Source organism: Paenibacillus sp. UNC451MF (assembly GCF_000686845.1).
Taxonomy (GTDB): domain Bacteria; phylum Bacillota; class Bacilli; order Paenibacillales; family NBRC-103111; genus Paenibacillus_S.
Genome location: NZ_JMLS01000002.1, coordinates 460,924 through 518,594 on the forward strand (window position 1 = coordinate 460,924; position 57,671 = coordinate 518,594).

General features: G+C 47.0%; 47 protein-coding genes (2 of these 47 only partly in view). 10 read left to right on the forward strand and 37 right to left on the reverse strand.

The annotated features are described in order from the left end of the window. The 4 genes in view from BP97_RS0105205 to BP97_RS38675 are tightly spaced (at most 39 nt apart) and all read left to right on the forward strand, a layout consistent with a single transcriptional unit that may run on beyond the window. On the forward strand, positions 1-1,057 hold the 3' portion of the coding sequence (locus BP97_RS0105205) for an efflux RND transporter periplasmic adaptor subunit (protein ID WP_028548141.1). It extends 611 nt beyond the left edge of the window; the window shows 1,057 of its 1,668 coding nt (coding positions 612-1,668); its start codon lies beyond the left edge, outside the window; its stop codon occupies positions 1,055-1,057. 28 nt (positions 1,058-1,085) lie between these two features. Further along, the gene (locus BP97_RS0105210; RefSeq protein WP_028548142.1) at positions 1,086-1,823 is read left to right on the forward strand and encodes an ABC transporter ATP-binding protein; all 738 of its coding nucleotides are present in this window, start codon (positions 1,086-1,088) and stop codon (positions 1,821-1,823) included. After that, positions 1,820-3,001 (forward strand): ABC transporter permease, encoded by a 1,182-nt coding sequence (locus BP97_RS0105215; protein WP_028548143.1) that lies wholly within the window; start codon positions 1,820-1,822, stop codon positions 2,999-3,001. Before BP97_RS0105210 ends, BP97_RS0105215 begins: the two co-directional genes overlap by 4 nt. 39 nt (positions 3,002-3,040) lie before the next feature. Further along, a complete protein-coding gene (locus BP97_RS38675) occupies positions 3,041-5,305 on the forward strand; it encodes a hypothetical protein (protein ID WP_051620375.1) in 2,265 nt (754 codons plus the stop codon). A gap of 86 nt (positions 5,306-5,391) precedes the next feature. Here the strand turns inward: BP97_RS38675 and BP97_RS0105225 are convergent, their stop codons facing one another. Further along, positions 5,392-8,550 carry an alpha-mannosidase gene (locus tag BP97_RS0105225; RefSeq protein ID WP_028548144.1) on the reverse strand — a complete coding sequence of 1,053 codons (3,159 nt, stop codon included), beginning with the start codon at positions 8,548-8,550 and terminating at the stop codon, positions 5,392-5,394. A 51-nt stretch (positions 8,551-8,601) separates the two neighbouring features. Further along, positions 8,602-9,639 carry a LacI family DNA-binding transcriptional regulator gene (locus BP97_RS0105230; protein ID WP_028548145.1) on the reverse strand — a complete coding sequence of 346 codons (1,038 nt, stop codon included), beginning with the start codon at positions 9,637-9,639 and terminating at the stop codon, positions 8,602-8,604. A gap of 182 nt (positions 9,640-9,821) precedes the next feature. On the opposite strand from BP97_RS0105230, the gene BP97_RS38680 reads away from it, so the two are divergent. Further along, positions 9,822-10,604 carry a hypothetical protein gene (locus tag BP97_RS38680; RefSeq protein WP_051620376.1) on the forward strand — a complete coding sequence of 261 codons (783 nt, stop codon included), beginning with the start codon at positions 9,822-9,824 and terminating at the stop codon, positions 10,602-10,604. 63 nt (positions 10,605-10,667) lie between these two features. On the opposite strand, the gene BP97_RS0105240 is transcribed toward BP97_RS38680, so the two are convergent. From BP97_RS0105240 to BP97_RS0105355, 22 genes are all read right to left on the reverse strand, one after another. Then, complete coding sequence (locus BP97_RS0105240) at positions 10,668-11,261, reverse strand: PilZ domain-containing protein (protein WP_028548146.1); 594 nt, start codon at positions 11,259-11,261, stop codon at positions 10,668-10,670. A 350-nt stretch (positions 11,262-11,611) separates the two neighbouring features. After that, positions 11,612-12,406 carry an SDR family NAD(P)-dependent oxidoreductase gene (locus tag BP97_RS0105245; protein WP_028548147.1) on the reverse strand — a complete coding sequence of 265 codons (795 nt, stop codon included), beginning with the start codon at positions 12,404-12,406 and terminating at the stop codon, positions 11,612-11,614. Positions 12,407-12,454: 48 nt separating this feature from the next. Next, a complete protein-coding gene (locus BP97_RS0105250) occupies positions 12,455-13,615 on the reverse strand; it encodes a UxaA family hydrolase (protein WP_028548148.1) in 1,161 nt (386 codons plus the stop codon). Between the two features lie 138 nt (positions 13,616-13,753). Further along, complete coding sequence (locus BP97_RS0105255) at positions 13,754-14,074, reverse strand: UxaA family hydrolase (RefSeq protein WP_028548149.1); 321 nt, start codon at positions 14,072-14,074, stop codon at positions 13,754-13,756. Between the two features lie 63 nt (positions 14,075-14,137). Next, on the reverse strand, positions 14,138-15,058 hold the full coding sequence (locus tag BP97_RS0105260) for a fumarylacetoacetate hydrolase family protein (protein WP_028548150.1): 921 nt from the start codon (positions 15,056-15,058) through the stop codon (positions 14,138-14,140). A gap of 53 nt (positions 15,059-15,111) precedes the next feature. After that, on the reverse strand, positions 15,112-15,885 hold the full coding sequence (locus tag BP97_RS0105265; protein ID WP_028548151.1) for an SDR family NAD(P)-dependent oxidoreductase: 774 nt from the start codon (positions 15,883-15,885) through the stop codon (positions 15,112-15,114). 33 nt (positions 15,886-15,918) lie between these two features. After that, complete coding sequence (locus tag BP97_RS0105270) at positions 15,919-16,677, reverse strand: IclR family transcriptional regulator (protein ID WP_028548152.1); 759 nt, start codon at positions 16,675-16,677, stop codon at positions 15,919-15,921. Between the two features lie 312 nt (positions 16,678-16,989). Beyond that, complete coding sequence (locus BP97_RS35385) at positions 16,990-17,919, reverse strand: metallophosphoesterase family protein (RefSeq protein WP_051620377.1); 930 nt, start codon at positions 17,917-17,919, stop codon at positions 16,990-16,992. A gap of 39 nt (positions 17,920-17,958) precedes the next feature. Next, a complete protein-coding gene (locus BP97_RS0105280; RefSeq protein ID WP_036745492.1) occupies positions 17,959-18,849 on the reverse strand; it encodes a carbohydrate ABC transporter permease in 891 nt (296 codons plus the stop codon). Positions 18,850-18,865: 16 nt separating this feature from the next. Beyond that, positions 18,866-19,756: an ABC transporter permease gene (locus BP97_RS0105285; protein WP_028548154.1), complete on the reverse strand. Its 891-nt coding sequence runs from the start codon at positions 19,754-19,756 to the stop codon at positions 18,866-18,868. Between the two features lie 65 nt (positions 19,757-19,821). Beyond that, positions 19,822-21,510 (reverse strand): extracellular solute-binding protein, encoded by a 1,689-nt coding sequence (locus BP97_RS0105290; RefSeq protein WP_028548155.1) that lies wholly within the window; start codon positions 21,508-21,510, stop codon positions 19,822-19,824. 148 nt (positions 21,511-21,658) lie between these two features. Then, positions 21,659-22,723, reverse strand: coding sequence for a response regulator transcription factor (locus BP97_RS0105300; protein ID WP_028548156.1), 1,065 nt, complete (start codon positions 22,721-22,723; stop codon positions 21,659-21,661). Further along, positions 22,716-24,476 (reverse strand): sensor histidine kinase, encoded by a 1,761-nt coding sequence (locus tag BP97_RS0105305; RefSeq protein WP_028548157.1) that lies wholly within the window; start codon positions 24,474-24,476, stop codon positions 22,716-22,718. Before BP97_RS0105305 ends, BP97_RS0105300 begins: the two co-directional genes overlap by 8 nt. Positions 24,477-24,738: 262 nt before the next feature. Next, complete coding sequence (locus BP97_RS38685; protein ID WP_051620378.1) at positions 24,739-26,877, reverse strand: glycosyl hydrolase family 28-related protein; 2,139 nt, start codon at positions 26,875-26,877, stop codon at positions 24,739-24,741. A gap of 259 nt (positions 26,878-27,136) precedes the next feature. Further along, positions 27,137-27,913 carry a LutC/YkgG family protein gene (locus BP97_RS0105315; RefSeq protein ID WP_028548158.1) on the reverse strand — a complete coding sequence of 259 codons (777 nt, stop codon included), beginning with the start codon at positions 27,911-27,913 and terminating at the stop codon, positions 27,137-27,139. After that, positions 27,903-29,405 carry a LutB/LldF family L-lactate oxidation iron-sulfur protein gene (locus BP97_RS35395; RefSeq protein WP_051620379.1) on the reverse strand — a complete coding sequence of 501 codons (1,503 nt, stop codon included), beginning with the start codon at positions 29,403-29,405 and terminating at the stop codon, positions 27,903-27,905. Before BP97_RS35395 ends, BP97_RS0105315 begins: the two co-directional genes overlap by 11 nt. Beyond that, on the reverse strand, positions 29,389-30,132 hold the full coding sequence (locus tag BP97_RS0105325) for a (Fe-S)-binding protein (RefSeq protein WP_028548159.1): 744 nt from the start codon (positions 30,130-30,132) through the stop codon (positions 29,389-29,391). Before BP97_RS0105325 ends, BP97_RS35395 begins: the two co-directional genes overlap by 17 nt. A gap of 261 nt (positions 30,133-30,393) precedes the next feature. Beyond that, a complete protein-coding gene (locus BP97_RS0105330; protein WP_028548160.1) occupies positions 30,394-31,572 on the reverse strand; it encodes a Ger(x)C family spore germination protein in 1,179 nt (392 codons plus the stop codon). Continuing rightward, positions 31,569-33,005 (reverse strand): spore germination protein, encoded by a 1,437-nt coding sequence (locus tag BP97_RS35400; RefSeq protein WP_051620380.1) that lies wholly within the window; start codon positions 33,003-33,005, stop codon positions 31,569-31,571. Before BP97_RS35400 ends, BP97_RS0105330 begins: the two co-directional genes overlap by 4 nt. Beyond that, a complete protein-coding gene (locus BP97_RS0105340; RefSeq protein ID WP_028548161.1) occupies positions 33,002-34,102 on the reverse strand; it encodes a GerAB/ArcD/ProY family transporter in 1,101 nt (366 codons plus the stop codon). Before BP97_RS0105340 ends, BP97_RS35400 begins: the two co-directional genes overlap by 4 nt. Positions 34,103-34,654: 552 nt before the next feature. Then, the gene (locus BP97_RS0105350; protein ID WP_028548163.1) at positions 34,655-35,368 is read right to left on the reverse strand and encodes a FadR/GntR family transcriptional regulator; all 714 of its coding nucleotides are present in this window, start codon (positions 35,366-35,368) and stop codon (positions 34,655-34,657) included. A gap of 291 nt (positions 35,369-35,659) precedes the next feature. Continuing rightward, positions 35,660-36,532, reverse strand: a complete 873-nt coding sequence (locus BP97_RS0105355) for a helix-turn-helix transcriptional regulator (protein ID WP_028548164.1) — start codon at positions 36,530-36,532, stop codon at positions 35,660-35,662. A 219-nt stretch (positions 36,533-36,751) separates the two neighbouring features. Between BP97_RS0105355 and BP97_RS0105360 the strand changes: the two genes are divergently transcribed. Further along, complete coding sequence (locus BP97_RS0105360; protein WP_028548165.1) at positions 36,752-38,722, forward strand: beta-galactosidase trimerization domain-containing protein; 1,971 nt, start codon at positions 36,752-36,754, stop codon at positions 38,720-38,722. 48 nt (positions 38,723-38,770) lie between these two features. Here the strand turns inward: BP97_RS0105360 and BP97_RS0105365 are convergent, their stop codons facing one another. After that, the gene (locus BP97_RS0105365; protein WP_036745493.1) at positions 38,771-40,312 is read right to left on the reverse strand and encodes an FAD-dependent oxidoreductase; all 1,542 of its coding nucleotides are present in this window, start codon (positions 40,310-40,312) and stop codon (positions 38,771-38,773) included. 116 nt (positions 40,313-40,428) lie between these two features. Continuing rightward, positions 40,429-41,289: a helix-turn-helix transcriptional regulator gene (locus BP97_RS35405; protein ID WP_051620381.1), complete on the reverse strand. Its 861-nt coding sequence runs from the start codon at positions 41,287-41,289 to the stop codon at positions 40,429-40,431. 170 nt (positions 41,290-41,459) lie between these two features. Here BP97_RS35405 and BP97_RS0105375 point away from each other — a divergent pair, with 170 nt between their 5' ends. Next, positions 41,460-42,764: an ABC transporter substrate-binding protein gene (locus tag BP97_RS0105375; RefSeq protein ID WP_028548167.1), complete on the forward strand. Its 1,305-nt coding sequence runs from the start codon at positions 41,460-41,462 to the stop codon at positions 42,762-42,764. A gap of 54 nt (positions 42,765-42,818) precedes the next feature. Here the strand turns inward: BP97_RS0105375 and BP97_RS0105380 are convergent, their stop codons facing one another. Continuing rightward, the gene (locus tag BP97_RS0105380) at positions 42,819-44,588 is read right to left on the reverse strand and encodes a glycoside hydrolase family 36 protein (protein ID WP_028548168.1); all 1,770 of its coding nucleotides are present in this window, start codon (positions 44,586-44,588) and stop codon (positions 42,819-42,821) included. Between the two features lie 123 nt (positions 44,589-44,711). On the opposite strand from BP97_RS0105380, the gene BP97_RS0105385 reads away from it, so the two are divergent. Beyond that, positions 44,712-45,191: a dihydrofolate reductase gene (locus BP97_RS0105385; protein ID WP_036745494.1), complete on the forward strand. Its 480-nt coding sequence runs from the start codon at positions 44,712-44,714 to the stop codon at positions 45,189-45,191. 80 nt (positions 45,192-45,271) lie between these two features. On the opposite strand, the gene BP97_RS0105390 is transcribed toward BP97_RS0105385, so the two are convergent. From BP97_RS0105390 to BP97_RS0105415, 6 genes are all read right to left on the reverse strand, one after another. Further along, on the reverse strand, positions 45,272-45,475 hold the full coding sequence (locus BP97_RS0105390) for a YbdD/YjiX family protein (protein ID WP_028548170.1): 204 nt from the start codon (positions 45,473-45,475) through the stop codon (positions 45,272-45,274). Beyond that, entirely contained in the window at positions 45,468-47,555 is a 2,088-nt protein-coding gene (locus tag BP97_RS0105395) for a carbon starvation CstA family protein (protein ID WP_028548171.1), read from the reverse strand. The genes BP97_RS0105390 and BP97_RS0105395 overlap by 8 nt, the downstream gene beginning before the upstream one ends. 132 nt (positions 47,556-47,687) lie before the next feature. Beyond that, positions 47,688-48,437 carry a LytR/AlgR family response regulator transcription factor gene (locus BP97_RS0105400; RefSeq protein WP_028548172.1) on the reverse strand — a complete coding sequence of 250 codons (750 nt, stop codon included), beginning with the start codon at positions 48,435-48,437 and terminating at the stop codon, positions 47,688-47,690. Next, positions 48,422-50,044, reverse strand: a complete 1,623-nt coding sequence (locus BP97_RS0105405) for a LytS/YhcK type 5TM receptor domain-containing protein (RefSeq protein WP_028548173.1) — start codon at positions 50,042-50,044, stop codon at positions 48,422-48,424. Before BP97_RS0105405 ends, BP97_RS0105400 begins: the two co-directional genes overlap by 16 nt. Before the next feature lie 298 nt (positions 50,045-50,342). Next, on the reverse strand, positions 50,343-50,906 hold the full coding sequence (locus tag BP97_RS0105410) for a hypothetical protein (RefSeq protein ID WP_028548174.1): 564 nt from the start codon (positions 50,904-50,906) through the stop codon (positions 50,343-50,345). 110 nt (positions 50,907-51,016) lie between these two features. Beyond that, complete coding sequence (locus BP97_RS0105415; protein WP_028548175.1) at positions 51,017-51,319, reverse strand: YunC family protein; 303 nt, start codon at positions 51,317-51,319, stop codon at positions 51,017-51,019. A 185-nt stretch (positions 51,320-51,504) separates the two neighbouring features. Between BP97_RS0105415 and BP97_RS0105420 the strand changes: the two genes are divergently transcribed. After that, on the forward strand, positions 51,505-52,008 hold the full coding sequence (locus BP97_RS0105420) for a hypothetical protein (RefSeq protein ID WP_051620382.1): 504 nt from the start codon (positions 51,505-51,507) through the stop codon (positions 52,006-52,008). A 144-nt stretch (positions 52,009-52,152) separates the two neighbouring features. Here BP97_RS0105420 and BP97_RS35410 read toward each other — a convergent pair whose 3' ends face one another. Next, on the reverse strand, positions 52,153-54,063 hold the full coding sequence (locus BP97_RS35410) for a sensor domain-containing protein (protein ID WP_231506216.1): 1,911 nt from the start codon (positions 54,061-54,063) through the stop codon (positions 52,153-52,155). 282 nt (positions 54,064-54,345) lie between these two features. On the opposite strand from BP97_RS35410, the gene BP97_RS0105430 reads away from it, so the two are divergent. Continuing rightward, a complete protein-coding gene (locus BP97_RS0105430; protein ID WP_028548177.1) occupies positions 54,346-54,735 on the forward strand; it encodes a tautomerase family protein in 390 nt (129 codons plus the stop codon). Between the two features lie 83 nt (positions 54,736-54,818). Here the strand turns inward: BP97_RS0105430 and BP97_RS0105435 are convergent, their stop codons facing one another. The 3 genes from BP97_RS0105435 to BP97_RS0105445 all read right to left on the reverse strand — a co-directional run. After that, complete coding sequence (locus BP97_RS0105435) at positions 54,819-55,199, reverse strand: DUF423 domain-containing protein (protein WP_028548178.1); 381 nt, start codon at positions 55,197-55,199, stop codon at positions 54,819-54,821. Positions 55,200-55,310: 111 nt separating this feature from the next. Then, positions 55,311-55,613, reverse strand: a complete 303-nt coding sequence (locus tag BP97_RS0105440; RefSeq protein ID WP_028548179.1) for a hypothetical protein — start codon at positions 55,611-55,613, stop codon at positions 55,311-55,313. Positions 55,614-55,786: 173 nt separating this feature from the next. After that, positions 55,787-57,671, reverse strand: the 3' portion of a protein-coding gene (locus BP97_RS0105445; protein WP_051620383.1) for a glycoside hydrolase family 95 protein. The gene runs 434 nt beyond the window's last position; 1,885 of the gene's 2,319 nt are visible here — the last part of the coding sequence; the start codon falls outside the window, past its right edge — the gene reads right to left on this strand; its stop codon occupies positions 55,787-55,789.

A 57,671-nucleotide genomic window follows, 5' to 3' on the forward strand; every position in this document is an offset into this window, starting at 1 on the left:
CAGCCAGCAGCCGAAAGGCGATGCCAATGGAAACAAGCTGCTTGACGTTGAAGTAAACGTGAAAAACGACGGCACCTTAGGCTCTGGAATGAAGGTCAAGGGCAGCGTTTCCCTCGGGGGAAGAACCGCTCAATCGTCCGACAAAGGAACGCTCGACTTCATCAAGATCGAGAGCGTTTTATCCGCAGCCAGCGGCATTATTAATAATGTGAATGTAAAAACAGGGAATTACATAAACAAAGGGGATCTGATCGTTTCGATAACGAATGACACGCTTCAAAACGATATTTTGAACAAGCAGGCGTCTATCGAAAGACAAAAAATCAACATTAACGATCTGCAGGAAAAAATCAATCAGTTAACCATTACAGCCCCTTTTGACGGCGTTTTCTCTACGGATTTTGCCAATAAGAAAACGAATGTGCTCGCCAGCTACCCTGTCGGCTCCAAGATTGAAGCGAACAAACAATTGGGTGCTGTAGCAAGCCTTGATTATATGCAGCTTCCGGTTCAGGTCGACGAGTTGGATTTGCCTAACATCAAGGTGGGTATGAAGGCAACAGTCAAGGTAGATTCCATCTCCAATAAAGTGTTTCAGGGTGAAGTCAACCAAGTTTCCACCGTGGGAACAACAACAAACGGTGTTACATTCTTTGATGTCGGTATCTCCGTTAAAAATGGCGGCGAGCTGCGAAACGGTATGACAGCTACTGCTGAAATTATTATTCAGGACAAAAAAGATATCATTCTCCTACCGCTCGAAGCACTGCAACAACAGCAAGGCAAGCGCTACGTAACGCTGATGAATGCAGATGGCACCAAAGAGGAGAAGCATGAAATCAAGATCGGTATCCGTAACAAAACGTACATCGAAGTTACTGAAGGACTAAAAGAAGGCGACAAGGTCGTCATTCCGGTCACCAAGAAAGCAACCAATGCTACACAAGCCGATGTGGAGAGAATACGTCAACAGTTCCAGCAAGGCGGCGGCGGTGGTGGATTCCCTGCCGGTGGTGGCGGAGGATTCCAAGGCGGCGGCGGTGGCGGTAATCGCTAAGCAATAGCGTGGAAAGGAGGTTCCCGGAATGAATACTATCATTGATTTACAGAACATCACGAAGGAGTACGAGCGTGGCGCCGAAAAATTACGTATATTAAACGGTGTCTCCCTTTCGGTAGCAACAGGAGATTTCGTCGCCATAGTCGGACCCAGCGGCTCGGGCAAATCCACCCTCATGAATACGATCGGATTATTGGATATCCCAACCTCCGGCTCGTATCTTCTGGATGGCGTTGCTACCGAAAAAATGAGCGATAATCAATTGGCCGAGTTCAGGAACAAAAAAATAGGATTCATCTTCCAACAATTTAATTTGCTGCCTAAGTTAAATGCCATAGAGAACGTCGAGCTGCCTATGATATATGCCGGTATTAGCAAGAAAGTTCGCCGGGAAAAGGCACAGGAAATGTTGGAGATGCTCGGCATGGGTACCCGTGGACATCACAAACCAAGTGAACTGTCAGGTGGGCAGCAGCAGCGTGTTGCCATTGCCAGAGCATTATCGATTTCCCCTTCGCTCCTTCTTGCGGATGAACCTACCGGTGCACTCGATTCCAAAACCGGCAACGAAGTGTTGGAGCTGATGATCAAGCTTAACGATCAAGGAAACACGATCGTTTTAATCACTCATGACAATCACATTGCAGAAAATGCCCGTCGTGTTATTTCGATACGCGATGGAGCTATATTCAAGGACGAACGACTCCGTCCTCTCCTCTCGGAGCCTGCCAAGGTGAGCCCAGCAGTAGAGGTGATGACATGAGATTGCTTGAGCTTATTTCCATGGCATTGCGCACCGTAGTCAATAATCCGATGCGTACACTGCTAACCATGCTAGGTGTTATAATAGGCGTTAGCTCCGTTGTCACTCTTGTCGCTATTGGCCAAGGGACTTCCGCTGCTATCGAGAAACAGTATGAAGCACTCGGAACGAACCTGATCGTGGTAAACGTCATGGGCACGGGGCGTGCAACACAGCTAGTTTATGACGATCTTATGCAGCTGGAGCAGCTTCCGGAAATTCAAACCATAGCGCCTACGATTGTGAAAGGCAGTTCCAACATTAAATATGATCGTACGCAGGAGAAATATACGGTTGTTGGAACGAACGAAAATTACTTGCCGCTTATGAAGGGGGAAATGGCCTCAGGGCGCTTCATTTCTTCCGCTGATCTAGAGTTTCGCAATCAGATTGCAGTGCTAGGCAGCACCGTTGCCAAAAAGTATTTTGGAACGCTGAATCCTCTTGGTGAAGATATTAACATCGACGGTGTCGTCTTTACCATTGCCGGTGTACTAAAAGAAAAGGGCTCCAATATTGGCGGAGGTGTCTCTTTAGATGATTCCGTATTCGTCCCTTTGGTAACGGCTCAACGTGCCTTTAAGCTCGGAAGCATTCGTACGACCTATTTGGAAGCTCCGACTAAAGAGCAGCTTACACAGGCTCAAAGCACGATAACCCAGTATCTGACTTACAAATTCAAAAGCGATTCAGGCTTCCAGGTCTCCAATCAGGATGAGCTGATGAAAGCAAGAGTTGCCGCTTCCAGCTCTTTGAACAACCAGTTAATTAGTGTCGCCTGCATATCACTCCTTGTCGGCGGTATAGGAATTATGAATATTATGCTTGTCACCGTTAGCGAACGGACTCGGGAGATCGGGATTCGTAAATCCATCGGCGCGAAGCGTCGCAATATTTTGATGCAATTTCTCATTGAAGCGACAGTCATTAGCGGTTTGGGCGGAATCATTGGTCTCCTCCTAGGAAGCGGATTGGCGCTGGCTTGGCCGCACTTTAACCCGAAACAGGAAACCGTGCTTTCATTCCAGGTGGGATTGTACTCCTTCTTGTTCTCCGTTGGTGTCGGCATGATCTTCGGATTATATCCTGCCAATAAAGCTTCCAAGCTTCGACCGATCGATGCTCTTCGCACCGACTAACTAACGCTAGAGATAACGAAATATGGGAGGAGATTTCTGTTGAAATCCAATCAGAAAAAGCAATCGTTTAGAGCGAGAAAAACAACTTTATTATGTACGCTCGCCGTTTGCACCGCCTTAATGGCCAACGTCCCCTTGGCCTCTGCCGGTAAAGCGGGAGTGTTTATAGCAAACGACACTTATTTTACATTAGAAAATGCCACCTTCACTGCTGGTGCTGAATCCTCCGCGTTGCAATTTTCTATCAAAATGCACAACGGCAGCGGCGGTGCGGTAGATTTTAACGGCTATGGAGTCCAAATTGTAGATGAGCAAGGAAACAGCTTCCCGGCGAAGCTGACAAGCAAGCAAAACGCTCGGGTCAACTCAGGACAAGAACAGCAGTTCAGCTTTGTCTCTCAGACGGGTAAAACAGCTTCGGTCCAAAATTTGAAGGTTCAGCTGTTTGCCTGGGACTCCGGATCTCCCACCTTTACTCGAACCATTGGTGAGCTACCCGTTTCCTCCTCTGTATCCAACGAGCTTGATCCGGCCAAATTGATGCTCATTTCGCTAAAGGATGTGGATTCCTCGTACAGCCAAGATTCCTTGGTGGCGATGAGACTCGGCCAAAGTTTTCCGGTTACCGAGAACGGTGTCCAATATTTGTTCACCGATTTGTACGTAAGAAATGCAGGCTCATCCAACTTCCAATTGCCTTCCGGACTGCAATTCCGGCTTAAAGGCGCAGATTCATTGACTTATACGGCATCCATAGTTAACACAGGCCAAGACACATTGATCCCTGATAAGCTGACAAAGCTGAGACTCCGTACACCGGTACCTGGCTCATTTGATCCTAATCCGTTCGTTCTCGAAGCCTTTTATTCGGAGGACTCCGTGGATCGTATAGCTGGCAGTGTGCCATTATCCGGAACAACAGCTACCGTCCCACTCGGAACAGAGCAGCCATACTCATTATATGGTATGGATAAAGGTTTGAAAATCAAAGCGGATCAGGCACAATCTACTCGGCAGAATGATGGCATCCTGCTTCAAAACTCCGTTACAGTACGTAATGATGGTAACGAAGTCGTAGCGCTTCCTGCCTTAACAGCAACGTATTTGCTAGATTCAGAGACGTTGGCTGCTTCGGTACAGGATAAATCTATAACAACCGGATTTTTAGCGCCTAATCAGTCGGCTACCTTTAATTATTCCGTACTAGTCCCAAGCGGAGTCGATCCTTCTATAGTTAAGTTAGCCCTAATGGAGTCTGCAAGCAGCTCGTCGTCCAGTAATTCTAACTCTAACTCAAGCACGAACTCTAACAATTCGAGCTCCAGTAATAGCAACAGCTCTAGCAGTTCCAAAACGACAACAACTGGAGCCAATGAGTCAACGAATTCAAACACGAGCAGCTCTAGCAATACTAACAATAGTTCCACCACCAAAAACAGCACCAGCACGGTGAACGCCAACAGCTATCCAGTGATGATCATCGACCTGAAAAACATCCAGCAAACGAACAGCGCACTGGTACAAGCGAAGCCTTATCAGCTTGGTACACCGCTTTCTCTTGCGCCGAACGGTCTAATTGACAAAAACCTGGAAATTTCACTTGTTGAGCTTCATATGCACGAAAATACAGATTATGGCTACAAAACAGCCATCGCAAAATATAAAATTACGAACAAAGGCAATGGAACGCTAGCCATTCCAGATATCGGAACGGAATTGGTTAATGATTGGGGCGATTCGTTCTCCGGAGTGAAGCAATCTTCCACGGCAACAACAATCATGCCTAACACAAGCTATGTTGTAAGCTATTCTTATTTGATCCCGACCGATGTAACCGGTCAAAGTCTCGCATTGAATGTGATTGATCCAAAATCGGCAGCTCCGAATAAGCTTTCTATCGGTTCATTCCAGGTTGCTGTTCAAAGCGAGTCGTCCGACAAGGTAATCAGCTTCTATCCGTTTGACGTATCCTTTGATGCTTATAGCATCGCAACCTTATATAACAACGGATACGTATACCAATTAAGTCTGGACCTGGACATCACTCGTAAGGACCCTGTCATTGTGGATCAGAACTTCTCCAAAATGGAATTCGATCTGGTCGATGGACAAGGACGCATACTCGGCTCCACTTCCGCAAGCTTTACGGGAACAGAGAAGCTTATAAGCGGAAATCAAAAAATCAGCTTCACTAATATTAAAACCGAACAGTTCGATAAACAGCTGATTATTAATGTTTACGAGACGATTGAGACGCCTTCCGGCACGGCCAAACGTTTAGTCAAGCAGCTGACACAGAATTAATAAACAAAAGCAAAACCACCCCGTTTCCTTGAGCATGAAGGCATCCTGCTCATCAAGGGACGGGGTGGTTTCTTTATATCCAGAAATTAAATATCAATAAGGAAGGTTTTGATCTCATACGGCTTCAAGGGCAGCCGAAGTATCGGTTCCCTGCTAGGATCGCCTATCGGCCGTTCCATCAAGTCGCTCTCCTGCCAGCTGCGAACGTCGTAGTCACTAGTTAGCTCTACCGTGCCTCTCTGCCCAGCAAATTCATGGAAGCGCAGCACGATTCGACCTCCGTCTTCCGCTTGTTTCACGGCATCGATGTGAACGCTGCCGCCCACCACACGGAACAATGAGCTAGGAGCATTCGTTACACCTGCCTGGATCTGTAGTGGAGCATTCAAATCCCATGCTTCTTCTACCGTGCAGCCGTTCAACCAATCTCCGGCATGCGGCAGAATGGAGTAAGTAAAGGCATGATGACCCTGATCGGCTTGAGGATCAGGCACCATCGCCGATTTCAGAAGCGTAAGACGCATTACATTATCCTTGATGTCGTAGCCATATTTGCAATCGTTCATCAGGCTGACGCCATACCCGCGTTCCGATAAGTCAGCCCATTGATGCCCTACAACCTCAAACCTTGCGTAATCCCAGCTCGTATTCCAGTGAGTTGGCCGCTTGACGTTACCGAATTGAATATCATACGTCGCCTCGGTAGAGCGCACTTCAACCGGGAATACAGCCTTCAAGAGCTTGCGCTGCTCATGCCAGTCGACTGTCGTCTTGAAATCAATACGCCGAGAATGTGCATACACAATCAGCTCCTGCTCAAGAGTTGAGGCTTTATAGCTCCATACAAAGCGAACGACCGCGCGAAGAGCTCCATTCTCGACGACCTCAACCGATTGCAATGTACGAATTTCCTCCATTTTTTGCGTATAAAAAATATCAATGTCCCACGCTTCATGACGTCCCTTCGGTTTGTCCTCAAATACCTGCAAAACATTACCTCTGGCACCTTCAGCTAGCACTTCGCGCAAAACAGTTTTATCCCATACGGAAGTCAATTGGCCGCTCTCATCCCATTGCAACTTGTAAAACGGCGTTTCCATAGTTTGGTTGCCAATAATAAATGGTTTCTCTTTACTTTTACTCGTTGATACACTGCTGTCTGCGACAAATCGAATCGTGGAATGGCCCATCGAAGGAACGCTTTCCGCAAATACCCACCAGCCTGCTTCATCACGTTGGCTCACGAGCAGTTTACCTGAATTATCCTGCCAAAAACCATTCACCGAAGGTTCCTGTAAATCCTTATCTCGAATAAAGACAAGTCCCTTGCGCTCCCAGCCTGAACTGTTCCATATGGTTACCGCTTGTTCTTGCTTATTTGTGTTAACGCTAAGCTCCTTTGCAGCTTGTAAATAAGCTTTCTGTATCAAGGTCTCGGCCTCTTCATACTCAACTCGCGAATCCTCATACACCTCTTGGATGGAGGAGCCAGGAATAATATCGTGGAATTGGTTACGCAGCACAATTTTCCAAGCTTCCGCTAGCTCCTTCTGGGCATACACGGACCAATCTCCCTGCATCAAACTGCCCATGACCCCCATCCATTCCGCTTCTCGTCCGAGCAGCTCCAACTTGCGGTTCATCTTCTTATTGTAAGCTTGGCTTGTATACGTTCCCCGGTGCAGCTCCAAATACAGCTCCCCATCCCACGTATGAACATATTCTTTGGTTTCAGCAACCGTCTGCTGCAGCGTTTCGAAGTACTCATCGACTCTTCCTGTCGTCACCTGAGGAACGCCCGGCAATTCATTCAGTCTTCTTCTCAGCTCCAGCATGTCTCGGTTCACACCGCCTCCCCCATCTCCATAACCATAGGATAGGAGGAGTTCTTTATTAATAGGCTTGTCACGGTATGTTTCCCATATTCCATTCACCGTCCGTGCAGTCACTTCACCATTATACGTATATAGCCAACCCCCTGCGTTATCTGGAGTTGTAATAAAATGGGTCAATATCTCCGTACCGTCGATACCGCGCCAATGAAACGTATCATGCGGCATCCGATTGTATTGATTCCAGCTAATTTTGGTCGTCATGAACGTAGCAATACCTGATTTGCGCAGTATTTGCGGAAGCGCCCAGCTATAGCCGAATACATCAGGTAGCCATAAATAAGTGCATTCAACGCCGAATTCCTCTTTTAAAAAACGAGTCCCGTACAAAAGCTGACGTACAAGCGATTCCCCGCTTGTCAGATTGCAGTCGGCCTCCAGCCACATCCCGCCGCCGGCTTCCCATCGTCCTTCTCGGACCCGCTCTTTAATTTGTTCGTAAATATCCGGGTAATCCGTTTTAATATAATCATAGAGCTGCGGCATCGTTTGGAGAAATACGTAATCCGGAAACTTTTCCATTAAACGAAGTACGGTTGAGAAGGAGCGAGCAGCCTTTTCCCGTGTATGTTTAAGTCTCCACAGCCATGCGACATCAATGTGGGTGTGCCCGATACATCGAACCGAAACTGGATGATGCTTGGGCAGCTTCTCCACCGATTTGCGTAATTGAGACGCCGCGGCAGCTGTAGAATCATAAAAAGCCTCCGATCCTGGATTCGACCAGTCAAGCATCAGGAAGGCCTGATCCACCGCAGATAATAGCAGGGAGCTCTCCGGGGCGTGCTCGTGAAGCTCCTTAACCACCTCTAGTGCTGCGCGGGCTGTGTAGTAGAGATCATCTGTATCCTCATCGAGCCAGCACAACTCCGCACGCTTAAGCTGATGCTCCTGCACCGTATTTGGACTGTACCCTCCCATACCAGACCATAACCGGAAGCACAGCTGCAGCTTCGCACCGGCCACATATTCTTGAAGGAATACTTCCTGGTGGTTGCTGTCCACTCCCTGATAAGGCTTGCCATTAATAAATAGCAGCGATTCAAAACCGGAGTTATTGCCCCCTCCCGTTTTTCCAAAATCAAATCGTCCCAGTACTTTACGATCTTTCCAGCTTTCTGGTACTTCTGTCTCGGCAGCCAGCCATAGGTATCGATCGCTTCCTTCCCAACGGTCACCTAAACGCATGATTCCAGAATCCTTGTTCAAGGATAACGGCAGTACAGGGCGTTGTCCGGTCACCCCTTCCGAATCCTCAAGACTTTCAAAAGCAGCAATCCGCTGTCTATCTCGATATCTAAATTCTGATAGTTCTTGAAGTCTCGCCTTCAGCTTTTCCTGTGTAAATAACATAGATCTTCCTCCTTTATAGATATAACACGTGTTATATTCATTCAAAAAAATTTAGGTTAACCGCCCGACACTTTCTCTCTCTTCTAATAAGGCTTTTACCCATATGCCGGTTTTATCCTCAATCGCTCTTTGACCTTCGACATACTCAAGCAGTCTTTGAGCAGCTAAACGCCCCATTTCCCGATAAGGAACCTCCATAGAGGAAATCGCCGGGAACAGATGCTGATTTATTCGTTCTGTATTGTCACATGCCATTAGATGAATGTCTTTGCCTACTTGTATACCCAGAAGCTGAGCCGCACGGCTCACGTACACCGCTCCTCGAGACCAATTGGTCAAAAGAACGCATGAGGAAGACAAGAAATCCTTCGTCCACTGCTTCCAATGCTCTGTCTGTTCATTCCAAGGACTGTCCAGTTCGCAGAAAACTGTAGGCTCCATTCCATGGGATGCCATCCATCGCTCATAAGCGCTGCGCCTCTCCTTATCCCCCCAGCCAAGCGGAGTTGGGTGATGCAGCTCCAAATAAGCAGGTATACGTTTCGTTCGCTCCCACATATAGTCCAGCGCCCGATAAACACTTTCTTCATAATCCATCAATACAGATGCGATTCCATCATGATTAGGATAACCTTCTACGGATACATAAGGAATCTGGTGATGATTCGCCGTCTGAACCCAATCTTCATTCACTTGATGGGGTCTATCCAAAGCTATGATTCCATCGATGCGTCGCTGCAAAAACAAATCCAGCATGCCTTCTATTCTCTGATGTGGAGAGCTTCCTGAGGGGTAAAGCAGTACATGGTACCCTTTAATTGCGCAAGTCTCCTGCATCCCTTCAAGCACCTGGAGAAACAATGGATTCGATACGTTCCCATAGGCAGCCAAACAATAGCTTCTTCCCGTTTTCATTCCGCGTGCTTGCGCGTCCACCTGATAGTTGAGCTCACGGATTACTTCCAAAACCATTTTACGTTTTTCCTCGCTTACGCCAATACCCGGTGTTCCGTTCAATACCGCAGATACGACACTGCGAGACACCCCTGCTCGTTTTGCTACATCAAAGCTGGTCACTCTTTTTACCATTTCCATGCACCTCTAACCAAAAAATAACACGTGTTATATCAAAACGCAACCCTATATGCAAAAAAAATTTGTACTTCTCTTTTGCTCAAACTATCGCTAATCGGGTCAACTCATAAACGGTGGAAGTTAAATCCATACTAATGACAGAAACGATAGTGACAAGAACGGAAAGGAGTCACCTTATGATACAAAAGCATTGGAATATCAAACTGTCAGTTTTTATCTCAGTGCTACTATTACTCTGTTCGTCAAACCAAGCTTCATGTATGGAACTGTCCTCCAGAAGCTCCACTTATCTGCTCAAAACGGAAAAAGCAGATCTTACCGGGGACTCAGTTCCTGAGACCATTGTATTTAGCGGAACCAAGTTGGACCCAACAACGAGCTATTACGATAAACTGAACATCCGTATTGTAAGCTCATCGGACTCCAAGTCTATCAACATCATCTCCGCAGGCGGTTATAATCCTACTCTCCAGCTGCAGGATTACAATGGAGATCAAATCAGCGATATCTACATAAGTGCATCTCAGGGAAATAACCAGCCTGCATCATTATCTCTGTATACCATTTTAGACGAACAAGCCGTTCCAATTCCCCTACCTCCACCACTAAATATCAAAGGAACACTTAAGGATAATTATAAAGCTCCCGTAACAATCCACAATACGAATCAGCGGTACGTCCTTGATTTGGTGGAGCGCAAAACCTCTTACGAGGCTATAGGTTATTATCAGAACGGCCGACTTCTTCAGCCTGCAAGCATGATCATTAACGGCTACAATGCGCTAGAGCCCATCGATTGGGACCGGGACGGCATCGGCGAGCTTAGAGGCATCCAACGAATCATGCTCCCAAACGACGAGACCATAGCATTAGCTCACTCCATATGGAAGTGGCGTTACAATCAATGGACCTTGGTTCGTGCAAAAGTAGTAAGCCATCTGAACGGTTATGAACAGTAATAAAACCAAGAAGCTTTTATAAGCTGCTTGGTTTTGGGTGTTCAGTTCAAAAGACCGTCTGCGTTAAGCCAACATCATCTGCTTGAACTGCTGCATCGCGATATAATATCTAAGTTTGTTAAGATCATTGCTGGATATGCTATCAATCTCCGCTCCATAGCGAATCGACTTTTCCAAAATATGCGCATAACGGACAATGAGCTTCAAATGGATGCTCTCGTCATCACAGATCATCATACTATTATATACTTCGTGCATTTTAATAGAAAAATCATTAATCTCAAACCCTATACCAAATCGGCTAACATCAACTACCCTTACCGCAGTCGTTTTAAAGTCCTCGCTAATTGTTGCAAAAGTGTTAAGCTTATAGCTCGTGTACTTTACATTTCCTTCATTTAACCATTCTTCCACTTCTTTTTTGGGCTTTGCTTTTATATGAAAAAGTTCCGATTCAGCCGGTACCAGCAGCATCTTTGAGTTGGCATTATGTAAAATTCTCATATTTTGACGACGTTTAAAATCGAAGCAAAGCACAGTATCTCCATCGGCGAGAGCCGCATTGTTCTCGACTCCAACTTCCATAAAGTCCTCTTGCTCGTACCCGACATGCGCTTGATAAACTTTTCCTTTATGCAGCAATTGAATGTCTTTCATGGAATCATCTCCTTAGAGTTTTGCGTTAGCAAAACTGACTTCGTAAGCTTTGGCTCAGAGTTTTTTAGCAAACTGACTTCTTGAGCTTAGCTATGCGGTTTGCTGTGGCAAAACTTTTATTTGATTGCTTCTCGCTAGGTCTGGATGTGTAATGTCTTATACATCTACTATAGGAGATAAACTTTTAAAAAGTTTAAGGCAATTATTAGGAGACTATTAGATTTCCTGTCTAACTTTGTCGAATGACTGCACATTGTAAAAATCATGTTTAAACCATTTTATTTATATTAACCAGCCTGTATAAAATAAAACAAGTCCTTCATATCGAAGGACTTGTTATCTGAAAAGAATTAATGTTCCATGTGATCTTCCGGCTGCGCCGCTTTTACTGTCAAGCCGCCGTCAACCATAAGTAAATGTCCGTTAACCTGCATAGCCTCATCAGAAGCCAAGAATACAACGGCATCACCAATTTGACGAGCTGTACCCAAACGTTTCATCGGATTCGCTTCAATTTCTTTAGCACGCAATTCCGGATCCGCTAAGAAGTCGGTACACATGTCAGTATCTACTGTGCTAGGTCCAACCGCATTGACGTTAATGTTATATTTGCCAAGCTCGATGGCCATCCCTTTCGTCAGCATGTTTGCTGCCGCTTTGGACGATTGGTAGTGCGGAATAACCGGACTGGTAACAACAAGGCTCGCTGTCGAGAGTACGTTAACGATTTTACCGTAACGCTTCTCGATCATTTTCTTCGCCGCCAACTGGGAGCACATGAAGATGGATTTTACGTTCGTCGAGAACGTACGGTCCCAAGTTTCCTCAGACACTTTCATGAATGGCTCAAATGGAGCGATACCGGCATTGTTAACCAAGATTTCTACGTCACCAAGCTGTTCCTCTACTTGCTTGAACATGGCTTCGACTTGAGCTTTACTGCCCACATCCGCTTGTACGACGATTGCTTTGCTGCCCAACGCCTCAATCTGTTCTTTCACTTTCTCAGCCAATTCACGGGAACGGTCTGACGTATAGTTGACTGCTACAAGCGCGCCTTCTTCTGCCAAACGAATGGCAATCGCTTCACCAATACCGCGGCTGCCTCCGGTAACCAGAGCAACCTTCCCTTTTAATCTTGCCATCTTCCAAATTCCTCCTACACAACTACACAAAAATGCGCGTTTATTGATTTATAGAGATGGTCCGATACGGTTAATGCTGAACTCAGTATGGCCAAGAACTTCCGCCTTCGTCAGCTTTCCGTTGGCTACTGCTTTAATTTCATCCCAAATCTTGTCTCCAGCGTCTTCCAAGCTCAGCGTGCCTTCCAGCATATCGCTGACATCAACGTCCATATTATCGCTCATGCGCTCGAACATGCGCTTGTTACCCGTAATTTTGATGACCGGAATAACGGCTGAACCCGTAGGAGTACCGCGTCCTGTCGTAAAGCAAACCAGGTGCGCTCCACCAGCTGCCATACCTGACACACACTCAATGTCATTACCAGGGGAATCCATGAAGTACAGACCATTCTTAGGAAGCTGCTCCGCATATTCAACAATCCCTTTGATAGGAGCCGTACCGCATTTGCTGATACAGCCAAGAGATTTCTCCTCGATCGTTGTCAAGCCGCCGGCAATATTGCCTGGGCTCGGATTTCCACCGCGCATATCAGCTCCCATCCGTTCAACCTCTTTCTCGAAGCGGTCAACGATGTGGTACAGCTGTTTTTCGGTTTCTGGAGTTGCGCAGCGGGAAGCTAGCACATGCTCCGCTCCGATAATTTCTGTCGTTTCTCCGATAACGACGCCGCCACCTTGTTGGATCAGCGTATCAGCCGCTGCACCCAGTGCAGGGTTCGATGCCAAACCGGATGTCGCATCCGAGCCACCGCATTTAACGCCGATGATCAGCTCGCTGAAAGGAATCGGCTCAGCTTGCATTTCATCCAGCTGTGCGCGCATTTTTTTGGCAAGCTCGACACCATGTTGAATGGCCTTCACGGAGCCGCCTACGGATTGAATGTCGAACACTTCAACAAGCTTGCCTGTTGGACGGATAGCGTCCGCTAATTCATTAGGATCGATAACCTCGCATCCCAAACTAATAATGATAACTCCACCTACGTTCGGGTTTTTACCTGTACCCGCCAGCACCTCGAAGGTACGTTCTTTATCGGCGCCGATTTGGCTGCAGCCGTGTTGATGCGGAATCGCTACTGTATCAGCTACCATTTGATTGATGCGACTGCAAACTTGGTTGGCACAAATGACCGTAGGAATAATCAGCAGGTGATTACGGATACCTACATCACCGTTTGGTCTTCTATATCCCATCATGTGATCCATGTTTTTTCCTCCTTAGAGTTTTGCGGAGCAAAACTATCTTCGTAAGCATAAGCTAAGTTTTTCGTTAGAAAAACTATCTTCGTAAGCATAAGCTAAGTTTTTCGTTAGAAAAACTATCTTCATAAGCTATCTTTATAATTAAGCTTTTACAGCTTGGTCGCCGCGGCCACGAATTCCTTCAACGTTGTGCACATGCACATGCTGGCCTGCTTTGATTTCCGTAGTAGTACGACCGATCACTTCGCCGTATTTGCGAATGTCCGTTCCTTGAGCTACATCTTCAATAGCAATTTTGTGGCCAAAAGGTACTGCATCCAGTAGCACAACCTCGCGAACTTGATCCTGCACACGGTAAGCAATTTTTTGTCCTTTTTCCAAATCCTTGATAGCTGTTGCCACATGGTCTTTGGAATCCATGACCAATGCGTCGGCGCCTGCCTCGATTTGATGTCCCGCCATCTTTGTTAACCTCCTTAGAGTTTTCCGTAGGAAAACTATCTTCGTAAATCTATCTATTCCATATTAAACTCGCTCTGCTACCATTTTGTTAGTCAAAGAGCCTAGTTTTTCAATTTCAATCGTAACGACGTCGCCGTCTTTCAAATAAACGCGTTTGTCCTCAGGCAATCCGAGTACAACACCTTCAGGAGTACCTGTCAAAATAATATCGCCGGGAACCAGAGTCATGTGTTGAGAGATATAGCTGACGATCTCGTCGCAATGGAAAATCATATCGGATGTGTTCGAGTTTTGACGAACTTCACCGTTCACGATACAACGGATGGACAAATCGTTTGGATTGCCCACTTCGTCAGCCGTTACAAGGTATGGTCCCAATGGACTGAAGCCGTCGCAGCTTTTGCCGAGCAGCCATTGATGTGTACGCATTTGCAAATCACGTGCGGACAAGTCATTGACGTTGCAATAGCCGAATACATGATCAAGTGCATTTTCCTTGGACACGTACTTCGTTTCTTTACCGATAACGATAACAAGCTCTGCTTCGTAATCCACTTGGTCAGTAACTTTCACTGGAAGCGGTACATCTGCACCATGGTTTGTCAATGTGTTGTTGAATTTATTGAAAAGAATCGGATACTGCGGAATCGGCGCATTCGTTTCTTCTGCATGTTTACGGTAGTTCAAGCCTACACAAATAATTTTGTTAGGATGAGTAACGCAAGGTCCCAAGTTCAAATCGGACTCATTAACCATATATCCTGCAGCGCCACCAGCAGCAGCGGACAACGCTTGATCTACATAAGCTTGCAATGCGGCAACAGAAGCTGCTCCACCATTAATAACAGAATGTACGTTTTGCGGTACAGCTTGACCAGCAGCAGCCGGAACAGCTTGCAGAGCAGCAGAAATATGTACTACTCCTTGCTCGGTTTTAACGCCCAGCTTTTGCTGACCATTTTCGATAAAAGTAAGAAGCTTCATTAGATATACCTCCAAAAAGTAGTATCGTTATAAGTGCTTATAAAGAGAATAAATTACGCGTTTTTACCGAAAACAACGCCGCCGTCGATATAAAGCGGGGAACCCATCATGAACTTGGAATCGTCGGATGCAAGGAATAAAGCCGCTTTAGCCACATCTTCCGGTCTGCCCAGATCTCCGCTTAATTGGCGTGTTTTGAGGGATGCATACGCTTCTTCCTCGTTGTCGTAAGATTTTTTCAAATAATCCTCAACAAATGGTGTAAGAATCGTACCTGGAAGCAGCGCGTTGCAACGAATTTGGTATGGAGCATAGTCAACCTGCATCGATTTGGTCAAAGCAAGAACCGCACCTTTGGTAGCCGAATACGAAGCACGACGTGCCAAACCGATCTCAGCGATACAAGAGGACATGTTAATAATCGAACCGTTACGAGCTTCCATCATATGAGGAAGCACATATTTACAAGGCAGGAACACACCGCGGATGTTAATGTTGATTACACGGTCCCAAGCCTCCGGCTCAACCTCATGAATCGCGCCAACGCCGCTAACGCCTGCATTGTTAAACAACACATCAATACGGCCAAATTGTGCGATAGCTTGATCGACCATCGACTTAACGGATTCCGGGTTGGTTACATCTGCTTGAATGAATACCGCCTTGCCGCCGGCTTGTTTAATCAGCTCAACGGTTTCTTGACCTTTTTCTTCTATCAGGTCATTGACGATAACAGTAGCGCCTTCTTTAGCAAACAAAAGCGCAGAGCTTTGACCGATACCCGATCCGGATCCGGTGATTAGCGCAATTTTATTTTCCAATCTCATGTGCTGCACGTCCTTCCAAGTTATCTTTTTTGATTAATTGCATGTGCCTTGCGATAACCTTTCGGCTAAGGCGCAAATTTCTTGTCTTGCCTTCTCCCGCTTTTGCTCCCATTCGTGCTGGAACATTGAGCAGCTTATAGCCGCTACGACGTTCCCCTGCGTATCTCGTACCGGGGCAGCCACACAGCAAAAACCCATGACAGCCTCCTGAAGATCGCTGGCATAGCCTTCGTTACGGATGGCCGCTAGCTGCCTAAGCAGCTCGCTACGAGATTTAATCGTGTGCAGAGTTAAGCCCTGCCTCAGCTCCTCGTCGGGATACAACGACTCTACCATCGCGGGATCAAGATTTGCGAGCATCACCTTACCCAGTGCTGTCGCGTGGGCAGGAAGCTTCATTCCTGGCTCCGATGCGAGTCGAACTGGGGCCGGCATTTCCTCCTTAGCCAAATACAAAACCTCACACTGCTCCAGCTTTGCCAACTGAATTGTTTCCTGAATCGTATGTTTGGTAACCGATGCTTCCTTGCGGAATCGGTCGATCAGGCTAAATTGTTTAAAATAAACATTTCCAATAAAACCAAGCTTAGAGCCAAGCGAGTATGTCGCTTCCGACTCTCGAACAACCCATTCCAACGCTTCCATCGTGTTCAATAATGAAAACATGGAGCTTTTATTAATGCCAAGCTGCTTGGACAAATCGATTAGCTTCAGCTTGGAGGGCTGTAGGGAAATCGCTTGAAGGACAACATCGGCTTTCTCTAAAGCAGGTACCCAATATTTCTTTTCCATGCGTCCTCCTACAAGCTTACGCTTCACAAGGATCTACTGCTTTTCTTGAAAAGCCTGTTTCTGCGAACTTGGTTTTATATATAAAACCTTAGTTTTGTATAATTTACATTTTCATCGTACAACGGAGAGAACTATATGTCAACGGGTTTTTGACCCCTAAATAGCATGCAAAATAACCCCACAAAGTGGGGCCTTGGCTTCGAAGCTGATTCAGGTACTTTGCGGGGAGCCCCGAAATTTATAAATTCTATAATGTAAAAAAAGCCCGCTATTTTTCATGGAAAAAAGCGGGCTTTTTGGGGTAAATATTAATCAATATTTCAACATTCGATCCGAGATGCGCGCCGTAACGACGTGCCCTCCAGCATGATTACGATGTCCGCAAGCAACAGGGTCCAGCCCAACAAAGCTAGTCTCTCTTCCTTCGATGCTTATCTTTCCAGGCTCGATCGTTACGATAGCATACAATCCATCCTCGTACGGAGCACTATTAGCGAGCAGCGGATAGGCCTCTGTGACTTCCTCCGAATAACGGGTCGTTGCATAATTTTTGCCCATGTAGAAATAGGACATGCTGTTGATATGCACGAAATAAATATCATCAATCACCTTAACTCCATCCAGATGGTTATGTCCGTTCAAGCAAGCGACGACTTTGCGGAATCCCCCTTGGGCATTCGCTTCTCTTAATATAGCCCTCAGCTCATCACTGTTCTTGATGCCGTAATTGAAATCGTTGAAAGGGGACTCCAAATTGTGATGGCTGAATAGGATTGTTGTCTTATCCGTTGCGGCCAAATCCTTCCTCAGCCAATCCAGCTGCTCGGGGGTCAAGTTGCTAATTGCTTCAGGATGCTTGTGATAGTTGCCATGCTCATAGTCCAGATAGTGTCCGTCTAATAGCAGATGACTGGCATCCAGTACGATGAAATGGTAATTGCCGCTGTCGAAAGAATAATAATTTCGTTTCATGCCCAGAAAGTCCATGATCGTCTGTTTATCGCATCGGTCCATATCGTGATTCCCGAGCACATGGTATTTTGCGCCATTGAACTGTTCCCATTTTGCAACAAAGGGCTTATTTTCGGGATATGGGAAACAAAAGTCCCCTAACTGAATGATAAAATCAACCTTCTCTTCGTTCATCCGATCAATAAATTGGCTCAGCCTGTCTTCCGCCCGATACATAAAATCTTGATGAACATCCGCCATAACGCCGAATCTCACGATAGTTTGGCTCATAGTATCTCACTTTACCTTCTTCCGATTAGTTTCATTCCTTTACTCTTTAACCGACCCTAACACAATCCCGTGAATGAAATACCGTTGAAGAAACGGGTAAATCATTAATATAGGAATCATACTGACCATAACTTTGGCGGCATTGAGCCCTTGATCGGAGGTTTGCATGATCGTCTTCATCATCTCCGGGTCCATGTTGTCCAACTGCGCAGGCTGCAGCAAAAACGTATTAATGTAGGTCTGCAAAGGCATCTTATCTTGATTATGGATCAGCACCAATCCATCAAAAAAAGCATTCCAATGCCCTACAACGCTAAGCAATGTAACCGTTGCAATGGCTGGGAGGCCAAGCGGGATGTACAACCGAAGCAGCGTACTCCACGGACCCGCTCCGTCCATCATCGCTGCTTCATCAAGCTCCTTAGGCAAATTGCGGTAAAAGTTCATCAGCAAAATGACGTTGAACACCGGCACAGCACCAGGGAGGACCAGCGCCCAGATCGAGTCGATCAAACCAACGGCACGGATCGTAAGATACCAAGGAATCAAGCCTCCACTGAACAGCATGGCAATGACGAGGCACCACATATACACATTGCGCCCCTTGAACCTTCGAGGTGATCGTGAAAGAGGAAAAGCCATCAACACGGTCATTATAAATTGAAGCGCACCGCCCAGCAGCACCCGCTTCACAGATACTCCGAACGAAATAAAAAATTGCTTGTCGCTCATAAGCGTCTTATAGTTAGCTAGGCTAAACTGAACGGGAAATATAGTTACTCGTCCAGCCGAGACTGCCGCTTTGTCACTTAACGAGACGGAAACGGAATTCAGAATGGGGAACAAGGACAGAAACGCAATCAATAGCAAGGTTATCAGAATGATGGCATTGGCCGTGATAGTACCCCAGCTTTTACCGTACGTTGTCACCTATAAACACAACCTTTCAGAAAATACGGTAGTTCGCGAATCGTGAAGCCATCAGGTACGAAAGTACGATCAGGAAAAAGCTGATTACCGACTTCAAAAGTCCAACGGCGCTTGCGATTCCATATTGTGAATGCAGCAAACCAATGCGGTATACATAGGTGTCGATTACGTCTCCCGAGGCATAGACGAGAGGGTTGTATAAATTAAGAATTTGGTCAAATCCTGCGCTTAGCACTCTCTCTAGCGACAATGTCGCGAGCAGAATGATCGTCGCAGAAATGCCTGGCAACGTGACATGAAGCAATTTATGCCAGCGATTCCCCCCGTCTATCTCTGCGGCTTCGTAGAGAGAAGGGTTAATGGCCGTCAAGGCAGCCAAATATACAATGGCGGAGAATCCGAAATCTCTCCATACATCACTTCCTACTAATACATAAGGAAACCAATTGTTACTGCCGAGAAACAGTATCGGTTCATAGCCGAATAGTCCGAGTACCTGATTCACAATACCGCGCAGCGATAAAATATGAGTCAATATGACCGACAAGATGACCCAAGACATGAAATGAGGCAAATACACAATCGTCTGAATCCATCGTTTCACGTAGCGCATCTTCAGTTCATTTAGCAATAAAGCGAAAGCAAGGGGAACGATAAGATGTGCAGCTATTTTCATAAGCGAGATGAACACGGTGTTGAAAAAGATTACTTTACTGTCCGAAATCTGAAACATGTATTTAATATTGTCGAGCCCGACCCAGGGCGAGCCCCATATCCCTTTGGCAGGGAGAAACTTCTTGAAGGCAATGACCGCCCCGAGCATCGGGTAATAATGAAAGACTGCGAGCAGCAGCATACCGGGCAAAAGCATGAGATGATAATGAAGCTGTATTTTTTTGCTCTCCATACCGTTCGTTCCTTTCCGCAGGCAAGGCGATATAATGTTGCGAAAGGGGTGGTTAACCCCATCGCTTATTTCGTCCGGTCGACTTCCGCCTGAACTTCTTTGGTAACATCATCTCCGCCCTGCTTCTTCCATTCGGTTACGAAGGTATCGAAATAATCGAGCGGCTTATCGCCAACAATGATGCGCAGGAATGATTCATCCTCCAGCTTAGCCAGATTCGTCCATTTCATTTCCATAGATTTAGTAATTCCGTAAAACTCACTGTATACTTCAGTATTGATCGGGTTCAATACGCTTTTACCACCGTTAAATTGATATAAAATATAGGCCCAATCAGATGGACTGGCTTTCAGAGCGTCCATTCCCTTCTGATACTGGTCGAACAGCTTGATATCCGATTCGGGTAACTCTTCTCTCTTCAGCTTGCCTGCCACCGCATCTTGAAAGCGCTGAAAGCGGTCATACACAGTGGATTTAACGCGATAGGTACGCTGGATCGGACGAATCTGCCAATTGGTGCCCGGGCTTTCGCTATAAAGCTTAGGATAGTTAGGCGCCATATTATCCATATCCGTGAACAGATTGATCATTTTGATGATGGCTTCCGGGTTCTTAACCCCTTTCTTCACCACCATAATTCGGCCCATCGGATTCGGCTGACGGTTATACCATTTGCCGTCTGAGGCAGCCAATATGAACAAATCCCATTCGGCTTTCGGATCGTTCTTGACCGAGTCCGCCAGCGATTTGGCTGGAGCCCACGTATACCCTGTGGAGATGCCCGCCTTGCCGGCACTGATGTCCTTGGCTACCTGATCCGTTTTGATCGTTCCGAACTCCTTGTCAATCAAACCTGCTGCATACCATTCCCGGAGCTTGCCCAGCGCCTGCTTCGTTTCCGGTAAGGTGGAGCCGTATACGATTTTGCCTGACGAATCCTTCAACCAGATTTTCGGGAACGATTTGAAGGCAGTGAACACCCCATCAAACGAATTATAGTTTGTTGTACCCGTGACAAAGGTCGAGGTCCCTTGGATGCCGTAGGTGTCCTTCTTCCCATTCTTATCTGGGTCCTGCTCAATAAAAGCGCGTGCTACCTTCTCCAGATCATCCACAGAGATGACCTTAGGCAAGTTAATTCCGACCTGCTTCAGCCAGTCCGTCCGAATCCACACAATGTTATCGTTATCATGCGCGGGCGCAGTGGAAGGAATGCCGTACAGCTTGTTTTTGTAAGTGACTTTCTTAATAAAATCGGGACCGAAGCCCGACATCACTTGCTTCAATAACGGTGAGGCATAGTCCTGATACGCCTTAGTCAAATCTTCAAGCATATCGGATTCCACCAGCAGGTTGAAGTCGCTCTGGGATACAAACAGAAAATCCGGAATATCGTTGCTCGAAACGAGCAGGCTAACCTTTTGATCATAACCGGATTGCGGCGTCTCGAAAGCATGATTGATTTTAATATTGAATTTCTCCTCAATCAATTGGGTATAGCGGTTGTCCGTCAGCGTATCCTTGCTTCCTTCTGGCCACTTGTTCTCCGCCGGAGTGTAATAGCCCAGATTGACCGTTACCGGTTGGCTGTACTTCCCATAGGGATCGGGCTTCTCCGATGTGTTGCCGGTCTGCTGCTGTGAAACGGCACTGTCTCCCCCGCTGCCGCCCGTACAACCCGATACGGTAAGAGCCAACAGCGTAACAATGGGAACGAAAGCTTTGGCTGCTCGATTGACTTGTATTCTGCTCACTTGTGGAACCCCCCGTGAATGATTTTGTTCATCGCTTCCGCTTCATTGTAGCTGATAGCTGAAAGGTGAAGGGAGTCAACGCCGTTGTCGATTAGGTAGAAAAAAGTTATTTTTTTAGAACAATACTCCCCATTCCACATGACATTCCTCATACATGTCGACTCCGATATTCCGAGGGGAGCATGCCGGTCTTCTCACGAAACTGCCTGCTGAAATAACGATGGTCCAGAAAACCGCACTCTTCAGCGATATCCGCAATAGGCTTGGAAGTTTGCAGCAGCAAAGTCATCGCTCTCGCAAGACGCAGCTCCTTGATATAGTCCTGGTAGGAGATACCCATCAGATCCTTGAAGCATTTGCTGAAATAGCCGCGGCTAAGCTTCATTTTGTAAGCCATTTCATTCTGTGTCAGCTTGAAGCCCTGATGAAGCTTGGCAAGCTCTGCTGCTTCCAGAATACGAAGGACGACATCTTCCGGATAAGCGGATACGTGGAACATTTGCCGAATATGCCCGCGAAACTCCGCAATAAACGTCCGCCATGATGACCAGCTATCAATCGATTCAGCCTTGGTAAGCCATTCGTGCAAAAAATCCGAATTGAGAGTCCGATTCCACTCCACCATCAAATAGTGGATCACTTTGTGCAGCTTGGAGAGCGGTGGATTGATCTCCTCGATCTGACGGCATAAGCTCTCGAATTGTGCATCCTTAAGAGCCCAATACAAGGGCAGCCATTCGTCGATCTGAGCCTGCAGTCTCTTTTCGTCCTGTTCCGACCACTCTTTAGGGGCGAGTAACCAAGTCTCCTGCCCATTCCTCGAAGCTTCGTTCAAGTTATGTATCCGCATCGTAATACGGCGCAGCGCTTCCTGCATTTTGTCATTCTCCAGCTCGGTCTTCACTATGTAATCAATAGCGCCTAGCCGCAGCGCTTCCTGGATATATTTGAAATCCTCGTGACAAGTCAGCACGGACATGTGTACATGCGGAAATCGCGTACGAACCTCCTGCATCAGATCGAATCCATTCATGATAGGCATTGCAAGATCAGTTATCAGTAAATCGACAGGCTCCTGTTCCAGTAATTCCAGCGCTTTCTTCCCGTTGCTTGCTTCACCGACTACAGTCACATCAAACGCGCTCCACTGCATGGTGGAAATGAACCCCTTTCGGACAAAGTACTCGTCATCGACTACTAAAGCTTTAATCATTTTGCTCCTCCTTCAACGGTAGACGGAAATACATGGTTGTTCCCTGCTCTCTGGAGCTTGCCGTCTGTAGCTTCGCTTCTTCTCCGAAATAGGCTTTCAGCATCGTATTCACATAGTTCAGCCCAATGCCCATACCGACCTTGTCGCGTTCCGGAATATCATTTATCAGCAATCTCTCAACTTCCTGCTCACTCATGCCAACCCCGTGATCTATCACCTGAACGAGCAGACACGCTTCATGCTCCATCGTAATCCTCAGCTCGATCGTGCTCTGCTCCTCTGTCAGGCCGTGATACAATGCATTCTCAATGAGCGGCTGGAGCAAAAAGCGGGGCACTTTAACATGCAGCGCTTCCGGAACTGTATGAACACTTAGAGCAAACTCGCAGTTATAGCGCATTTGCTGTAAAGAGATATAGTCCTGAAGTGCATCGATTTCACTTTGAAGGGGCACCAATCCTCCATCCTTGCCCAGATTGTAACGCAGCAGCCTAATAAAAATAGCAAGGAAATGAACGATTTCCTCCTGCTGATTCGCTTTGGCTATCCACTGTACCGTGTTCAGAGTGTTATATAAAAAATGAGGATTGATTTGAGCAACGACCTTCTCAACCTCCAAGTGCCGTTTGTCTTCTTCATTTTGCTTTAGCTCCATCAGCAGCATCCATATCTTAGTTCGCATCTCTTGAAACTGCTCCATCAGCACATCCAATTCAATTACTTGAGTCCTCGCTATTTGTCGATGTGCAACTCCGTCGTCATGAAAGCCATTATCGCCGAACTGCCTGATTTCACGATTTAACTTGCGTAACGAATAATAGAACTTTTTCCAGATGGAAGCTGCCGCCGCTAAGCTGAACAATAAAGACACTGCGGCAATAGCCATCCATGCGATGCTCCAGTTCCAAATTTCTTTTCGCAAAATATTTTTCTGAATGATCGCATACACATACCACCCTTGCTCAGGGCTGTATTCGCGAAAAAAATAATCGTCCCCGATCACTTCGTAGCCGTCCGTTTGCTTGAAAGTGCCATTCATCCGTTGACCTACCGCGAACCGGTTTTCGTCCTGACTGAAGACGATATAGCCCTGATCGTCAGCAATGACTTGAATCGCCTGAACACCGTACTGCTGATGATTTAGCACTTGATTGTATAGCTTCGTATTCGACTCTACATAGATGTTTTGCGGAGAACGTCTGGGAATGTTAAGCGGTCGTGACACCGAGAATACAAGACCTTTATTATTGGAAAAAGAATCGTGAGGAGGATGAAAAATAACCCCCTTGGATTGCGTGAGTGGCTCCAGTCCCCCTGTCCCAATTCCGGGCTCGACCGGCTGATTCAAATAGAAGATAGCATTCGTCTGGGAATCATAAATGTAAAACAATCCCGTATCCGGATTCGTAAAGCTGACCTGCTGCAAGTATTCAAAAATTCTTTGGCTGATTACATATTTTTCGGCTGGATCATCGGATTGGAACAACAGCTGCACGTCCCGGGTAGCTAGCTGCTGGGACACATAATTCAAGTTATCGTATGTCTTTTCTATGTTCGTTCTTACTTGATGCAATGTGCTTTGAACGCCGTTGGCTGTTTTATTGTCGAGGATTAGATAGATGACATAATAGGATAAGGCCCCAATCAAAAATATGGGAAGGATGGAGCTCATCACGAGGCCGACGAGCAGGCTTGTTTTCAAGGAACGGGGTTGGGGAGAGCTTCTTCGATACCATAAGTAAGGCAAGCGCATACGTTCCTAACCTCTCTTCTGTTTCCGTGTGTATGGATTTGTGAATCGAGCTAAACTATTTTGATGGAGGTCCACAAGCTTAATTAATTCGTCCTACGAAAGGAATTCGTGAACCTTCCCTCATAATCCTGTTCTTATCAAGCTTGACTACATGCCTACCCTAAAAGACCTTAAGATGTTGAATCCATTATGTACACTCCGGATGCGCAAATACCGCCTCATCAGCCGAAGGGGCTGTGAGACGGTCCAGCAAAGTCTTTTTCTATACCATTTTAATCGTTTGCAGCGTCCCTGTGTTATCGACGCTAATTTTATAGCACGAGCCGTCCGGAGCATACAAGCTGAACCGATCGTTGGAGCTGGCAGAACTGTTGATAAAAGCTTTGTCAACACCAACCAGCACGTTATTAAACGTCTCAATACGAGCACAGTTCGATGTAATTTCAAGTCCATAGCGGTTCTGGGGCGCTTGAGAAGGCATACGTACCGTATTATCGTGAGCGGTTCCATTGGTTGCGGCATTTTCCAGCTTTATCCCTGCATAAACGCCCGAATCCTTAACACTTGCAGAGTCAATGATGTTCCCCTCAATCATGAAGCCATCCGTTTCAGTTACGTAGATCCCATGCCTGCCAAGCCGTTTCAACATATTGTCGCGAATGACATAATTACCTCCCTTGGCTAACCAAATTCCCTCATAATCGGTCACTTCGATCTGATTATCGCTAGCCATCAAATCAATAGTATTCTCAGCATAAATACCTCTTCTTGTTCGGGACACTTGGTTGCCTGTCACTTGAACGTTGCGGCTTCGGGTGATGAGAATGGAGGTTTTGGCTGGGGCCACATCCGTAACCAGGTTACGCGCAATCATTGTATGCTCGACCTTGATGTCACCTGATCCCGTGCAGGCGATGCCCTCATACTGCGTTGTACCGATAATTACATTGTCCGCGATCAGAGCGCGCGAGCCTGTCTGCGGAGTACCATGCTGCACCCCATCCTTGTCCTTCGTGGAGTCCGTATTCGCTCCTGGCGCATTGATGACTACTCCACCTCCGCAGCCATACATCACATTGCCTCTTACGAGGCAATCGTTGAACTTATATAGCCGGACAGCCCAATAGCCTAGCTGATCGAAAGTATTGTCAACGACCTTAATATTGAGAGTCCAGACGTCGTGAATCGCAGTATGATTACCTACACCTCCGCCCCATGCCGTTGTCCCCGGTGTCCCGCTAGCTCCGAAGTAGCAGCTTCGGACCGTCACATTCTCGCTGGGAGTCCCGTCGAACTTGCCATACCATGGGAATGAAGAGCTTGTTGGGACGTCAATCTGAACCGCCTCTGCATAATTTCTCGACCCGTCTGGGGCGTTTAGAAAACCGAGCAGCCTGCAATGCTCGATTAACACATCGCTGCTGGAATTGATTTCAATGGCATGTCCCCATGAAATATCTTTGATCGTCGTATTTCTTATCGTGACATTGCGGGCATGGGCAATATTCAACCCTGCGAACGAATCAGGATAATCGACCACATTGCCGTCCCACGTCCCACCTTCTATAACCAAATGACCATGCCCTTCATAGCCGCTATATTGTCCACCCAAATCGCCATTAAACAGAAAGCTGTTGTCATGACAACGTTTTATGACCGTATTATGCTCCAACTCCAACCGCGTGTGGCTGTAGATACGTAAAGAATCCGTAACCTTATAGATGCCATCCATCAAATAGGCACATACGCCGCCTGCCGTCTTGGCTAATGACAACACCTGTTGAATCGCCTGCGTATCGTCCGCTACCCCGTCCCCCTTGGCGCCCCACCACTGAGGATACAGCCGTTCGTTTTGCATGGATCCTACAATGCTGCCAGCCCCTGCAAAAATAACCGTTGGACCGGCGCAAAGCTGACCGTCAATAGTCACTGTAACTCCGGAATCCGGAACGAGAACCGCTCCATTGTCGAACCTCAGATCAAGTGTCGAGGCAAAGGTTATATTCGATCCGATACGGTAGGTGCCCTGTGGGAAATATATCGTTGCCCGTTCCCCATTCTCAAATCGCCGCAGAAGGCGGGATAGCGCTGGGGCATCGTCCTTATGTCCGTTTCCCTCCATGCTGTGATCCTTGACCTGATACCAGTTGACTCGGGACGACGAAGGCCCTTTATTCTTCTCACCGTATACATTGTCTGTAACGGTGGAATCTTCGGCTGCGTACACAGCCCTCTTACCGCCTGCATTCAGCAAATAGCCGGAGGCCAATGCGACACCCGTAATGCCTAGCGTCGCCAGCAGCTTACGTCGAGTGATAGCAGGATGAGTCTCTACATTGTCCTCTGCTGTATCCTTAGGATGTTCCTCATTAAGTTGCTTGCGCTCGTGCTCTATCGTCAACGCCTCCCTGGGTACTTTTCTTACTGCTATTGTAGAAGAGTTCCGGGGAAGATCGTGAGACAACAATGCTCTCGCTAATGTAGAAAAATGTTGTTATCATAAAATAACCCCAACAAAGTGGGGCATTGGCTAAGAAGCTGATTCAGATACTTTGCGGGGAGCCCCGAAATTTATAAATTCTATAACGAAAAAAAATGGTTGAGCAAAAGAAGCTTTGCTCAACCATTTTATATTCGGAAGCGAGATGACCCCGCAGCCATTACTTGATAATCACGGCATATACCTTACCTGGCCCGTGAATACCGATCGTAAGATCGTTCTCGATATCGGCGCTTCGGCTCGGTCCTGTAATCAAATTTAGCGAGGAAGCATAGTCGCTTCCGTTGGTTTTACCATCGGTAATGCTGCTGAATGCCTCACCCATTCGGGTAACAAGCTGATCAGCGCGGAATACCGCGAATAGGATATCCGTCAGCAAGCTGACCGAGCGGCCCCGCTCCGGCGAGCATTGCAGCACGAGCGTACTCGTATTGGCTACGGTATAGTCAGGCCAAATCATGCCTAACTGGCAGCGTTCCGTGCGCTTTAGCAGCTCGCTGCGCTTAACCCAGTTAGAGCTGTTATCCGCACCGCTTGCAGCACCGCTTTCTGTGGAATCGATCTCCTTCCACGGAACAACATCCACTCCAGCCTCAGCCAAAGCTTCATCCAAGCCAAGCTCAATCAAGCCCTCATGTTCCCAGCGGGAAACATGCGTGACCTTAAGCTCCGCCGTAATTTCTTTGAGCCATGCTGCGATACCGGCTTTGGCTTCCGCTTCATCCACTACAAGTACTTTCCCTGTCAGAGCAGTCCAGTTCTGGATGAATAACTCGATTTTCTCGTCGGTAGTTCGTTCGATCTCTTTATAGAACTCCGGAGCGCCGCGGAACGGACGCTCAGGAGGGGTACTCGAAGGTGCTTTACGTCCTAATCGCGATGAGATGTTCGCGATGAAGGCTTCACGACCATGAATTTGACCGGTCTTAATGCTCATGAGGCTTACCTCCCTTATTCACTGGGGCTTCAGGAGCTTCTGCGACTACCGGAGCATTCTTAAGCTCCTGCTGCAGTGCTTCCCACCGATCGCGGAACGACTGCTTCGGCTTCATCGGGAAGAAGCGAGATTGCGTCCAGCCGGACATCGGTCCTGGGCCTTTCTTGATGAAGCCTTTGCTGATGAAAGGCTTCTGCAAATAATAGGCGGATTTGGTCGCCATTTTGTACAATGTTACGTTCCCGAACGCTGTCTGGAACGATTTGAAGGCAGCGCGCTCGGCAAGCGGGGTCAGCCCCATCTTGACCTTGCGGGCGCGCAACTGCACGAGCATATCGTGCAGCGGGATTTTGACCGGGCATGCCTCATAGCATGCCCCGCACAGACTGGAAGCGTAGGCCAGCTGGCCCGCTTCCTTCATGTCCTGCTGCAGCAGCGGCGTCAATACGGCCCCAATAGGGCCGCTGTACACGCTGCCGTAGGTGTGTCCGCCCACGTGGCGATACACGGGGCAAGCGTTTAAGCAGGCTGCACAGCGGATGCAGTGCAGCACTTCCTGAAACACCGGATCGCCGAGCTGCGCCGAGCGTCCGTTGTCAAGAACAATGAGATGGAGCTCTTCCGGTCCATCGAGCTCTCCTTCGCGGCGCGGGCCGGTAATCATCGACGTATACGTCGTCAGCTTCTGGCCTGTTGCGCTGCGCGCGAGCAAGTTCAAGACGACTTCTAAGTCGTCATAGGTTGGCACCAAACGCTCCATCCCCATAATGACAACATGGGATTTAGGGATCGTGCTGACCATACGTCCGTTGCCTTCATTCGATACAAGCGTTATCGAACCGGATTCGGCAACGCCGAAGTTACAGCCCGTTAAGCCAATATCCGCTTCAAGGAAATAATTGCGAAGCCGCTGCCTTGCATAGTTCGCAAGCACCTTGGTCTCCGGCGGGAACTGCTCGCCGGACTCGTCATTGAACAAATCAGCGATTTGCTGCTTGTTCTTATGAATCGCAGGGATAATCAAGTGCGAAGGCGTTTCCTTCGCAAGCTGCAAAATATACTCACCCAAGTCAGTCTCAATCGCTTCGATACCGCGCTCTTCCAAATGATGATTCAAATGGATTTCTTCTGATACCATCGATTTGCCTTTGGCTACCAGCTTCGCCTTACGCTGCTCGGCAAGATCCATGAACACTTTGACAGCCTCATCCGCCGTCTGGCAAAAGTAAACGTGTCCGCCCGCTTTCGTGACATTGTCCGTGAACTGGGTCAAATAATAGTCCAGATTATCAATGACATGCTTACGGATTTGCTTCCCGCGCTCGCGCCACTCTTCCCATTGGCCGAAATCGTCCATAGCTTTCAGCTTAGCCGTTTTCAGCTTATCCGTAGTGAAGGCAACCGCTTTACGCAGAAACTCATCCTTGAGCGCTTCTTCCGTTCTTTTCTTCAGCCCTGTTCCGATCAGCTGTTTTTCATCGACCTGACTCACCGTTCTTCACTCCTTCCTCCAGCAGCTGCGCAATGTGCATTACGCGAATCGGCTTGTTATCTTTATTCAAACGGCCTCCGATATTCATCAGGCAGCCCATATCCGAGCCAACGAGCACACTAGCTCCTGTAGAGCATACATGGCCTGCTTTTTCGCATACCATCGCTTCAGACATGTCCGCCATCTTCACGGCAAATGTACCGCCGAAGCCACAGCAGTCTTCTTTTTTCGGAAGCTCGATCAGCTCCAGACCTTTCACTTCGCCCATCAGCTTGCCCGGCTCTTCCTTCACGCCCAAGAAGCGAGTAGCATGACAGGAGGCATGGTAAGTGACCTTCTCATTGAATACCGCTCCCAAATCGGTCACTCCAAGCACGTTCACGAGAAACTGGGAAAACTCATATGTTTTATTGATCAAATCTTCGGCTTTCTTCTTCCATTCCGGTTCATTCTCGAACAACTGCGGATAGTAGTGATGAACCATCCCCGTACAGGATCCGGATGGAGATACGACGTAATCACTGTGCTCGAAAGCACGGATCAGGCCGCGAGCCACTTCCCGCGCTTCATCCTGATAGCCGCTGTTAAATGCCGGCTGTCCACAGCAAACTTGAGCTTGCGGGAAATCGACTTCGCAGCCGTAACGGTGCAGCAATCTGACAACGCTTTCCCCAACCTCAGGATACAATTGATCCGCTAAACAAGTAATAAATAAAGAGACACGCATGGGGTTCCCTTCCTTTATCTTTAAAGTGTAGTTATATTCTCATGTTATCAGGTTATCAGATAAGTTGATATTTGAAAAGCCTTATTTGTATTTGAAGTGTTCTTACATAAGCCATAACACCCTCACATCTAACTGTTTCACTTCCATAAAAGCTGCCTTCCTCCACAGATATCGAAGCTTTCTTCGGCTTCATCCACTCGCTAGGCAGCTTAATTCGCAGCACGTTTATACGAACGGGTCTCTGACCGGGTTTGCTCCCGTCTATTCTTTATAAGCATCATTGAGTTGAGGAGACTTATATTTTTGTGCATGGTTAATAATCAGCTGAACCTCAATCTCTTCCAGAGAATCGTCTTTCAAAGGATATTGTCCGTCAACTTGGATAGACTTCCATTTTGCAGGATGATACATATAATACGTTTGACCGAGATGCAGCAGATCTACATGCAGCTCAAGTCCCTTTTTGTAATAATCCATCAGTTCCTTGCGTATCGTTTGTTCGGCTAACCGCTGGATTTCTTCCAACGGTTTCTCCTCAGCCAGCTCCATTAATGTCCCTTTGGCCTTGAGCTTCACTTTAAATCGTGGAATTGCATGTTCCTTATTACGAATCTCTATCTTGTGTGATGCTTTCTTAACCTCCAGTGTTGCAATAGCCCGACCATCCGCTCTCAGTGTAAGCGGAGAAGCTTCATAGGCGGCTTGAAGCCAGCGTCCCTGCATAATATCGCTCATTTTCATCCAGCCCATATACTTCGTCCCGTTAAAAATAAATCCCCCCGATTTTTTCAGCATCTCTACCGGTTTCTTCTGCTCTCTCCATACTTTATCCGTAAGCTCAATGGAAGGAATAATGACCGTAGAAGAGGGCTCCAGCATACTGCCAACAATTTCGTTTACATAATAAGGCTTTAAATTCGACAACTGCGCATAATTTTGCTCGGGGTTACCTAGCATGCTATCGAGAGTACTGCGATCAAAGAAGGACTTAGCGGAGAGAATATCGACCATTTCTCCCTTTGTCCCATAAAACCATTTGGTATACCTTGTCTCTTTATTGCGGTTGGTGAAATCGAATACCTTCTCCAGCATTTGCTCTTTCAACACATTTTCGGTCAAAATCAAGTAATTGACATGCCCGAGAAACATCGTCCCTTGTCCCGATGCGATTAAATCACTTATGGCTGCGAGCACCGTCACTCCTTTCCCCTTGCCAACCCAGTTTCGAACCGAAGCATTCTGCTGCTCCTGCTTGGCGATCGAGGAAAAATTAATCATCTGCCCGTATATGACGAATTTACTATCCTCATAGTCGACGCCCATGCCTACAATATAGTTCAGCCGCTGCACTTCTTTGGCGTCCCAACAGCCCGTAAGGAGAAGAAATATAGCTACAACGAGCAAACCATGACTGATTCGTTTGATAGCGGCGAGCTTCAAGAGCTCTCATCCCCTTTCGAATTAGAGGTTACGCTAACGATGTCAATGCTGTTTTTACGAAACGGAAGACGTATGAATTTCAACAAGCTTTCTTTTCTTCCGTACTTTTCGTAGCTGAAATAAGGCATGCCGAAAGATTCCGTACTAATGGCGTATACCAGCATATAGAACAAAGCCAAAATGGTACCATAAATACCGCATAGAGCAGATAGAATCAGAACGAACAGGCGCATGATCCTCGTCGTGCTCTGCAAATTCAAATTAACGAGCGTGGAACCGGAGACGATCGCAACCGCAGCGAGGAAAGTCATGCTGGGAGACAATATACCTGCCCGGAGCGCCGCGTCCCCGATAATAATCCCGCCTACGACCGTAATCGTGGAACCCGTTGCTCTCGGCAAGCGTGCTCCCGCTTCTCTGAGCAGGTCCAGTAAAAACAAGCTGAGCATCATCTCAAAAAAAGCCGAGATCGGCAAGCCTAGCCTCGAAATTCCTATCGTTGCCAGCAGTTGAAACGGAATCTGGTCCTGATTAAACATCAGCAAGGAAATAAACACGCCTGGAGAAAAAACAGAGATAAAAGCAGCGATGATCCGCAGCATGCGGTTCGCTATGGCAACGTGATAATTGAAATAGGAGTCCTCCGAACTGATGAAGAGCTCTGTCAGAGTCATTGGAGCAATCATGGCAGTCGGTGTTCCTTCCATGAATACGAGAAATTTGCCACGCGCCAGCCTCTCAGCCGCATAATCCGGTTTCCCCGTAAAGTTGCTTAAGGGCAAGAGCGAGAACCGATTGCCTGTGACTGCATCTTCAAGTCTCGCGCTTCCTCCGACAAGAAAGGTTTTTCCAAGACCCTCGAGGCGTTTCTGAATGATGGACAGTGAAATGTCCGGCACGCGATCTTTAAAATAAAGCAAAGCCAGTCGTGTCCGAGTCGTCCCGTATGAATAATAATATTTTACGCTCAGGTCGGTGGTAGCCAGCCGTTTGCGAATCAGCGCAATATTGGTATCAAGCTCCTCAATAAAGCCGTCCCTGGCTCCGCGAATGGAAGGTTCTAATGCAGATTCCTCCGGCTCCCTACGGGGCATGTTGGCCATATCCAGGCTGTACAGCTGCTCTTTGTTATCCAGATATATAAGCAGCTGTCCGCTAAAAATCTGGGAAGCATACTCTTCCTGGTTCAAATGAGGCTCCTCGATGAGCGAAGCACAGTTTTCACTTAAAAGCTGAGCCACGGCCATACCCTTAGCGGATAAGGAATGAATGAAATCCGGTATAAAAAATTCGCGCAAGCGGCTCGTATCAATCATGTTCGGCTGAAATAATAAAAATGCGCTTTGACCTTCTGCCTCCAATTGTTCGATGACTATATCTTCACAATCCTGAAATGCCTTCCTCATTGCATGAAGCACATTCTCATCCTTCATGAGGAACCGCTCCTCTCTTGTTTTTTGATCCATGCGAGCAGCATCACGCCTATACTGAAGACCAAAGTAATGGCAATGGCCCCCGTAAAATACCACTGGTTCAAAAACTTCACAAAATCCTTATCCGAATGTGGAAGCAGTACGATGACCGTCATGAGCCCAGCAATAATCACAACTAGAGTGAGAGAGTTTGATTTTTTGGAAGCATAGCCTTGAATTAGGTCCTTTATTAAAAAGATGGACAGCGATAACCGGATGAACGCACCGGAAAGCCATTGAAAAATCGATAAAAAATCAACATGCTCCACATAATGGCCGATCCTCACAAGTCGCCATTCCTCGTAGGCCGGATACCTCAACCGTGCTGCCTCATCAGGTCCGAATTCTGCAATCGCACCGATCAAAGGCCCTGTGGTTAATCCAACGAGCAGCCATAGAGTTAACAGCAATTGACTGAATTTCAGCTTCTGATCTACATGCTGCTGAAGCAGGAGTACCATCACGATTTCAACCATCCCCCCGCCTACTATGTACATCCCTTTGAGTACAGGATCAAACCCGTCTTCCAATAGAGGCAGAAGATAATGGTAATGCTTGCGCGGAATATTTACTAAGCTGACAAAAATGCCAAATAGGACGACAATAGGCAGCAAAAAAATACCGCACCTTGCAATCGTCCGTACACCCGAATAAGAGGCCCAGATGCAGACTCCCATAAGCGATAAGGTAATAAACCAGGTCGGAGTATCCGGAAGAAACATGCTCTTCACCCAAGCGACCGTATCGACAATGGTTATCGTCCCGAGCGCAAATATATATATCAGTACGGGAACTCGAAGGATCATGGATAGAGTCGGACCGTATTTTCGCTTCAACCAAGTAAAAATCGGTTCCATATTCGTTTTTTTCATCACGTAGATAAGAAGCGGCAGCCAGCAGGTCAGGATTAAGCCCACACCTATCACCGAGAGCCATGCACTGCGACCTGCAATCCCAAGCAAAAACGGAATCACGATTACGTGATCCATAAGACCGGAAGAAAGCATAAAGAGAGTGATGAGCTGATGAAGATTTAAGCCTCTCTGTGTTGTAGCCATGTCAAAACCACCGATATCATTTATTTTTTGAAAAATAGATACAAGCTAGCCGTATTATTCCTCGGATGGTTTTCTTTATACTTTATGGGACTCTTTGAGGGGGGAACTCGTTGGGGATATAGCCATTCCGTTGTATTACCTTGTTTATGTATACGGCGGAGACGAAGGAAAAAAAGACAGGGTTTCTCAGGCAAGTCGCTTTATGGAGTATTTTTTACAGGGATATAATCAGCATAATTCGATTGAAGATCATTGGTTGAAACAAATACCATTGCTCTTACAGTTAAGAGAAATCATTGTATATACGGGGATGTATCGCAGTTCAGATTTATCCAAGCTTAACCCCTGGGCACAAGATTACTTGTCGCAAAGTAAGCGAAGAATCGAAAATGGTTTACCCATTGTGAATATATGGACTTAAGGCTGCAATAGACGGTTCGTTAAGCCCCCCCAAAAAATATAAAAGCAGCTGCCCTGTTCAGGATTGTAGTCCCGTTCTGGCCGCAGCTGCCTCATTATATTATTTTGATCATCTAGCGCATGCCCAGATTTTTATTTTTTCAAAAACTTCAACAGCACCTGCTCAACGTGGAACAAATGGTGTCGCATCGCTTCCTGCGCTCCTGCCGGATCGCGGTTAAGTATTGCTTGATATATTGCTTTATGCTCCTTCAGCAGCTGCTTGGAGACCGTCTTGCTTGAATACATTTGAAGTCTTCTAGTTTCCCGGATCGCCGTTTGCATTTGGGTAGAAATGGAATCAATCATTCGCGCCATAATCGAATTGTGCGTAGCTTGAGCCAGGGTCAAGTGGAACAGCATATCGGAACGCTCTCCCTCCTCTTCGTTGCCCAGGGAATCCTCCATATTGCGAAGCACCGCTTCGAATTTGGCAATATCCTCATCATTGCGCTTCTCAGCTGCCAACGCGGCATTGGAAATTTCGAGCGCCTTACGCGCTTCGATTAATTCTACAACGGTCTCACGGCTCATAAGCAGCGAATCGAACACTGGGAGATCGACATCCTGCGATTCAATGCTGCGAACATAGCTGCCTTCGCCTTGATGAATTTCTACCAGTCCCATTGCCTTCAAAGCGCTGAGCGCTTCTCTAACGGTAGACCTTCCGACCTGAAAACGTTCGGACAGCTCTTTTGCAGAAGGAAGCTTCTGTCCCGGCGTCAGAGCGCCGCTCACAATCTGTTCTTTAATTTGATCCGCTATGACTTCATATATTTTACGCGACGATATTTTCTGTATTTCCAAATCGGCCGCCCCCTATAACGAAATTAATCCGTGCTTTATCTCACGTTTATTATACCCATCCCGCCGCATAATGCCAATTGTTCCCTAAAGTTCAATTAACCTTAATATGAAACTGTCTATATGAGCCAACCATGTGCTCATTCTCATGAAGATGAACTCTCCAATTGCAATTGCACTAGGAGCATTCAGTGGATTACACCTACTATCTCTGACTAGGACTACTTAACTTACTGTAAGTATTCATCCGTATTTGTGCTATTTCATTAAACTAAAGTATCCATGAGGTCTACGCTAAATATAACCTTTTGCTGATTGGCGGAAAAGGCCCGGCGTCATCCCCACCGTCTTGCGAAAGAGCCGAATGAAGTAGTTATAATCATTGAATCCGACTTGTGATGCCACCTCAGGCACCGGCATCGAGCTTTCAATCAGCAGCCGTTTGGCTGTTTCCATTCTTAAGGCATGATGATACTGAAGTGGGCTGAGACCCGTATGCTTCTTTAAGCATCTTGCCGCATAATCGAAGTTGAAATGGAGCTCCTCCGCCATGCGCTGGGCTTGGAACGATTCCGAAACACGCTGCTCCAAATACGCCTTTACCTGCTCAGAAATCATATACGAGCGGGTTGAACGGCGCTGCTCGCGCACTCCCGCTTGGATTTGCGATAACAGCCGCCCCAATAGGACCTGCAGATCTACTGCATGCTCCTGTGTCAGGCTCTCTCGAAGTCGAAGCATCTCATTTAAGACGGGAATAAGCGGCTTCAATTCAACCTGCCCGTACTTAGGCAAAAATAAAAATTGCTCGGAAGGCGTCAGATCGCTATCCGTCCCTCTGCGGACGTGCGTCGACCATGGGATATGCTTCTCCGGTAGCAGCGCTATGGCTCGATGATGCCGAAAATGCAGCCAGTACAGCTCTGTATTCTCCGTGCAGGGCCGGTGTCCGAAATGAGTCCGTCCCGGCTCGAGCAGCAGCAATTGTCCCGGCCCAATGTCGTAAGGCGTGCCGTCTTCCGTCATATACAATGTCCCGCTGCAAACGAGAATAAGGTCGTAAACCTCGAAGGAACGCTCGAAATGTTGCATTCCTCTCTTCCATACAGAAAATCCAGCCGTTAAAAATTGGGGCAGCGGGGGTATGGCAAGCTGTATAATATCCATCGGTTTCCTCCCAGGGACGTGCCTTATTGCCTTATTTATATAAGTGTAGTGTACAAGGCGTCTAAACTCAATGCATATTTCAGTCTTAATTGTGCTATAAAAGGTCGTACCACTATCTATTCCTTCTAACCGGTATATTTTATAGTTGAGAGGACATGTAATCGCTAACATTATTTCTATCAAGATAATATCACCTACCGTAAAGGAGCGTGCAATGCCATGCGTTTTCGTCAGGTTCATCTCGATTTTCATACTTCTGAAGCCATACCTTATATCGGCCGGCAATTTTCCAAACAACAATTTCAGGAGATGCTCCAAAGGGGAAGCGTAGACTCGATCACCATATTCTCTAAATGCCATCACGGCTGGGCATACCATCCATCGGAAGCGAACGAGATCCATCCGGGGCTGGACTTCGACCTGCTCGGCGCTATGATTGAAGCTGCCCACGAAATCGGTGTCAAAACGCCTGTCTACATATCCGCCGGGCTGGATGAGAAGCTGACTCGGCGTCACCCAGAATGGCTCATCCGAGATATCAACGACAATACGAATTGGGTGGACGGCTTTATGAAGCCGGGATACCATCAATTCTGCTTTAATACGCCTTACCTGGATATTCTGATTAACCAAGTCGAAGAAGTCGTGAGAAACTATGATGCTGACGGTATATTCCTGGATATTGTAGGCGTACGCCAATGCTACTGCCATTCCTGCGTCCAAACGCTTCGCAATGAAGGTCAAGATCCGCGCAATAAAGACGCAGTGCTTGCGCTCGGAGAACGCACTTACGCCAACTATACTTCCCGGATTCGCGAGGCGATAGATAAGATCAAGCCGGGACTGCCTGTCTTCCATAACGGGGGTCATATCCGTCGCGGTAGACGCGACTTGGCTCAGATGAACTCTCATCTGGAGCTGGAGTCGCTGCCGACCGGAGGCTGGGGCTATGATCACTTTCCATTATCCGCGCGCTACGCCCAAGGATTAGGCATGGATTTTCTCGGTATGACAGGCAAATTTCATACGACTTGGGGCGAATTCGGCGGCTACAAGCACCCGAACGCGCTGCGCTACGAAACCGCATTAAGTATAGCGAACGGCGCGCGCTGCTCGATTGGAGACCAGCTCCATCCGGAGGGGCTCATGGATCCTGCTACCTATGAGCTGATCGGAGCGGCATACCGCGAAGTCGAGCAAAAGGAAGCCTGGTGCAGCGGAACGAAGAACGTTGCTGACGTAGCTTTGCTATCTTGCGAGGCGGCCGCTTCGCAAAAGGAAGAAAAGCGCGGAGACCGTACAGGCACATCGGATGCCGGGGCGGTGCGTATGCTTCTTGAAGGTAAAATCTTATTCGACGTCGTTGATTTGGACAACGACTTCTCCCAATACAAGGTAGTCATATTGCCAGACCAAATTACCATCAATCCACAACTACAGGGCAAATTGAACGACTTTTTCGCTCAAGGCGGTAAGGTGCTGGCAACAGGACGCTCGGGCTTGAATGAGGCCGGCGACGCATTTGCTATTGATCTGGGTACAGCTTGGGAGCAAGTGAATCCTTACAAACCGGATTATTTCCGTCCTCATTTTGAGCTCGGCAGCCTTCAGAATGCAGCCTTCATCTTTTACTCTGAAGGGCAGCAGGTGCGCCTGACGGATGGAACGGCACTGGGTCATCGCGAGAACCCGTACTTCAACCGCGATGTGTTTACATTCTGCTCGCACCAGCATACACCAAGTGCGCAGCAGGACAGCGGGCCGGGAATGATCGAGAGCTCCAACGGCATTTACTTTGCCTGGAATGTTTTTGCCGATTATGCCGATAAAGGAAGCCTGGCATTGAAGGAATGCGTGCTGTACGCCTTAAATCGGCTCTTGCCAGACAAAACGTTAAGCACAACTCTCCCGGCTCAAGGGATCGTGACTTTGATGGAGCAGCCTGCCGAACAGCGCTTCGTCAATCATCTGCTCTATGCTACTCCTGTCAAACGCGGCTCTGGAGTCGAGGTGATCGAGGACTTGATTCCGGTATATGATACTCAAGTGACTCTTAAGCTTGACAAGCCAATTCGCAAAGTCTACTTGGCGCCTCAAATGGAGGAGCTGCCTTTTGTCGCGAGCGGAGGAACCATCAGCTATACGCTGCCAAAGCTGGAATGCCATCAGATGGTAGTACTGGAAAGCTAATTTAGCACACCAATAAGGGTGCTCGCACATAGCGGGCACCCTTATTCTTTAATCCAACTGAGCTAATGCCTTCTTAGCAGGGCCTTCGATCACATCGCCTTTGAATGAATACCGCGAGCCGTGGCATGGACAATCCCATGTTCGCTCCGCGTCATTCCATTCCACCTCACACCCCATATGAGTACAGGTTGTGTCAACGAGAAACAGCTTTCCGCTTGAATCCCGGTACGCTCCTGCTCTTTTCCCGTTCACCTGAACGACGGCACCCTCGTCCGGCGTTAATTCCTCCGGATCTCTACGCATCAGCTCGAGCTTGCCGGCGACCAAATGCATCGCTACATTGGCATTCTGAGTGATGAACGTTTTGATGCTTGGGTCAGCATGAAACCGCTGAGGAGTAAATACTTCCTCGTAAGGGCTCTTCTCGCCTACGATAAGCATCGTGTTCAGTATAGCCGCGGTTATACTATTCGTCATGCCCCATTTGCGATAGCCGGTTGCAATCAAGTGGTTAGGTACATCAGGCCACTCCTGTCCGATGTAGGGCATTTTATCCAAGGTGTAAATATCCTGAGCAGACCAGCGGTACAATATCTCGTTGAGTCCGAACGTCTCTTCCCCAAACTGCTGCAAATGCTCATAGTATTGGAAGGTACATTGCCCTTGCCCCGTCTTATGTCCCTCACCGCCTATAATAACGGCAGGTTCGCCGTCGATGAGCAGAGATCGTAGTGAGCGTTTCGGATTTTCGGCGCTGATATACATCCCACCGGGATACGGCTTCTTGGTACGAACAGCGAGCACATAAGAGCGTTCCGCGTGCAGCCGAGCAAAGTAAAATCCCTTCAGATCATTAAACGGAAAATGAGATGCACTGACCACATAATCACAAGATACCTGAGGCCCATGTTTCGTCTTTACGATCGACCGTTTGTCCAAGGTTGACTCTATAACTGTTGTCTGCTCAAAAATTTGTCCCCCCAACCGAATAATCTCCTCAGCAAGTCGGATCAGGAAGGGAACCGGATTAAAGCGGACTTGATTCTTCATCCTAACAGCCGCTTTCGTTTCATAAGGCAGAGGCGTCGTAACGACGTAATTCCCCGGGATGCCCAGCTTCTCATATGCCTTATATTCGTCCTGAATCTTCTGAACATAATCATCTTGGCTCGTGTAGACATATGCATCCTCTTCGCTTAACTGGCAGTCGATGTCCAGTTGGGCGACGGTATCCTTTACAAACTCAATGGCTTCATGGTTCGCCTCATAATATAAGCGAGCCTTCTCCTCCCCGAAATGGGAGATGAATTCATCGTAGATGAGATCGTGCTGCGCCGTTACTTTGGCCGTAGTCGAGCCCGTGGTACCTCCAAGAATGCGGCCTGCATTCAGGACGGCTACCTTGACACCTCGTTTAGCCAACAGATAAGCCGTTGTAATACCGGTAATCCCACCACCGATAACCGCAACATCAGCCTGCAAATTTTCGGTCAACTTTGGGAACTGCGGTATATTCGTTGAACGGAGCCAGTATGAATCGGGAAATTGCGGCAGACTGCTGCTAGCAGGGGTCTCACTATGCAAAGTCATTGTTAACTTTCTCCTTAATTCCAATTTTCTGCATAGGATATCCTTGCCTAGCCCATTCTATACGCTGCGCCTGATAGACGGTCTGATAGCATCTCATTTTTGTTAGCTAGGTCCTTCTATTTATTCGCACGAACTTTTTTTCGATATTGGAGTGGGGTTATAAAAGCAATTTTTTTAAATACCCGGTTAAAATGTCCCACATGCTCGTAGCCAACCGCTCCTGCAATAGCGATGATTTTCTCATCCGACTCCGCGAGCAGCCGCTGAGCTTCCCTCACTCGAGCCATCTGGACGTATTCCACCACACCGACCCCCGTCAGCTTCTTGAACATACGGCACAAATAATAAGGACTTATGTAAAATTGCTCTGAAAGCATCGCAATCGTAATATTTTCCTTGTGGTTTTTTATAATGTAACGAGCTACCTGAGTGATCTTTCCGTGGAGTGGTTGAGCCGGGTCAGCTTCACGCGCATGACGGTCCCCCCATCTGCATATCAAGAGCAGCAGCTCGCTAAGCAGTGCGCGGACAAACATCGAATAGCCGACCGGGCTATTTTTTAATTCATCCATCATTTTGAACATCAGGCTCCTGACGGCGGCTTGATCTTCCCAACTCAGCTTCAGCACCCCTGAACCGCATGGAAAAGGCAGCACAACAGGACTTTCCTCATCTTCCTTAGGCAAGCTTATGAACTCATCCGTAAAATTAATAAGAAGCCGCTCATGCCCAGGCTCTCCACGGTCTGCGGTGTGATGCAGCTCATTTTTGTTGATGATAACGAGATCCCCTTTTTGGGCAGCCAATACTCGGTCTTGTATGAAATAGTTACGCTCTCCGGATAGCAAAAAATAGATTTCATAATGCTTCTCATGAACATGACTTCTTTTCTGGTCAAAGAGATTTTTGCGCAGCAGGTGGCTGAAATGAAGTGTGCGACGTGCATTGTTGTATTTAAACAATGTGTACTCTTGCATTCGTGAACCCCTCTCTCACAAAAGCCATTATTCGCAATATATGTGAAGAATGCGACTTTCAAGCAATATTATAGCAAGAAAATAACCATGGATTGCATTAAAATAATCTCAAATTGAAAGCCTTTTCAATGAAAAAGGGGTGCTTTCAAAAAATAAGTAGAGGTGAGATTATGCATGCAAAAGCAAGCATCATGATGATAGGAAGCCTGATCCTGACAAGCTGGCTTGCAGGATGCTCCAATGACCCAAAAACGGCTAAACCTGCCGAGTCGAGCGTAGATTTGAGCCAACCAGCCGATCTTGTGTTTTATTCCAATAGCGGTGACCCTGTAGAAAGCTTTGACGACCGGTTCGGCAACGCAATCCGTAAAAAATTCCCTCAATATAAAATCACCTATCTGCAAAAAACGAAAGGTCAAACCCTGGATGAGCTGATGGCCGCCAATGCTCCTATCGATATTTACTGGGAATCCGTCGGACAATTCGTCAGTGGATTACTCAAGTACGAGCTGCAGTACGATATGACCCCGCTCATCCAGAAGAACAACTTGGACTTAAGCCGCTTCGAGCCAACAACTATAGAGGCTATGAAGTCGATATCCAATGGTAAAATGTACGGACTTCCTGTATCCAACAACAATATGGCGCTCTTTTACAACAAAGATATTTTCGACCGATTCGGAGTTCCCTATCCTAAGGACGGCATGACTTGGGACGATGTGGTGGAGTTGAACAAGAAGCTTACACGTACGGATAGCGGTAAAGCCTATCTTGGCTTCGGCATGTCCAATATTCATTACTTCCGTTTGAATTCGTTCTCTCTACCCTATGTAGACCCAAAGACAGACAAAGCAACCATTACCGATCCCCGCTGGAAAACGATTTACGAATCGGCCATACTGAGACCCGCGCAGCTTGAAGGCTTCCAGGCCAGCATTGAAAGCAGGAATCTGCTGCCTGAAGCGGACACGATGTTCTGGAAAGATCAAACCGTTGCGATGTACGGCTATCAGTCCTATTTATTCGTCCAAAAGGATTTGTCCAATCTCAATTGGGACATGGTCTCCTACCCGACCTTCAAGGAGCTGCCTGGTGTAGGCTCGCAATCTTATCCTACTTACTTCAGCATAACGAATACAAGCAAGTATAAAGAGCAAGCCATGGAGGTCATTAAATATTTGATCTCGCAGGAATTCCAGACCGAGCTATCCAAGAAAGGCATCATGACGGTCTTGAACGATAAAAGTGTCCAGAGCGTATTCGGACAATCCGGATATGCCAAGGATAAAAATTTGAAATCCGTATTTTATAATCAATTTGCTCCAATCTCGCCCAAAACCTTGTATGACGGAGAGGCTGAGAAAGCCTATCGTGCGCCACTTATTCCTATGGCCCAAGGTAAAAAAGACATCAATACCGCATTCCGGGAGGTAGAAGAAGGCGTAACCAAGGCCGTCGCCGATATGAAAAAGTAAACTCTTGCTTGAATAAAGGGCCCTCCATCTAGATGGAAGGCCCTTAAGTTTTATTTATACCGGCTTGCACACAAGCACCTTACCGCCGTGCCGCTCCATATGTACTTGAAGCTCCCCGCTGTACTCGCCAAGCTCTTCATCAGTCCAATAATCGCTTACCCGATACGCCCCTTCAAGCGCAACGGTAATCTTTCTCTCTTCTCCTTCCCAATTGAACAGACACAGCATCTGGCGATCCTCCTGCTGAATCCTGCCCACAGTAAAGGTTGTATCGTCAAAACGCGCTGCTTTGCCGGTACCGGCGATCAGCTTTTTCAGTACCTGAATATTTGCATCCGAGAGCTGGTACAGCAAATCCCCGCTTAGAATCATACCGCCGGATGCGGCGACAAACGCTTTGTGAAACTCGAACTCAGGCTCGGTCAATGTCGATTTCTTGATGACGATCTCTCCGTTTTTTCGGCTGGTCAAATCCAGGCTCTCCAGAACGATAACGTCCGGATCGTTAAACCATAACGTGTCATGCTGCCAATTGCGGTAAAACAGCTCTCTTGCGTTGTCAGAAACATGCTTCCAGTCTCTGAAAATATCATTCGTTACCCGGTTTCCGTGAATCAGTCCGAGAATCGGCCAGAACGGCGCGTTGCAGCCAAGCACGAAGCTGTCATGCCCTACCTCATCGACGATAGCTTTCATACCTAAGCGGAAGGCTTCAACCCTGGTTGCATTAGGGTCATAACGAACCCCTCCAGGCAAGCAACCGTACGCAAGGAAATCAAGCTTGAAATAGCGTATGCCCCATTCATCGTGCATTACCCGGGAAATATGCCGCAAGTAATTTTGGGCTTCGGGATGAGTCCCGTCCAGCATATACCATTCGCGCTTTCTCCCGATTTCATTAAATGGATTCCCTTGCTCATCATGTACGAGCCAATCAGGGTGCTCCTTGAATAAATTCGACTCCGTGCTGATAATAAAAGGAGAAATATAACCTGCCGCTTCGACCCCTTCCGCACGAATCCCTTCACAGATCGTCTTCATATCTGCACCTAACGAAGGTCTTGGTATCAGCCAGTCCCCATTATGTGCTTCATAGCCTCCATCAATTTGAATCCGTCTAAGCTCCGGGATACGCTCGGCGATGCCACGCGCATTTTCATATAATCCCTGTGCCGTCATCGGCCGTAAGCAGTAATAAGAGCACCAGCCGCTTGGAATTTCCGGGTACGTCATCCGGGGATGATTGGATTGTATGCTTGCTGCTAATTGATCGTAGAGCATATGCGGGTCGGGACTGCTAATAATAAGAAACGACTCCAGCTCCCATGATTGCCCCGGTTCCAGAGTCAACCCTTCCGTGTCCATCACGATTTCCATATAGCTGTCCTTGAAGCGGAACTCTCCAACAAAACGGTTGCAGGAAGTAAACGCCATCAACACTTGGTCTTGATGCTCCGGCGACAACTGAATAAGATTGTACACTGTCCATAAGTTTTCGTTATATTGGGTCTTTGGCAGACGAAAAAAGTCCCAATCGGTCCCATAAGCCCCGATTAATTGTGGTGATGCGAGCGTCCCTTCATATTGGCACAGCATCATGAACCCTTCTCCATAAAACGGCGTTTCGGGCTTCAGAGGGAGTTCGCCGGCAAACAGGACTGCCTCTTGTATTCTAAGCGGTTTATCTGATATATTGATAACCTTGGCTTGCAGCCGGTTACCTTGCCATTCCTTCTCAATACGTGCCTCATTCTGTGCAGCAACGGTTCCATCCATCAAACGAATATTGGAGCTACTCGACTTGATAACGCTTTCAATTTGCATGAATTCAACTACCTCCTCTAGTAAATGAACCCTCACTCGATAACGCTATTATTTTACAGCATTACCCATTTCATTTGTATGTTATTATTTATGATATTCCTGTAAAAATCAGAGGTGGGACTTATGATTCTTTCATTAATTGCAGCCATGGCTAATAACCGTGTTATCGGCAGCGACGCAGACATTCCGTGGAACATTCCCGGTGAACAAAAACGATTCAAAGACATGACGCTAGGAAAAACCGTCATTATGGGGAGGATAACCTACGAATCCATAGGCAAACCCCTGCCAGGCCGGAACACCATCGTCGTTTCCAAAACAAAGCAATTCGATCTTGATCATTGCGTGACGGTATCCTCTCTGGAGGAGGCTCTTCGATTGGTGCAGCATGAAGAAGAGGTGCTCGTGGCAGGCGGCGGACAAATTTATGCTGAAGCTATAACGTTGGCAGATAAAATCTATTTAACGATTCTTGATTCAGATATTGCGGGCAATGTCTTCTTCCCGCCATTCGAACAGGGCGATTTCAGGGTGACATACGAAGAGCGAGTGGACGGCGTTATTCCATATACTTACTATACATTCGAGCGAAAAAAAGCTTAATTGCTGCGCATAAAAAATACCCGCAGCCTTCAATTAGAAGGTCGCGGGTTTTTGATTTTTAATGTAGTGGAGTCCGCAGCCTAGCAGCAACGGGATACTTTGCCGCCCTTGGCATTGTAGCGCGCATCCTGCGCTTCCCGGAAAAACTGCTCTCTCGTTTGAATAGGCTCATCAGGATGCTGTTCTTTCATATGCTCAACATAGCGTTCGTAATTGGGCATCCCTACAAGCAAATCAAGAAACTGATTTCGGTATTTCAATACTTCCTTCACGGCATCAAACATATTTAGGCACCTCCCGATTCGGTTTACTTCCCCGTTCCTCATATGGCGCTTCTACCAGCGGAGCCGGTTTATTGTTCAGCACTCGGAACCATACGCGGATGGAGGAGATCAACACCGCAATAACAATGAGCATGAACAAGCCGCATAATACCGCATCCAAATAATCGCTTGTAATAATTTGCTGCATTTGCGATGGATTCTTGGCAGGAGCAAGCAGCTTGCCGCTATCCAGTGCGTTCTTGTACAGCTGGGCATGTGACAGGAAACCGATATTGGTGGCCTTGTGGAACAGCTTCTGCCAGCCTGCAGTTAGAGTGACGATTAACAGCCAGGCCGTCGGCATTAGGGTCACCCATGCATATTTTTTCTTACCCATTTTGAACAAGATCGTCGTACCGAGCAACAGAGCCATCCCGGCCAGCATTTGGTTGGCAATACCGAACAACGCCCACAGCGAATTAATACCTCCCAGAGGATCAATAACCCCTTGGTACAAGAAGTAACCCCACCCGGCGACGCAAATGGCAGTCGCTACGACATTTCCTACGATCGACTCCGTATTTCCCAAAGGTTTAACGACACTGCCCAGAATTTCTTGAATCATGAAACGCCCTACCCGGGTGCCTGCATCAATCGTGGTTAAGATGAACAACGCTTCGAACAAAATCGCGAAGTGATACCAGAAAGCCATCAATGCTTTACCGCCAATGACATTCGATAAAATATGGGACATGCCAATTGCAAACGTAGGAGCGCCGCCTGTACGGGAAATGATGGTACTTTCACCCACATCCTTGGCCATATTGGTCAAGTCGTTAGGCGTAATCGCGAAGCCCCACGAGCTGATCGTGGCCGCAGCCTTCACCGCGTCTGTCCCGATAGCTGCTGCTGGACTGTTAATGGCAAAATAAGTACCTGGCGTAATGACACAAGCTGCAATCAGCGCCATAATAGCTACGAAAGATTCCATCAGCATGGCACCGTAACCGATCGGACGGGCATGAGATTCGCGCTCCAGCATTTTCGGTGTCGTACCGGAGGAAACCAGTGCGTGAAACCCGGATACAGCTCCACAAGCAATCGTAATAAATAGAAAAGGAAACAGGTTGCCGGCAAATACGGGACCGGTTCCATCCAAAAATTTCGTTGTAGCCGGCATCGCAAGATCTGGCATAACGACCAGAATACCGACGGCCAAGCCGGCAATTGTACCGATTTTCAAAAACGTGCTCAAGTAGTCGCGCGGCGCAAGCAGCAGCCATACTGGTATGGCGGAAGCAATGAAGCCATAGGCAATCATCATAAGGGCGATCGTTTCGCCGCTGAAACTGAACATAGCGGATAATGCTGGGCTCTCCGCTACATATTTACCTGCGATAAGCGAAGCCAGCAGCAGAATAACCCCCATTACAGACGCTTCCACAACACGCCCCGGACGAATAAAGCGCATGTAAAGTCCCATGAGAATAGCAATAGGAATCGTCGCCGCAATCGTAAACATCCCCCAAGGGCTGCCGATCAAAGCTTTAACAACTACAAGCGCAAGGACCGCTAACAAAATAACCATAATCCCAAGAATCCCGATCATTGCGATGATGCCGGTAACTGAGCCAAGCTCGTCCTTGATCATTTCACCTAGCGATTTCCCGTTGCGTCTCGTCGACGCAAACAAGATGACAAAATCTTGTACGGCTCCGCCAAGAATAACCCCAATAATAATCCACAGCGTCCCTGGTAAATAGCCCATCTGAGCCGCCAATACAGGACCTACGAGCGGCCCTGCACCTGCAATAGCTGCAAAATGGTGGCCGAATAGCACCCATTTATTCGTCGGTACGAAGTCCTTGCCATCGTTTTTAATTTCGGCTGGCGTTTTTCGGTTATCGTCTAACCCAAACACTTTATTAGCTAGAAACTTGCTATAGAAACGATAGGCCACCGCATAAAATGCAACAGCTGCCACAACGAGCCAAATGGCATTAATAGATTCTCCCCGATTTAAAGCGAGTGTGGCAAAGCCGAATGCGCCTAGTACAGAAATAAGCCCCCATACTATAATGGACTTTATGCTTCTAGCCATAACGAAACCCCTCCGTAATCTAACATGAATTTGAACAAAAATGAATATGATAACGCTTGCAAGTAGTATATCTCGGTTTATACCCCATGAATACCGCTTTGACGCATCATGTCCAAAAACGTGTTCAAGATGTTAAATTTCAAGCATCAAGCGCAAGTCCTTCACATAGTTACGGCTTACGGGAACCATGCTTTGCTGCGAATCACTCATAATGACGTTGTAGGCTCCGTTAACCCAAGACTTCAATTCGACGATCGCTTCCATATGAATAAGATAGCTCTTGTGGCAGCGGAAAAATCCGTATGGAGTCAGCTTCCCTTCCAGATCTTGCAGGGTATAAGCAGCGTCGTACGCTTTATCCTTAGTATGCACCAGGACATGCTTTCCTTCCTTGCTTATGTATACGACGTCCTTAGGCGATACATACTTAATTCCTCCCTCCACCTCCAAAGCAAGCTTAACGCAAGCCGTTTGTGCAGGACGCATCGTTTCCGTTTGACCTTTGACTGTCTTTCCTTGATCGATCCGCTGCAGCTCTTTGAATATGTTGCTTACGTCATTATCATCGTAAGGCTTCAGAATATAATGAAACGCACGCAGCTTGAACGCTTCGACGGCATATTGATCATAGGCTGTAGAGAAAACGATTTTGACCTGAGGGTTCAGCTCAGCAATCACCTGAACTATCTGGAGTCCGTTCAAATCAGGCATTTCCATATCGAGAAACAACAGGTCCGGCGCATGTTCCTTTACTTTTTTGATCGCATCCATGCCTCCAACCGCTTGAATAACGGTATCCACATCATTTACCTGCTCAATCAAGTAGGCCAATTCCTCTCTGGCCGGCGCTTCATCATCGGCAATAACTATAGTCCATCCCATGGTTGTCTCCTTACCTTGAAGCTAATTTTTGTCCCTTCGTTCCGCTTGCTTTCAATTTCCAGCGCTTGCTCCGCTCCATAGTGATACCTCAGCCTTTGCTCTATATTGTTCAGAGCTATTCCAACATGCTCCTCCTCGTGCTGTTGAGCCGTCTGCATCCCTACCCCGTTATCTTCAACCAAAATTCGGATTACAGGCTCGTCTCCTTCCATCTCCTGCTTGATAGACAGCTTGATGACACCAGCTCGACTGGAATTCTTCAAACCATGGACAAGAGCGTTCTCCACCAGCGGCTGAATCGAAAAAGGCGGAATCTGCTTATCCAGTACCTGCTCGTCTATATCCGTCACAAAATGCAGCTGGTCACCAAGTCTAGCTTTAGTAAGCGTTAAATAAGCGGTCACCATCTCCAGCTCGTCTCGGATAGGAACTAGCGTTTTGCTGCTGTTATTCATATTGTTTCTCATCCATTTGGACAAATGCATTACCAATTGTCTTGCATCTTCCGGCTTCGTACGGATAAAAGATTTGACCGTATTCAATACATTGAACATGAAATGAGGGCTCATCTGAGCCTGCAAAGAACGAATCTCTGCATCCGCAAGCAGTTGTGAATGGCGCTCAGCCTCCACAAACGTATACTGCTGCGACAGAAGCTGCGCGAGCGAGTTGAGCATTCTTCGGCGGGAAGGGCTATCATCCTGCTGCCTCGGGTAGAACAGACGAAAGTGCCCGATTTGCTTGTTCTTCTGTGTTTCAATCGGCAGGTCAATCCAATATGGAGTTTTCCTGCCTTCCATCACCTGCTCTTTACCGTTTTTATAGAAAAAAGCACCCACCGCCAGTGTCTCCTCATGAAGTGTCGCAGTAATAGCACGAATCGCCTCATCGATATCCATCTTCCAGAGCGGCATGGTCATGTCTGCGATATGGAGCGCCTTCCGGGCATGCTCGTTACCGATACGGTCTTCTTCGCTTTCGATGGTGTTATACACCATGAAGAACATAGCCACCCCCGTACTGTTTGCAATAGTTTGCGGAATTCCGATCAGCGCTACCAAGCCTAACGCTTCATCCCAAGGTCTCGACAATAACAAAATAAGCGCCATCTGGAGCGATTCTCCGACGATGCCAACGACGAAAGCCAAGGTAACGGAGGACATGTTGCGAAACCTTTTTTTCAAAGCATTACGGCATAAGCCTCCCAGCAAGCCTTGCAGGACAGGTGCCAGCGCACAAGCTACCGCAACGAATCCTCCCAATGACAAGCGGTGAAGACCCGCAACAGCTCCGACAATCAAACCGCTCTTTACGCCACCAAGCAGACCTGCGATGATAACGCCTACCGTACGAGAGTTGGCAATGGCCGCCGTAGGAGATACACTCTCTATCCATGGCGCTGGCTGGTACGCATATTGCGAGACTTCCACTCCCGAATAAGTGCCAAGAATCGAGTACAAGCTGAAAAAAACAAGAAAACGCCAATGATTACGCCTATCTCCCTGATAGCTCATATAGCTTCTCATCCATTTGCTTCGCGAGAAGACAAAGGCGGTTGCAATTAGAAATCCGACTCGTTCTAGCATATCGACCATTAAGTGAAACATAAGCTAGCTCCCTATCCGATATGTATGCTGCCCTCCTATTATACATCGATCCAGCTTTACTTAAACTAAGCGATCAGTCCCAGCGTGGGTCACAATTTCGTCCAGCAACATCTGTTTCATCACGAAAAAGCAGCCGACTTGTCAGGTCCAGCTGCCTTCCTGTTCTCCTTTTAAAAACCGTATTACATTTGTAATCTAATTCTTTTTTTCTAAATGTTTTAATTCCCTACCATGAACTTCTTCATAGATATAATGAATAACTTTTAGCTTTCGCAAGTTTAAGTTTCTATTTCACTTTTTAATCACTTGGCACATCGATTTTTAGTTCATCGTTTACAGAATGCATATTGGACAATATGACTTTTTGCTCGGAAATCTTACTAACTATTTCTTGGATAGAGATGTTGTTATTACAAATAATGATCGTTGGGTAAACGGTATTCCTATACTTGGACCAATAGTGAAAATACATATCGGTTAAACCAAACTCAGAATTCGCTTTACATTTCAGTATTTCTTTTTCAAGCACCTTGTGGTTTTCTTGAATTTGTTCAATAAGTAATTTCTTAGCCAGCTTGAAAAAGTGAGGAAATTCTTTTAACCAAATTCTGAATTCTTCATAATTCAAAAAATAGCGATTGATATTAAACGCTAATTGAATATGTAACCGTCCATGCTTCTGCTCCCATTTGAAATAGACAATACGCCTGCAGGTAAACCTCATATTCTTGTTGATTCTTCTTATTTGCATTGAAGATTCTTCCTTAAGCTGATCTAATATATTAGGGTACTTCACAGTAATCAGTTCTCTCCGCGTTTTTTGGGCTATTTCCATTTTGCGGTTCAACATCTCTTTCGACATTAGGAAACAATCCCCTTTAGGTAAACATGGAAATATAAGAAAACAACAAAAAGCCTACAGAACGAATTCTGTAAGCTGTTTAATCTATACATTGCATCATCCGATTCACATTATTTCATCCTAAGAACAGCTTCTCTTCCTATCATGCCGGGAACAATCCCGAGCTCCTCCGCTTCATAGGTCACAGATTCAAGAGGCGCATTCAGCAGCTCCTCAATCGTACGTACGCCCGTCGCTCTTGCGGCAATAATCCTGCGGTCCTTCAGCCGCTCATTTAGTAGGCCGACATCCAAGGCTCCACACATAATATATCCTTTATCGGTGGTCACGGCCAATAAAGTCGTCTTCGGTAGTTTGACTTCAATGGCCAGTGCGGTGAAGCCGTCTAGTGAAACGGGTTCCATGCGCATCATTGTCAGCAACTCCTTCTCATTCAGCACTGTAGGTTATTATATGTGCCTACCGGGCGTCGCGTGAGTTGAAATCCACCTAATCTTATCTTATTTTAATAAATTATGTTTTCGATTAAAATATCGCTATTTTAAGCCCTCAAAAAATGGTATAGTTAGTTTGTTATAGGTCTAAAGGAGGGGCATCCATGGAGTCGGATCAAAACCGAATCGGCAAACGCAGATTCCTTTTTAACGTAGACATTCTCATCGAAGACGAGACCAATGGGCGTGCTCTGGAGAAGCTGCTTCACTTGCTAAATGGAGACGAAATCAAAGATTATCAAATCAAAGAAGGGGTTGAATTAGGTAAGATTATCGAAAAAGCCTTGCACGAAACGATCAGCAAATCCAAAGAAATGCCGGTCGAAGCGGCACAGGTAAAGCAGCAAACCCCTGCCAAATCAAAGGAACCGAACGTTCCTCCAAAGGTGGACCCGCATCAAGCAATCTGGGATCAGCTCCAGCAATATAAGCAAAATAATTCTCTGGTCAGGTTAACGGTCGTTAAGGGTAAGGGCATTAAGCTCAACATTCCCTGTCGAATACTTAACTTCGACCCGCCAGCCGAAAATGTTTCGGTGTACCACGTTGATGAAAAGCAGGTCTACTTATTTAAAATTAATGAAATCGATGATTTCTCCGTCAGTTAGTTGTTGAAAAAGAGATCTCGATTTTATCGCCAATACGACATTTTTTTGCCATCATTTATCTATGTGAACGTGAACATTCCTAAGTAGTAACGAAAAAGCGGGTAAAGGGAACAATCCCTATGCCCGCTTTTTTTATTTAATTATTTATTTTGGCCGGTTTGCAGCCGCTGACTGCTCATGGACACAAAGTAATGCCTCCGCCTGCTCCGCACTCAAAGGAGGACTGAACCAATACCCCTGGATTTCATTACAATGATTATGATGCAGGAAGCCAAGCTGCTCTTCGGTCTCTACACCTTCCGCGATAACTTTGAGATTCATATGGCGAGTCATCGAAATAATAGATGCCACAATAGCAGCGTCGTTCGGATCGGTCATAATATCACGCACGAAGGACTGATCAATCTTCAGCTTATCAATTGGAAACCGCTTAAGATAGGACAGTGAGCTGTACCCAGTCCCGAAGTCATCAATACTGATTTTGACGCCAAGTGATTTCAGCTCCAATAGCAAGCTGGTCGCATAATCGACATCCATCGTGCTGCTTTCCGTGATTTCAAGCTCCAGATACGCAGGATCTAGTCCAGTGCTGCTAAGCACCTCGGCGACTTTATCGCGCAGGTTGTACTGCAAAAATTGACGCGTAGAGAGATTCACAGACACGGGAACATGAGCCAGACCTTGGTTTTGCCACAGCTTGTTTTGTCTGCACGCTTCCTGCAGCACCCACTCCCCGATTGGAATAATCATTCCGCTTTCTTCTGTGAAAGGGATGAAATCCATGGGTGGAATAAGCCCTTTTTCAGGATGATTCCAACGGATCAATGCTTCAAAGCCAACGATAGCTCCTGTTTTAATATCCATCTGCGGCTGATACTTCAACTCGAATTCGTGTTGATTTAGCGCTTTTCTTAATTCACTTTCAAGAGTCAACCTTTTTAGGGAAACGGATTTCATAGCCGTATGAAATACCTGAACGTTGTTTTTCCCTTTATCCTTGGATCGGGTTAGAGCAATATCAGCACACTTCATCAGGGAGTCAGCATCATCCTCTTCTTCGGACAAGACCGCCACGCCGATGCTGGCTGTTACATGAACCTGATATTGTTCAAGCAGGAACGGCTCTACGAGTACCTCAAACATGCGCATGGCAAGCTGATGCACCTCGTCTGGATGCCCCAAATCCGTAAACATGAAGGCAAACTCATCACCTTCCGTCCTTGCCAAGTAGTCGTTCTCCGAAATGCACCGGGAAAAACGCTCAGCCAATTGCAGCAGGAGCATATCTCCATAATCATGACCGAAGCAATCATTAACAATTTTGAACCGGTCGATATCCAGATAAAAGACAGCCAGCAAATGCCGATGCAGCTTCGCCGAAGCAATAGCTTCATTCAGCTGGGAGCTGAACATTCTCCGATTTGGAAGTCCAGTCATGTCATCATAGTAAGCCATATAACGGATGCGTTCTTCCGTTCGCTTGGTCGCAGTAATATCTTGACCGATCACGATCACTCCGCTTAACTCATCGCCTTCCTTGACCGGCGCCGCAGTAGTGTCGAAATCCAACCGATAGCCATCCTTATGTAGGATTCCCGTCCGGAAAGTCTGCGGTACCCCTTGGCGAACTTGTTCGAGCATTTCCTTAGTCTTGGTCAGGCTCTCTTCCGAAAGAAACTGCCAAAAAGGCTTACCTTCCATCATTTCTCTGGTGTAGCCTAGCAGCTGCTCCGTGTTACCATTTACCTTGCTGATAATTCCTTCTTTATCCATCAAACAGACTACATTCGGATTATACTCGAACAGGGACTCGAACACCTTCTCGTTATCCTTTAACGTACTGGTTGTCGGGTTGATGCTAGAAGACGGCAATGGTAATAAGGAGGACCTTAGTCGAGCAGAGCGGTAAAGCACGAAGACAATGAAAAGATTACAACAGGCAAGCATTCCCCATTCAATAGGCCGATCGACCCACCATGCCGCACTAACGGAGAGCAATACATGTAAACCCACGAGAGATAGCAGCCCTTTGTTATTAATAACTGAATCTACCACATCATTGCCCCTCCTTTACGCGGATTTTCCGACAATGAGAACTACTGATTAATTCTACATATAGGTACGATTTTCCTGCACAAAAACAATAAAAAGTGCATAATCCGCCTTATTATGTCGAATCCCCCCCCCCCAATAAGTCTCACTCGAATAAGACACTATGTTGGTGAGTTTGCCCAATCTAGTTCAATAGTCTTACCCTATGGATAATGACAACTTTACTGGAAATGTTTTATAATAATCTGCGAGTCGAGAATAGAAGATAGAAAGGTGAGCTGAGCCATGCCACAAATTAAAATCTACGGATTAAAAGAGCATTTAAATCCTATCAAGGGAAAACTTTCTGAGGTCATTCATTCCTGTGTGATCGACGCATTTCAATATCCAACGGATAAACGATTTCATCGTTTTTTTCCAATGGATGCTGAAGACTTCCTATTTGCTAATGGTCGGTCGGAGGCTTATACCATCATAGAAATCAGTATTTTTGAAGGCAGAACGGTTGATTCCAAAAAGAAGCTCATCAAGCTCATTTTTCAAAGAATGCTAGAATCGTTCGGCACTTCACCAAATGACATTGAAATTACTTTGTTCGAAACGCCGAAGCATAACTGGGGCATACGCGGCTTACCCGGCGATGAGCTTGAATTGAACTATAAAGTAAATGTATAAAATAGTCCTTACAACGCATTCAGATATGTCGTCCAAAAAAAAGAAATTCGGCCACTCTCAGCCGAATTTCTTTTTTTAAAAGCTTATTGCTTCTTATACTGGAGAGCCGCCAGCACCAGTGATAGCCACCCGAATAAAAATGCCACCCCGCCGAATGGCGTTATCGCGCCAAGGGGCTTGATTCCTGTAACGGCAAGCAAATACAAACTACCCGAAAACAGAACGATCCCGATTAACATCGCCCATCCCGCTCTAGTCAAATGCTTGTTGTTAGGTAATAGCGCGGCTATCATCCCTATTGCAATGATCCCCAAAGAGTGCATCATTTGATATTGAACCCCGGTTTCATAAACCGCTAGCATGTCTGCCGGTATTTTCGTTTTGAGCATATGAGCTCCGAAGGCTCCGAGAGCGACCGACAAAAATGCGCAAATGCTGCCGATCACCACAAAACGTGAATTCATATTATTCACCTCCGATATGGCAACTACTTCACGAACTGCTTGCACATACCATCATATCCGATTTCTATACCTGATGCCAATTTAGCGCCTATCGAGTCAGTTGCTTCAGAGCTAAAATATTTGTCCGACGTCATGTTGACCGATGATCAGCGTGACAGGCTCCAAATAAACGCGGGTAGCCGCAGGACTGACCATTAAATCCGTTTCGATATCCACAATATTGACCCGCTGCTGCTTGCCTTCCCTCTTATCATATACCACTTCAAACTGGCGCAGCCCCAATTGATGCGTAATAACCGAAGAGCCTACAGCCAGAGCAACCAGCTCATGTTCGCCGTGATGAAACAGGACTTCCGACATAATTTCATCGCTCATATCAACAATTTTTACGGATTGATAAATAGAATACTGCATATATATGCCTCCTTTGGTTTACCCTGCATATCGTCCATTTCGACGCAATCCGTCAAAATTCCTGCCTTTTGCTTCCAATGTTCAGCATATATTCACGACTTTTATGTCGAAAATGTAAAATGCAAAAACCTGCCGAATTCCTTTTCAGGTTCGACAGGTTAATCTTCATCTGACTATGCTTTAGATGTAAGCACGTAAGAAGCTCCGGCTTCAACTGACAATTTCAGAAGGTCTCCCTCATAGGCCGCAGAAACTACTGGCCCTTCGCTATGCACTTGCAGAGAAGTCGCAGCATAGATGGAAATTACGCCGCTGTGACTTGGTCGGAGAACGGCTTGGGATAAAGTCCCCTGCTTCCACTCCAGATCGACTTCAATCCCGCCTCTGGCGCGAAGCCCTTTAACCTTCCCGTCCTGCCAAGCCTTCGGCAGTGCAGGCAGCAGAGCAAGCTCTCCACTATGTGATTGCAGCAGCATTTCCACAATACCGGCAGTGCCCCCGAAATTACCGTCAATTTGAAACGGAGGATGCGCATCGAACAAGTTCGGGTACGTCGATTTGGCTAATAACGCCTTCACATTCTCATAAGCCGTGTCGCCTTCACCCAATCTTGCCCAGAAGTTAATAATCCAAGCACGGCTCCAGCCGGTGTGTCCACCGCCATTAGAAAGTCTCCGCTCTAGTGTACGCTTGGCTGCCAATGCAAGCTCAGGTGTATGACGCGCATGGATCATTTCGCCCGGATGCAGTGCGAACAGCTGGGAAATGTGACGGTGGCCCGGATCGAATTCCTCGTAATCCTCCAGCCACTCCATCACTTGACCGTACTTGCCGATAGTCGGCTTTGGAATCCGGTTAAGCGCCGATTCCAGCTCTTGACTGAATTCCTCATCGCAGCCAAGAATACCGGCCGCTTCCTTGCAGGCCGTAAACAGCGTATGGACAATCTGCATGTCCATCGCAGGGCCCATACATACGTTACCCGTCGTTCCGTCCGGCAAAATGAATTTATTTTCCGGTGACATGGAAGGCCCCGTAACAAGACGTCCCTTCGCATCCTCCACCATATACTCCAGCAAAAATTGTGCCGCTTCCTTCATAATCGGATAGGCTCGGCTGCCCAGGAAGCTCTGATCCAAGCCGAAGCGATAATGCTCCCATAGATGAAGAGATAGCCATGCGGCACCCATTGGCCAAATGGAGGAAGACACCAAAATACCTTCAACATGCGTATCGCCCCATAAATTGGTATTATGGTGCGCAACGAATCCGTTGCAGCCATACACTTCACGAGCCGTCACTCGACCGTTCGGCAGCATCTTCTCGATCAAATCGAATAGCGGCTCATGACATTCAGCCAGGTTGCACAGCTCGGCTGGCCAGTAGTTCATCTCGGTGTTAATGTTGATCGTAAACTTCGATTCCCAAGGCGGAGTGTAGCTGTCATTCCAAATCCCTTGCAAGTTCGCGGCAATACTGCCGGGGCGAGAACATGACAAGAGCAAATATCGGCCAAAGTCGAAGAACAGCTGGACAAGTCCCTGATCGTCCTTACCTTCTTGAACCTGTTTCAATCGGACATCTGTAGGCAGCTTCTGCATCTCTGACGTTTCAGGAGAGATGAGCTCCAACCGGACACGTCCGTACTTGTCCGAATAATCAGCAACATGAGCCTGTTTCAATTGCTCATACGATTTGCCCGCAGCGAGTTCCAGCTGCTCCAGACATATCTTCTCAGGATCGTCGAAGCGATACGTCGTATTAGCTGCGAGAAGCAGGATCACCTCATCAGCCTGATCTACCGAGAGGAAATCTCCAATAGTATGAACAGATCCTCCGCGTACGATTGCCTTTAGGCCGGCACGGAATTGAACGCCGTCCTTCCCACATTCTCCAAGCATCATAATCGTATCGGAGCTGATGCTTTTGCTTCCGCCATCGAAAGGGCGGCGCATAAAATGGACGCCGAACGTAAGTCCGCCCGGTTTATTCGTCGCGAGCCGGATTGCCATCACATGGTCTACAGCGCTGCTGAAGTATTCTCTTGTATATTCGAAG

Excerpts from the sequence above, each read along its gene's own strand:
- BP97_RS35385 (WP_051620377.1), bottom strand. The coding sequence starts at position 17,919 with ATGAGCCAAACTATCGTGAGATTCGGCGTTATGGCGGATGTTCATCAA.
- BP97_RS0105360 (WP_028548165.1), top strand. The coding sequence starts at position 36,752 with ATGCGTTTTCGTCAGGTTCATCTCGATTTTCATACTTCTGAAGCCATA.
- BP97_RS0105300 (WP_028548156.1), bottom strand. The coding sequence starts at position 22,723 with ATGATTAAAGCTTTAGTAGTCGATGACGAGTACTTTGTCCGAAAGGGG.
- BP97_RS38680 (WP_051620376.1), top strand. The coding sequence starts at position 9,822 with ATGATACAAAAGCATTGGAATATCAAACTGTCAGTTTTTATCTCAGTG.
- BP97_RS0105430 (WP_028548177.1), top strand. The coding sequence starts at position 54,346 with ATGCCACAAATTAAAATCTACGGATTAAAAGAGCATTTAAATCCTATC.
- BP97_RS35400 (WP_051620380.1), bottom strand. The coding sequence starts at position 33,005 with ATGAAGGATGAGAATGTGCTTCATGCAATGAGGAAGGCATTTCAGGAT.
- BP97_RS0105245 (WP_028548147.1), bottom strand. The coding sequence starts at position 12,406 with ATGGCAAGATTAAAAGGGAAGGTTGCTCTGGTTACCGGAGGCAGCCGC.
- BP97_RS0105415 (WP_028548175.1), bottom strand. The coding sequence starts at position 51,319 with ATGATGCGCATGGAACCCGTTTCACTAGACGGCTTCACCGCACTGGCC.
- BP97_RS0105325 (WP_028548159.1), bottom strand. The coding sequence starts at position 30,132 with ATGCGTGTCTCTTTATTTATTACTTGTTTAGCGGATCAATTGTATCCT.
- BP97_RS0105285 (WP_028548154.1), bottom strand. The coding sequence starts at position 19,756 with ATGGAGAGCAAAAAAATACAGCTTCATTATCATCTCATGCTTTTGCCC.
- BP97_RS0105240 (WP_028548146.1), bottom strand. The coding sequence starts at position 11,261 with ATGAAAGACATTCAATTGCTGCATAAAGGAAAAGTTTATCAAGCGCAT.
- BP97_RS0105390 (WP_028548170.1), bottom strand. The coding sequence starts at position 45,475 with ATGTTTGATGCCGTGAAGGAAGTATTGAAATACCGAAATCAGTTTCTT.
- BP97_RS0105420 (WP_051620382.1), top strand. The coding sequence starts at position 51,505 with ATGGAGTCGGATCAAAACCGAATCGGCAAACGCAGATTCCTTTTTAAC.
- BP97_RS0105215 (WP_028548143.1), top strand. The coding sequence starts at position 1,820 with ATGAGATTGCTTGAGCTTATTTCCATGGCATTGCGCACCGTAGTCAAT.
- BP97_RS0105405 (WP_028548173.1), bottom strand. The coding sequence starts at position 50,044 with ATGTTTCACTTAATGGTCGATATGCTAGAACGAGTCGGATTTCTAATT.
- BP97_RS0105315 (WP_028548158.1), bottom strand. The coding sequence starts at position 27,913 with ATGAGCATTAAGACCGGTCAAATTCATGGTCGTGAAGCCTTCATCGCG.
- BP97_RS0105305 (WP_028548157.1), bottom strand. The coding sequence starts at position 24,476 with ATGCGCTTGCCTTACTTATGGTATCGAAGAAGCTCTCCCCAACCCCGT.
- BP97_RS0105270 (WP_028548152.1), bottom strand. The coding sequence starts at position 16,677 with ATGGAAAAGAAATATTGGGTACCTGCTTTAGAGAAAGCCGATGTTGTC.
- BP97_RS0105225 (WP_028548144.1), bottom strand. The coding sequence starts at position 8,550 with ATGTTATTTACACAGGAAAAGCTGAAGGCGAGACTTCAAGAACTATCA.
- BP97_RS0105380 (WP_028548168.1), bottom strand. The coding sequence starts at position 44,588 with ATGCAAATTGAAAGCGTTATCAAGTCGAGTAGCTCCAATATTCGTTTG.
- BP97_RS0105260 (WP_028548150.1), bottom strand. The coding sequence starts at position 15,058 with ATGAAGCTTCTTACTTTTATCGAAAATGGTCAGCAAAAGCTGGGCGTT.
- BP97_RS0105365 (WP_036745493.1), bottom strand. The coding sequence starts at position 40,312 with ATGACTTTGCATAGTGAGACCCCTGCTAGCAGCAGTCTGCCGCAATTT.
- BP97_RS0105355 (WP_028548164.1), bottom strand. The coding sequence starts at position 36,532 with ATGGATATTATACAGCTTGCCATACCCCCGCTGCCCCAATTTTTAACG.
- BP97_RS0105385 (WP_036745494.1), top strand. The coding sequence starts at position 44,712 with ATGATTCTTTCATTAATTGCAGCCATGGCTAATAACCGTGTTATCGGC.
- BP97_RS35405 (WP_051620381.1), bottom strand. The coding sequence starts at position 41,289 with ATGCAAGAGTACACATTGTTTAAATACAACAATGCACGTCGCACACTT.
- BP97_RS0105435 (WP_028548178.1), bottom strand. The coding sequence starts at position 55,199 with ATGAATTCACGTTTTGTGGTGATCGGCAGCATTTGCGCATTTTTGTCG.
- BP97_RS0105400 (WP_028548172.1), bottom strand. The coding sequence starts at position 48,437 with ATGGGATGGACTATAGTTATTGCCGATGATGAAGCGCCGGCCAGAGAG.
- BP97_RS0105410 (WP_028548174.1), bottom strand. The coding sequence starts at position 50,906 with ATGTCGAAAGAGATGTTGAACCGCAAAATGGAAATAGCCCAAAAAACG.
- BP97_RS0105230 (WP_028548145.1), bottom strand. The coding sequence starts at position 9,639 with ATGGTAAAAAGAGTGACCAGCTTTGATGTAGCAAAACGAGCAGGGGTG.
- BP97_RS0105265 (WP_028548151.1), bottom strand. The coding sequence starts at position 15,885 with ATGAGATTGGAAAATAAAATTGCGCTAATCACCGGATCCGGATCGGGT.
- BP97_RS0105210 (WP_028548142.1), top strand. The coding sequence starts at position 1,086 with ATGAATACTATCATTGATTTACAGAACATCACGAAGGAGTACGAGCGT.
- BP97_RS0105340 (WP_028548161.1), bottom strand. The coding sequence starts at position 34,102 with ATGGCTACAACACAGAGAGGCTTAAATCTTCATCAGCTCATCACTCTC.
- BP97_RS0105395 (WP_028548171.1), bottom strand. The coding sequence starts at position 47,555 with ATGGCTAGAAGCATAAAGTCCATTATAGTATGGGGGCTTATTTCTGTA.
- BP97_RS0105250 (WP_028548148.1), bottom strand. The coding sequence starts at position 13,615 with ATGGATCACATGATGGGATATAGAAGACCAAACGGTGATGTAGGTATC.
- BP97_RS0105440 (WP_028548179.1), bottom strand. The coding sequence starts at position 55,613 with ATGCAGTATTCTATTTATCAATCCGTAAAAATTGTTGATATGAGCGAT.
- BP97_RS0105255 (WP_028548149.1), bottom strand. The coding sequence starts at position 14,074 with ATGGCGGGACATCAAATCGAGGCAGGCGCCGACGCATTGGTCATGGAT.
- BP97_RS0105375 (WP_028548167.1), top strand. The coding sequence starts at position 41,460 with ATGCATGCAAAAGCAAGCATCATGATGATAGGAAGCCTGATCCTGACA.